Annotated in this window: 51 protein-coding genes (1 of these 51 cut by a window edge); 29 read left to right on the forward strand and 22 right to left on the reverse strand. The window is 58.7% G+C overall.

The window, feature by feature from the left end:
* Positions 1-249: 249 nt before the first annotated feature.
* From BN77_RS22255 to BN77_RS22265, 3 genes are read right to left on the reverse strand one after another with little or no spacing between them, the layout of a single operon-like run.
* Entirely contained in the window at positions 250-2,541 is a 2,292-nt protein-coding gene (locus BN77_RS22255) for a xanthine dehydrogenase family protein molybdopterin-binding subunit (protein ID WP_007536260.1), read from the reverse strand.
* A complete protein-coding gene (locus BN77_RS22260) occupies positions 2,538-3,521 on the reverse strand; it encodes an FAD binding domain-containing protein (protein WP_007536261.1) in 984 nt (327 codons plus the stop codon). The genes BN77_RS22255 and BN77_RS22260 overlap by 4 nt, the downstream gene beginning before the upstream one ends.
* Entirely contained in the window at positions 3,518-3,994 is a 477-nt protein-coding gene (locus BN77_RS22265; protein ID WP_007536262.1) for a (2Fe-2S)-binding protein, read from the reverse strand. Before BN77_RS22265 ends, BN77_RS22260 begins: the two co-directional genes overlap by 4 nt.
* A gap of 236 nt (positions 3,995-4,230) precedes the next feature.
* Between BN77_RS22265 and BN77_RS22270 the strand changes: the two genes are divergently transcribed.
* A complete protein-coding gene (locus tag BN77_RS22270) occupies positions 4,231-4,824 on the forward strand; it encodes a TetR/AcrR family transcriptional regulator (protein ID WP_007536263.1) in 594 nt (197 codons plus the stop codon).
* Positions 4,825-4,884: 60 nt separating this feature from the next.
* Here the strand turns inward: BN77_RS22270 and minE are convergent, their stop codons facing one another.
* From minE to BN77_RS35940, 4 genes are all read right to left on the reverse strand, one after another.
* The gene (gene minE, locus BN77_RS22275) at positions 4,885-5,145 is read right to left on the reverse strand and encodes a cell division topological specificity factor MinE (RefSeq protein WP_007536264.1); all 261 of its coding nucleotides are present in this window, start codon (positions 5,143-5,145) and stop codon (positions 4,885-4,887) included.
* Complete coding sequence (gene minD, locus BN77_RS22280) at positions 5,142-5,960, reverse strand: septum site-determining protein MinD (protein WP_007536265.1); 819 nt, start codon at positions 5,958-5,960, stop codon at positions 5,142-5,144. The genes minE and minD overlap by 4 nt, the downstream gene beginning before the upstream one ends.
* A 32-nt stretch (positions 5,961-5,992) precedes the next feature.
* Positions 5,993-6,715, reverse strand: coding sequence for a septum site-determining protein MinC (minC, locus tag BN77_RS22285; protein ID WP_007536266.1), 723 nt, complete (start codon positions 6,713-6,715; stop codon positions 5,993-5,995).
* Between the two features lie 323 nt (positions 6,716-7,038).
* Complete coding sequence (locus BN77_RS35940; protein WP_425280249.1) at positions 7,039-7,215, reverse strand: DUF1127 domain-containing protein; 177 nt, start codon at positions 7,213-7,215, stop codon at positions 7,039-7,041.
* A 332-nt stretch (positions 7,216-7,547) separates the two neighbouring features.
* On the opposite strand from BN77_RS35940, the gene BN77_RS22290 reads away from it, so the two are divergent.
* Both BN77_RS22290 and BN77_RS22295 read left to right on the forward strand, forming a co-directional pair.
* Entirely contained in the window at positions 7,548-9,629 is a 2,082-nt protein-coding gene (locus BN77_RS22290) for an alpha-ketoacid dehydrogenase subunit alpha/beta (RefSeq protein ID WP_007536268.1), read from the forward strand.
* 3 nt (positions 9,630-9,632) lie between these two features.
* Entirely contained in the window at positions 9,633-10,856 is a 1,224-nt protein-coding gene (locus tag BN77_RS22295; RefSeq protein ID WP_007536269.1) for a dihydrolipoamide acetyltransferase family protein, read from the forward strand.
* Positions 10,857-10,899: 43 nt separating this feature from the next.
* Here the strand turns inward: BN77_RS22295 and BN77_RS22300 are convergent, their stop codons facing one another.
* From BN77_RS22300 to BN77_RS22310, 3 genes are all read right to left on the reverse strand, one after another.
* Positions 10,900-12,873: a copper amine oxidase gene (locus BN77_RS22300; protein ID WP_040678641.1), complete on the reverse strand. Its 1,974-nt coding sequence runs from the start codon at positions 12,871-12,873 to the stop codon at positions 10,900-10,902.
* Positions 12,874-12,910: 37 nt separating this feature from the next.
* Positions 12,911-14,317, reverse strand: a complete 1,407-nt coding sequence (locus tag BN77_RS22305; RefSeq protein ID WP_007536271.1) for an aldehyde dehydrogenase family protein — start codon at positions 14,315-14,317, stop codon at positions 12,911-12,913.
* Positions 14,318-14,433: 116 nt separating this feature from the next.
* Positions 14,434-15,360 (reverse strand): helix-turn-helix domain-containing protein, encoded by a 927-nt coding sequence (locus BN77_RS22310; protein WP_007536272.1) that lies wholly within the window; start codon positions 15,358-15,360, stop codon positions 14,434-14,436.
* Between the two features lie 339 nt (positions 15,361-15,699).
* Between BN77_RS22310 and BN77_RS22315 the strand changes: the two genes are divergently transcribed.
* From BN77_RS22315 to BN77_RS22350, 8 genes are all read left to right on the forward strand, one after another.
* Positions 15,700-17,442, forward strand: coding sequence for a putative bifunctional diguanylate cyclase/phosphodiesterase (locus BN77_RS22315; RefSeq protein WP_007536274.1), 1,743 nt, complete (start codon positions 15,700-15,702; stop codon positions 17,440-17,442).
* Between the two features lie 20 nt (positions 17,443-17,462).
* Complete coding sequence (locus BN77_RS22320) at positions 17,463-17,960, forward strand: hypothetical protein (protein WP_007536277.1); 498 nt, start codon at positions 17,463-17,465, stop codon at positions 17,958-17,960.
* The gene (locus BN77_RS22325) at positions 17,957-19,135 is read left to right on the forward strand and encodes a class I SAM-dependent methyltransferase (RefSeq protein WP_007536280.1); all 1,179 of its coding nucleotides are present in this window, start codon (positions 17,957-17,959) and stop codon (positions 19,133-19,135) included. Before BN77_RS22320 ends, BN77_RS22325 begins: the two co-directional genes overlap by 4 nt.
* The gene (locus tag BN77_RS22330; RefSeq protein WP_007536282.1) at positions 19,132-21,489 is read left to right on the forward strand and encodes a SpoIIE family protein phosphatase; all 2,358 of its coding nucleotides are present in this window, start codon (positions 19,132-19,134) and stop codon (positions 21,487-21,489) included. The genes BN77_RS22325 and BN77_RS22330 overlap by 4 nt, the downstream gene beginning before the upstream one ends.
* A gap of 5 nt (positions 21,490-21,494) precedes the next feature.
* A complete protein-coding gene (locus tag BN77_RS22335) occupies positions 21,495-22,046 on the forward strand; it encodes a slr1658 superfamily regulator (RefSeq protein WP_007536284.1) in 552 nt (183 codons plus the stop codon).
* Between the two features lie 18 nt (positions 22,047-22,064).
* Positions 22,065-22,403 carry a slr1659 superfamily regulator gene (locus BN77_RS22340; protein WP_007536286.1) on the forward strand — a complete coding sequence of 113 codons (339 nt, stop codon included), beginning with the start codon at positions 22,065-22,067 and terminating at the stop codon, positions 22,401-22,403.
* Positions 22,404-22,469: 66 nt separating this feature from the next.
* Positions 22,470-23,627: a helix-turn-helix domain-containing protein gene (locus tag BN77_RS22345; RefSeq protein ID WP_007536288.1), complete on the forward strand. Its 1,158-nt coding sequence runs from the start codon at positions 22,470-22,472 to the stop codon at positions 23,625-23,627.
* A gap of 279 nt (positions 23,628-23,906) precedes the next feature.
* On the forward strand, positions 23,907-24,107 hold the full coding sequence (locus BN77_RS22350) for a hypothetical protein (protein ID WP_040678644.1): 201 nt from the start codon (positions 23,907-23,909) through the stop codon (positions 24,105-24,107).
* A gap of 153 nt (positions 24,108-24,260) precedes the next feature.
* Here BN77_RS22350 and BN77_RS31495 read toward each other — a convergent pair whose 3' ends face one another.
* Both BN77_RS31495 and BN77_RS31500 read right to left on the reverse strand, forming a co-directional pair.
* A complete protein-coding gene (locus tag BN77_RS31495; protein ID WP_007536292.1) occupies positions 24,261-24,476 on the reverse strand; it encodes a hypothetical protein in 216 nt (71 codons plus the stop codon).
* Between the two features lie 74 nt (positions 24,477-24,550).
* Positions 24,551-24,850, reverse strand: a complete 300-nt coding sequence (locus tag BN77_RS31500) for a hypothetical protein (RefSeq protein WP_007536294.1) — start codon at positions 24,848-24,850, stop codon at positions 24,551-24,553.
* A 311-nt stretch (positions 24,851-25,161) separates the two neighbouring features.
* On the opposite strand from BN77_RS31500, the gene BN77_RS22360 reads away from it, so the two are divergent.
* The 3 genes from BN77_RS22360 to BN77_RS22370 all read left to right on the forward strand — a co-directional run bounded on the left by BN77_RS22360 (position 25,162) and on the right by BN77_RS22370 (position 28,273).
* Complete coding sequence (locus tag BN77_RS22360; RefSeq protein ID WP_007536296.1) at positions 25,162-25,539, forward strand: VOC family protein; 378 nt, start codon at positions 25,162-25,164, stop codon at positions 25,537-25,539.
* Between the two features lie 47 nt (positions 25,540-25,586).
* Positions 25,587-27,131, forward strand: coding sequence for a DHA2 family efflux MFS transporter permease subunit (locus tag BN77_RS22365; protein WP_007536298.1), 1,545 nt, complete (start codon positions 25,587-25,589; stop codon positions 27,129-27,131).
* Positions 27,132-27,250: 119 nt separating this feature from the next.
* A complete protein-coding gene (locus tag BN77_RS22370) occupies positions 27,251-28,273 on the forward strand; it encodes an LLM class flavin-dependent oxidoreductase (RefSeq protein WP_007536300.1) in 1,023 nt (340 codons plus the stop codon).
* A gap of 16 nt (positions 28,274-28,289) precedes the next feature.
* On the opposite strand, the gene BN77_RS22375 is transcribed toward BN77_RS22370, so the two are convergent.
* The 4 genes from BN77_RS22375 to BN77_RS22390 all read right to left on the reverse strand — a co-directional run bounded on the left by BN77_RS22375 (position 28,290) and on the right by BN77_RS22390 (position 30,618).
* Positions 28,290-28,877: an IMPACT family protein gene (locus BN77_RS22375; protein WP_007536302.1), complete on the reverse strand. Its 588-nt coding sequence runs from the start codon at positions 28,875-28,877 to the stop codon at positions 28,290-28,292.
* 103 nt (positions 28,878-28,980) lie between these two features.
* Complete coding sequence (locus tag BN77_RS22380; RefSeq protein WP_007536304.1) at positions 28,981-29,298, reverse strand: cupredoxin domain-containing protein; 318 nt, start codon at positions 29,296-29,298, stop codon at positions 28,981-28,983.
* A gap of 11 nt (positions 29,299-29,309) precedes the next feature.
* A complete protein-coding gene (locus BN77_RS22385) occupies positions 29,310-29,834 on the reverse strand; it encodes a DUF4142 domain-containing protein (RefSeq protein WP_007536306.1) in 525 nt (174 codons plus the stop codon).
* A gap of 88 nt (positions 29,835-29,922) precedes the next feature.
* Positions 29,923-30,618, reverse strand: coding sequence for an RNA polymerase sigma factor (locus tag BN77_RS22390; RefSeq protein ID WP_007536308.1), 696 nt, complete (start codon positions 30,616-30,618; stop codon positions 29,923-29,925).
* 209 nt (positions 30,619-30,827) lie between these two features.
* Here BN77_RS22390 and gabD point away from each other — a divergent pair, with 209 nt between their 5' ends.
* From gabD to BN77_RS22410, 4 genes are all read left to right on the forward strand, one after another.
* Positions 30,828-32,282, forward strand: a complete 1,455-nt coding sequence (gene gabD / locus BN77_RS22395; protein WP_007536313.1) for an NADP-dependent succinate-semialdehyde dehydrogenase — start codon at positions 30,828-30,830, stop codon at positions 32,280-32,282.
* Positions 32,283-32,689: 407 nt separating this feature from the next.
* Positions 32,690-34,639 carry a PrkA family serine protein kinase gene (locus BN77_RS22400; protein WP_007536314.1) on the forward strand — a complete coding sequence of 650 codons (1,950 nt, stop codon included), beginning with the start codon at positions 32,690-32,692 and terminating at the stop codon, positions 34,637-34,639.
* A gap of 25 nt (positions 34,640-34,664) precedes the next feature.
* Complete coding sequence (locus BN77_RS22405) at positions 34,665-35,981, forward strand: YeaH/YhbH family protein (RefSeq protein WP_007536316.1); 1,317 nt, start codon at positions 34,665-34,667, stop codon at positions 35,979-35,981.
* A gap of 11 nt (positions 35,982-35,992) precedes the next feature.
* Positions 35,993-37,534: a SpoVR family protein gene (locus BN77_RS22410; protein WP_007536318.1), complete on the forward strand. Its 1,542-nt coding sequence runs from the start codon at positions 35,993-35,995 to the stop codon at positions 37,532-37,534.
* Between the two features lie 38 nt (positions 37,535-37,572).
* On the opposite strand, the gene arsC is transcribed toward BN77_RS22410, so the two are convergent.
* Positions 37,573-37,995, reverse strand: a complete 423-nt coding sequence (gene arsC / locus BN77_RS22415; RefSeq protein ID WP_007536320.1) for an arsenate reductase (glutaredoxin) — start codon at positions 37,993-37,995, stop codon at positions 37,573-37,575.
* A gap of 69 nt (positions 37,996-38,064) precedes the next feature.
* A complete protein-coding gene (locus BN77_RS22420) occupies positions 38,065-39,342 on the reverse strand; it encodes a DUF3422 family protein (RefSeq protein ID WP_040678647.1) in 1,278 nt (425 codons plus the stop codon).
* A 594-nt stretch (positions 39,343-39,936) separates the two neighbouring features.
* On the opposite strand from BN77_RS22420, the gene BN77_RS22425 reads away from it, so the two are divergent.
* Positions 39,937-40,569 carry a hypothetical protein gene (locus tag BN77_RS22425; protein ID WP_007536326.1) on the forward strand — a complete coding sequence of 211 codons (633 nt, stop codon included), beginning with the start codon at positions 39,937-39,939 and terminating at the stop codon, positions 40,567-40,569.
* Between the two features lie 75 nt (positions 40,570-40,644).
* Here BN77_RS22425 and BN77_RS22430 read toward each other — a convergent pair whose 3' ends face one another.
* A complete protein-coding gene (locus BN77_RS22430; RefSeq protein ID WP_007536328.1) occupies positions 40,645-41,082 on the reverse strand; it encodes a hypothetical protein in 438 nt (145 codons plus the stop codon).
* A 510-nt stretch (positions 41,083-41,592) separates the two neighbouring features.
* On the opposite strand from BN77_RS22430, the gene BN77_RS22435 reads away from it, so the two are divergent.
* A complete protein-coding gene (locus BN77_RS22435; RefSeq protein ID WP_007536330.1) occupies positions 41,593-42,576 on the forward strand; it encodes a L,D-transpeptidase family protein in 984 nt (327 codons plus the stop codon).
* 44 nt (positions 42,577-42,620) lie between these two features.
* Here the strand turns inward: BN77_RS22435 and BN77_RS22440 are convergent, their stop codons facing one another.
* Positions 42,621-43,484 (reverse strand): DMT family transporter, encoded by an 864-nt coding sequence (locus BN77_RS22440; RefSeq protein WP_007536332.1) that lies wholly within the window; start codon positions 43,482-43,484, stop codon positions 42,621-42,623.
* A gap of 87 nt (positions 43,485-43,571) precedes the next feature.
* On the opposite strand from BN77_RS22440, the gene BN77_RS22445 reads away from it, so the two are divergent.
* The gene (locus BN77_RS22445) at positions 43,572-44,984 is read left to right on the forward strand and encodes an aminotransferase-like domain-containing protein (protein ID WP_007536334.1); all 1,413 of its coding nucleotides are present in this window, start codon (positions 43,572-43,574) and stop codon (positions 44,982-44,984) included.
* 40 nt (positions 44,985-45,024) lie between these two features.
* Here BN77_RS22445 and BN77_RS22450 read toward each other — a convergent pair whose 3' ends face one another.
* A complete protein-coding gene (locus BN77_RS22450) occupies positions 45,025-45,801 on the reverse strand; it encodes a DUF1194 domain-containing protein (RefSeq protein ID WP_007536336.1) in 777 nt (258 codons plus the stop codon).
* A gap of 278 nt (positions 45,802-46,079) precedes the next feature.
* Here BN77_RS22450 and BN77_RS22455 point away from each other — a divergent pair, with 278 nt between their 5' ends.
* The 4 genes from BN77_RS22455 to BN77_RS22470 all read left to right on the forward strand — a co-directional run bounded on the left by BN77_RS22455 (position 46,080) and on the right by BN77_RS22470 (position 52,716).
* Positions 46,080-47,051, forward strand: coding sequence for a S1C family serine protease (locus tag BN77_RS22455; RefSeq protein ID WP_007536340.1), 972 nt, complete (start codon positions 46,080-46,082; stop codon positions 47,049-47,051).
* A 372-nt stretch (positions 47,052-47,423) separates the two neighbouring features.
* The gene (locus BN77_RS22460) at positions 47,424-48,596 is read left to right on the forward strand and encodes an efflux RND transporter periplasmic adaptor subunit (protein WP_007536342.1); all 1,173 of its coding nucleotides are present in this window, start codon (positions 47,424-47,426) and stop codon (positions 48,594-48,596) included.
* Complete coding sequence (locus BN77_RS22465) at positions 48,593-51,742, forward strand: efflux RND transporter permease subunit (protein WP_007536344.1); 3,150 nt, start codon at positions 48,593-48,595, stop codon at positions 51,740-51,742. Before BN77_RS22460 ends, BN77_RS22465 begins: the two co-directional genes overlap by 4 nt.
* Before the next feature lie 314 nt (positions 51,743-52,056).
* Complete coding sequence (locus BN77_RS22470; protein ID WP_244426252.1) at positions 52,057-52,716, forward strand: alpha/beta fold hydrolase; 660 nt, start codon at positions 52,057-52,059, stop codon at positions 52,714-52,716.
* 58 nt (positions 52,717-52,774) lie between these two features.
* Here the strand turns inward: BN77_RS22470 and katG are convergent, their stop codons facing one another.
* Positions 52,775-54,955, reverse strand: a complete 2,181-nt coding sequence (gene katG, locus BN77_RS22475) for a catalase/peroxidase HPI (protein ID WP_007536349.1) — start codon at positions 54,953-54,955, stop codon at positions 52,775-52,777.
* A gap of 502 nt (positions 54,956-55,457) precedes the next feature.
* On the opposite strand from katG, the gene BN77_RS22480 reads away from it, so the two are divergent.
* The 4 genes from BN77_RS22480 to BN77_RS22495 form a co-directional block, all read left to right on the forward strand.
* Complete coding sequence (locus tag BN77_RS22480) at positions 55,458-55,733, forward strand: hypothetical protein (protein WP_040678652.1); 276 nt, start codon at positions 55,458-55,460, stop codon at positions 55,731-55,733.
* Positions 55,734-55,886: 153 nt separating this feature from the next.
* Positions 55,887-56,540: a Rieske (2Fe-2S) protein gene (locus BN77_RS22485; RefSeq protein WP_040678322.1), complete on the forward strand. Its 654-nt coding sequence runs from the start codon at positions 55,887-55,889 to the stop codon at positions 56,538-56,540.
* Positions 56,540-57,385: an aromatic ring-hydroxylating oxygenase subunit alpha gene (locus BN77_RS22490; protein WP_040678324.1), complete on the forward strand. Its 846-nt coding sequence runs from the start codon at positions 56,540-56,542 to the stop codon at positions 57,383-57,385. Before BN77_RS22485 ends, BN77_RS22490 begins: the two co-directional genes overlap by 1 nt.
* A protein-coding gene (locus tag BN77_RS22495; protein ID WP_007536357.1) for a glutathione S-transferase family protein crosses the window boundary here: on the forward strand, positions 57,382-57,671 show its beginning. The gene runs 367 nt beyond the window's last position; 290 of the gene's 657 nt are visible here — the first part of the coding sequence; its start codon is at positions 57,382-57,384; its stop codon lies off the right edge, out of view. The genes BN77_RS22490 and BN77_RS22495 overlap by 4 nt, the downstream gene beginning before the upstream one ends.

The raw sequence follows: 57,671 nt of genomic DNA on the forward strand, positions 1-57,671 counted from the left end.
CGACCGCTGCCAAGAACCCGGAGCCAACAACTCGTCCAAGGTCCTCAGGAACGTATCGGAATGGCAGCCCAGAGTGTCGGGTCGGCAGCCGGCGAAGGCCACTGACGTCACCCGTTGCTTCCAATTATTTCCGGCGGGGAATTTTGTTCTCGCGCACGTCAATCACAGCGCGCGAGAACTCGATGTTGCGTACAAGCTCTATCCTGCGCACCATCGTCTGAACAACAACGCGATGGTGAACCACCCAAGTCACAGCAGCTTTTCGAGCGTTATCGGCAGGTCGCGGACGCGTTTGCCGGTTGCGTGAAAGACAGCATTGGCGATCGCTGGCGCCACACCGACGATCCCGACCTCGCCGACGCCCTTGCCTCCGAGAACCGAGGCATTGTGATCGGGGATGCCAACCGATATCACCTGGATTGGCGGGATGTCGGCATTGGTCGCGACCAGGTAGTCGCCAAGATTGTTGTTGATGACCCGCCCGTTGCGCGCGTCGACCAAGCCTTCTTCCAGCAGAGCTTGGCCAATCCCCATGATGATACCACCGCGCCATTGGCTCTCGGCGAGCTTGGGGTTGTAGATCCTGCCGCAATCGAATGCCGAGACCATCCGGGAAACGCGGATCGTGCCAAAGTCTTCGTCCACCTTGACCTCGACGAAATGCGCGCACCAGCTGTGCATGGAGAACTCGCCCGCCGTCGGCCCCTGAATGCTTCCCATGGTCGTCCAAGCTTTCCTGTGGCCCTCCGGCCCCTGTTCTGCCTCTGGAAGCGTGTTTCGCCGTGTCTCGATACTGTTACGACGAAGAGCCGTCATCAGCTCCCCAATGGAGACAGACAATCCCCCCTCGCGCGGCACGAAGACCCGGCCATCCGCGACCATTAACGTATTGGCGCCCGTATTACGGAACGGAGAGGCGCCATCGTTGAGGGCAAGCTCGATCAGTTCGTCACGTGCAGCCGATGCCGCCTTGTGAACGGCCCCGGTGATGGCGCCGGCAAGCATCGAACCGCCGGCGACGGTGGCGCCGGGAAGCGATGAATCGCCAAGCCGGACATTGATGCTTTGCGGCGGGACACCGAGAACTTCGGCCGCGGTCTGGGCAAGGATCGTATAGGTGCCCTGCCCCATGTCGATTGCGCCGCTGACGACCTCCACGGAGCCATCGGCCAGGATCCTGATCAGTGCCTCGCTCGATGCGCGCAGAACAGGGAATGTGCCGCAGGCGACCCCCCAGCCTACGAGTTGCCGACCGTCCTTCATCGAGCGCGGAGCAAAGCTGCGCCGCGCCCAACCGAAGGCTTGGCCACCTTCTAAAAGTGCCTCACGCAACCTTCGGGTAGACCAGGGTTTTCCCGATTGCGGGTCACGCTGCGCGTAATTGCGAAGCCTGAGTTCAACTGGATCAACTCCCACTGCATAGGCAAGCTCATCCATGGCGCATTCGAGGCCGAAGGCACTGGGATTCTTGCCGGGCGCGCGCAATGCTCCGGGCATGACCGTGTTCACCGGGACAAGACTGTGCCTCGCCTGGAAATTCTCCACGGCATACATCAATGGGGTTGCCGCGTTCGTCTGCTCGGGAAAGTCCGCATAGGTGGCCGTCTCGCTGACACCCTCGTGTACGATCGCTTTAAGCACGCCATCGACATTGGCGCCGAGCGCGATCGTCTGCCTGGTCGCGGCGCGGCCGCCATAGGCAGTGAACGTTTGCGGGCGCGTGAGTGCAAGCTTCACCGGCCGTCCGAGCTTGCGGGCTGCCGCCGTTGCGATAGCGCCATAGGCATAGGCTGTCGCCTTGGAACCGAAGCCTCCACCGATAAACGGCGAGACGATACGTACGTTTTCATATGGCAGCCCATACCACTCGGCGTAGGTACGAGCCATCCCGTGCGTCCACTGGCTCGGTTCCCAGACGATCAGCTGATCTTCTTCCCATTTGGCAATCAGGCCATGCGGCTCAATCGCTACGTGATATTCACGCGGCGTTCGGTATTCAGCCTCGACGCGGACCGGCGAAGCGGCGAGTGCTGCTGCAGCGTCGCCCCAAGTCACTGTAAGTGCGTCGAGCAACCTTCCCTCGCCTGCGTTCGGATCGTCAAAGCCAACAATCGCAGATGTCTCCTCGTAGGTGATCTCGACCAGTCGGGCAGCCTCTGTTGCCTGCTCGAGCGTTTCACAGATCACTGCAGCGATCGCCTGACCATTGAAGGAAATGTCATTCGACAACGGACGGTAGGGCTCGTTGTCCGGCCGGTTACCGTACCAGTCGGACGCCCTCGTCAGGCCGAGTTCGACGTCGGGTGTCAGCACCAACAGCGTGCCCTTTGCCGCTTGCGCCCTCGTTGCGTCAATCTTCACAACCCGACCGGCGGCGACCCGACTCTGCACGAGAACCCCGTGGGCCAGCTCCTCGACCGGTTGCTCCAAAGCATATGTCGCTCCCCCGGTGATCTTCAGCCGTCCATCGAAGCGCGAGAGGCGACCACCGATTGTACCGTCAGAGGCATCGCCGCGTTTGCGAGGTTCCATGATGGTCATGCGAGGCCTCCTAAAGTCAGAATGGCGCGTGTAACGACACGCGGCGCAAGTTCGATCTTGTAACGATTGCCGCCATGGGCGGCGGCGCCCTCCACGGCCAGCCGGGCTGCATTCTCGACGGTACCCGCGTCCAAATCCTTCCCGATCAGCGCCTTCTCGACAGAGCGCGCTCGCCACGGTTTGGTGGCAACGCCACCCAATGCAACACGGATATCGAGGATCGTCTTGCCGTCCGCAGCCAATTCCAGTCCGACGGCCGCGCTTGCAGCAGCGAATTCAAAGGACTGCCGGTCCCGAACCTTGAGGTAAGTCGAGTTTCTGGCAACTGACGAGGCAGGAACGCTGATCGACACCACCATCTCGCCACGCTGAAGGATCGTTTCACGTTCGGGTGTATTGCCGGGAGCCACGAAGAATTCATCCGCGGCGACTTTGCGATCACCGAGATCGATCGTTGCCTCCAAGGCAACAAGTGCAACGGCAAGGTCGCCCGGATAGGAGGCAATGCAGTTCTCACTGGTGCCAAGAACCGCGTGATTGCGGGTCACTCCACCGATCGCCGAGCAGCCTGAGCCAGGGCTGCGCTTGTTACACGCGGCAAAGGCCGCAGGATCGCGGAAATAGGGACAGCGCGTCCGTTGCAGAAGATTGCCGCCGATCGTCGCCATGTTGCGCAACTGGGGAGAAGCTGCCAGCAAAAGCGACTGTGAAATCGCCGGATAGTTTGCTCTTATCCCCGGACTGGCGGCAACATCCTCCATCTTCGCGAGCGCGCCGATCGTGACACCGTCGGAATCAGCCGAGATCTGTGACAGATCCGGGAGGTGGCTGATGTCGATGACTGTTTCAGGTTCGGCGACCCCGCATTTGGCAAGATCGAGAAGGGTCGTGCCGCCGGCAAGCAGCATCGCGCCTGATTGCATGGCGTGCAGGCGCGCATCCTCGAGCGAGCCGGCTCTGACATAACCGAAGTCTCTCATAGCGCCACCTCCGCTGCTTCGCGCACTGCCGCCACGATATGATTGTAGGCGCCGCACCGACAGAGATTGCCGGCCATGTATTCCCGTATCTCTTCGTCCGAGCCCGCTCGTCCTTCACGGATGCAGGCAACGGCCGACATGATCTGCCCAGGCGTGCAATAGCCGCATTGGAAGGCGTCATGTTCGAGGAAGGCCGCCTGGACCGGGTGCAGATCACCGCTTTCGGCCACCAACCCTTCGATGGTCGTGATGCTGCGCCCCTCGACCTGGGCAGCAAGCGTCAGACAGGCGAGCACACGCTTGCCGTCAACATGGACGGTGCAGGCGCCGCATTGCCCCTGGTCGCAGCCCTTCTTTGTTCCTGTAAGGCCGAGGTGCTCACGCAATGCATCGAGCAGCATAGTTCGCGGCTCGACATCGCACTCATAGCGGCGCGCGTTTATGTCCAGTGAAAGATGAACCGTTCGTGTCATGATAAGCTCCTGCTATCGTCACGAGATTGGAAGCCGGAAATCCAAAAAAGCGGTAGCCGATCAGGATCGCTGCACTAGGTAGGTCCATGGGAAGCAAGTCCGCGCACGTTTGGACATGACATCCTGCCCCTTTCTGGATTAAGAGGTAATAGGCACTCCCCTAAAACGGAGGAGCCTCCGCTTAATCTAGTGACTTGCCGCAGAGCGTCAAGTCCCGAAAGTCGTTGGAGCTTATTTTGGCCTCGGCCCCGCCGAAGACGGAACCGTCCACACCGCCGCCAATGCGTGCCGACGCCCGCCGCAATCGCGAGAAGCTCATCGAGGTTGCCGCAGCCGCCTTCGCGCAGGCCGGCGTCGAAACATCGCTGGAAGACATTGCCCGCAAGGCCGGCGTCGGGATCGGCACGCTCTACCGGCATTTTCCAACGCGCGAACATTTGGTCGAAGTCGTCTACCGCCGGGAGCTCGAAGGGCTTGCCGCAGCGGCGAAGGAGCTGGCCGCGAGCCATGCGCCTGACGTTGCGCTGGAGGAATGGATGCGCCGCTTCGTCGGTTACATCGCCGCCAAACGGGGAATGGCAACCAGTCTGAAAATCCTGATGGATTCCAACGCCTCGCTGTTTGCCGAAGGCATAGGCATTCTGCGCGGAGCCGCCGAAGGGCTCCTAAAGACGGCAGCCGATCAGGGCTTCATTCGAAGCGATATCGACACCACCGACCTTCTACATGCGCTTTCGAGCATCTATTCGCTGCCGGCATCGCCAGAATGGCGAGAGCGCTCGAACCGGCTGATCGGCCTGTTGATGGATGGTCTGCGGACACAGAAATAGAGCCATCGCCTGGCCTCACGCGCCGAACGAAGAAGCGGCGCTCGTGGCGCCGCCTCAGGTTCATGCCGCGCGAACGCTCGCACCCAGCGGAATTTCAACGTCGATCTCGAGGATCGACATGTGCTCGTCGCGATCCATCGTCACGCGAACCCTTTCGCTATCGACCTGCACATGCTTTGCGATAACGGCGAGGATTTCCTCGCGCAGCAAGGATATCAGATCGGATCCTGCCGAAACCCGCTCATGCGCGAGCAATACCTGTAGGCGTTCGCGGGCCGCAGGCGCGGTCCTCTGTTTACCAAAGAAGTTGAAGATGCTCATGCAGCGGCCCTCCTTCCGAAGATCTTGCCGAAGATGCCCCGCTTCTCTCCCGGAACGACGACGGGCAGTTCCTCTCCAGCCAGTCTGCGCGCGGCATCGAAATAGGCCATGGCAGGTGCGCTGCGGCTATCGGCCAGGGTGACTGGAGCACCGATATTGGATGCGCGCAGCACATCCGTGCTTTCAGGAATAATGCCAAGGAGCGGAATGGAGAGGATCTCCAGTACGTCGTCGACCTTGAGCATGTCACCGCGGTCAGCGCGGCTGGCATCGTAGCGTGTTAGAAGCAGGTGCTTTTCCATTCGCTCCCCGCGCTCGGCCTTCGCAGTCTTCGAGTCAAGCAGCCCGATGATGCGATCGGAATCGCGGACGGAAGAGACTTCGGGATTGGTGACGACCACGGCGACGTCGGCGTGGCGCATGGCGAGCGTCGCGCCCCGCTCGATCCCCGCGGGGCTGTCGCAGATGATCCAGTCGAAATGCCGCTTCAGATCGTTGATGACCCGCTCGACACCCTCGGCCGTGAGGTTGTCCTTGTCCCGCGTTTGAGAGGCCGGCAGCAGGAAGAGCGTCTCAAGCCGCTTGTCGCGGATCAGCGCCTGGGAGAGCTTGGCGTCGCCTTGGATGACATTGATAAGGTCGTAGACGACGCGGCGCTCTGCACCCATGACGAGATCGAGATTGCGCAGGCCGACATCGAAATCGACGACGACCACTTTCTCGTTCCTCTGTGCTAAGGCCGCTCCGAGGGCTGCGGTGGATGTGGTCTTGCCCACTCCGCCCTTGCCCGAAGTGACGACGATGACTTTCCCCATCTTTCTCTCCTATGTGATAGCCAGCTTCGGGCCTAGATAAGTTTCTCTGCCTTGATCGAATCGCCTTCCAGCCAGAGCTGGACAGCCTGTCCGCGCAGGTTCGGCGCTATGTCTTCTGCCATCTTGTAGATGCCATCGATCGCAACCAGTTCGGCCTCAAGCTTGCGGCAGAAAATGCGCGCCGACGTATTGCCGACCGATCCGGCCATCGCGCGCCCCCTGAGCGTCCCATAGACATGAACCGAGCCCCCGGCGATGATTTCCGAACCGGATGCCACAGAACCGATGACCGTGACGTCGCCTTCCGGAAAGATCAGCGACTGACCCGAGCGAATCGGCTCGCGAATGACGATCGATTGCAACGCCGGCCGGGTCTCGGCGATCGGCGGCTTGGTGCGAACATCAATGATCGGCTCCTGTTGCGGAACCTCGAAATCCGAGACCGGACGCCCGCCCTTTAGCGCCGGCGGCATGCCGGGCCCGATCAACGATGCACGGCAGCCCTCGATACCCATAATGCTGACGTTGCGCTGCGCAAGTTCGGCAATCAGGCCCTTGAGCTGTGCCCGGTCGATCTCCAGATCGCTGACGTCGAGCACCACCGGTCGCCCCAGGAAGAAGCCGGCGGAGCGCGCGGCAAGATCGTCTAGTCTTACAAGCCAGTCATCGAAGGGAAGATCTGGCGAAAGCATGACCGCCAGAAAAGAGCGGCCCTTGATGCGGATCGAGCGAGCGTCTGTTAGCACTTTGGTCATCTAGGTTAAGAAATCGTTGAGCATTTCTAATTCTGATTTGGTTAACAAATGGTTAATTTCCGGCGCTAGGGTCGTTGACAAGTCACAGTTCGTGCGACCTCAAAATCGGAAATTGAATGCTGATTGCGCGCTGGCCACATCAGCCGAATGGCCACGCCTTATCATTCGTCTTTGGGAAGGGCGCGCAACGAACAAAGAGAGGCAAAGAACCGCTCAAAGGTTCAAGCTCGATCGTCGTTCGAGGTTCGGGTGAGCGCGATACTCTTGAAAAAACAAAGGCCCGTTTGAACGGGCCTTGGGGTCTTGGTTTTTGTCGGGTTCTGTTAGCGACCGTATACCAGGCGCTTGATATCGCCACGAGCGACACCGATGTCCTTCAGTGCTGCATCGTCGAGCTTGGAAAGATCCCTGTATGCCTTGCGGAGTTGAAGGAATTCTCCGATCCTGTTGCCGATTTTCATATCATATCTCCTTGTGCGTTGCACAATTATATAGCTCATTGCTTTGTCAATGAGCACTTCGAAAACCGCATATGAGGCATCCGGAATTTGCAACCTCGACCTGCGGGCGAGGAAAAATCCGCGGCATCCAAGAGGCTCGAGTGCCAGATGACCCTGACCACGCCGGGTCCGGCCGAACGATTCGGCAAACTGCTACGAGCAAGCAAGCCGATCAGGGAACCATATCGAAGATTTCGAATTGATGTGGTGCAACTTCGCGGATGGACGAAACGAACGTTTCACATCAGCGCATCTCGTGCTGAAAGCTGAAACGCATTTTCCGATGGGCTGCACTAACCTCCTCATGGATCAGAGATTTGGGAGGATCGAAGATGGCACAGGCAACCGCAGTTCTGTTGCGTGGCAGGAACGCACCCGATGAGGGAATAGACTGGCAGCGCGTTACCTATCTTCTGCACCTCTCGAGAATCCTTGACGAGATGGAGGAAACGCGGCTCGTCCCCGAAAAGAAAATCCTCTACCAATTCTCCGCCCGTGGTCACGATATGGCGCAGATCATGCTCGGGCTGCAGCTTACGAACCGCCACGACGCGACGTGCGGTTATTATCGATCCCGTCCACTGCTCTTGTCTCTCGGCGTAGACCCGGCCGATGCGCTAGGCTCGGCGATGGGCCGCGCCGGCGGCTATTCCGATGGCCGCGATATCGGCGTGGTCTTCAACTATCCGAACCGCACCGGCGCCTCGGCTCTGCCGATGTGCGGCGGTGTCGGCGCACAATATACCCCAACCGCAGGGTGGGCACAGGCGCTCCAATATTACGCAACCGTGCTCGCAGATCATGATTATCGTGACGCAATCGCCGTCGTTTTGGGGGGCGACGGTTCGGTTGCTTCCAATGGCTTCTGGTCTGCATTGACGATCGCGACGACGCAAGACCTGCCAATGTTGTTTTACGTCGAGGACAACGGCTTCGGAATCTCCGTCCCCTCCGACGTGCAGACGCCTGGCGGAAACATCGCAGCCAATCTCGCGGGCTGGCGCGGCTTGACGATCTTTGAAGGCGACGGGTGCGATCCCGCAGACGCCGCCCGCCTCACGCGCGAAGCTATCGCCTTCGTTCGCGAGCGCCGAACGCCCGCGCTTTTGCGGCTCTCTGTCCCCAGGCTCGAAGGTCACAGCTTCCAGGACACCCAATCCTATAAAAGCGAAGCGTTGGTCAAGGCGGAATGGGCGCGCGATCCGCTGCCACGCCTGCGAGACTACCTCGTGCCTTCGGTGATAAGTGCCAACGAGTGGGAAGCATGCAGGCTTGAGGCCGTCGAAACTGCTGAAAAAGCACGAGCAGAGGCAGAGAGCCGAGCTGTTGCATCCCCTGAAACCGTTACACGTCATGTGTTCTTCGAGGGCGAGATGCAGACGATGGGTGGCCAGCATTGTCACGGCTACCGCCCCCCCGAAACAAGCGACGTGGCGACCCCGGACGGCCAACGCATCAATATGGTCACGGCAATCAGGCGAACGCTGGACCATGAACTGAGCATCAACAAGCGAGTGGTGATGTTCGGGGAGGACATTGGCCCAAAGGGCGGTGTTCACGCCGTGACGCTCGGCCTTCAGGAAAAGTTCGGCAGGGAACGAGTGTTTGACACCTCGCTTTCGGAAGAAGGCATCGTCGGCCGCGCCGTTGGAATGGCGCTTGCCGGGCTGGTTCCCGTTCCCGAAATTCAATTCCGCAAGTATGCCGAGCCTGCGACAGAACAGATCAACGATTGCGGTACGATCCGCTGGCGCACCAACAACCGCTTTGCCGCGCCTGTCGTCCTGCGGATGCCAGGCGGCTTCTTCAAGTGTGGCGACCCGTGGCATAGCCAGACGAACGAGGTCGCCTTCGTCCACCAGCCGGGCTGGAAGGTTGCCGTTCCCTCGAACGCAGAAGATGCTGTAGGGTTGTTGCGAACCGCCCTGCGCGGCAACGATCCGGTGATCTTCTTCGAGCACCGGGCGATGCTCGATCACCAATGGGCGCGCCGTCCCTATCCTGGCGACAACTATGCGCTACCCTTCGGCACCGCGCGCTTTACCCGCAAGGGCAGCGCTATGACGATAGTGACCTGGGGCGCCATGGTCCCCCGCTGCGAGGAGGCGGCTGAAGGCCTTTCGGCCGACATCATCGATCTTCGAACGTTGATGCCCTGGGACCGCGAGAGCGTCATCTCGTCGGTCCGTCGCACGCGGCGCTGCCTTATCGTCCACGAGGATCTTGGAACAGCCGGCTTCGGCGCCGAGATTGCCGCAGTCGTTGCCGACGAGGCCTTCATGGATCTCGACGCGCCTGTGTCGAGGTTGACGATGCCGGATATCCCAAGCCCGCACAATCCAGCCTTGCTCGACTGGGCGGTACCGTCTGTCGGCCGCATCAGACAGAAGATCACCGCCCTCGTGGAGTACTAAGACATGGTCGAATTCGCCGAAGTCCTTGTACCCATCGAACAGGAGGGAACAAAGGCAGTTGTCCGTAACTGGCTAAAACACCCGGGCGAAAGCGTCGCCCTTGACGATCCGCTCGTCGAAATTGAAACCGACAAGGTCACGCAGGAGATATCCGCACCCGCAGCCGGTATTCTTGAAGACATCCTCATGGTGTCTGGAATGGATGCAACACCGGGTGCGGTTCTTGGCCGTATTCGTCTGAAGGGCGCCGCTGCCAACACTGAAAATTCACACGAAACTCGATCTTTGGCGCCTGGCGGGACGACCGGTACTGGCGACCGTTTTTCGCCTGCGGTTCGCAGTGCTGGCGTAAAATACGGCATCGATCCGGCTCACGTTGTCGGCACCGGCACAGGGGGGCGAGTGACCCGCGCGGACATGGATGCGGCGTTCGAGACAAAGCAGCGGACACGAAGCGATCAAGCGACTTCGTCCGTGCAAATTCCGGACGCCCCCAAACCAGGCACAATCGCCCGCGACGAAGTCAGTCTCGGCTCACGCAAGATCACTCATACGCCCATGCGGCTTTCCATTGCACGGCATATGTTGGAGTCCGCGACGACAGCCCCTCACGTCACGGCGATCTTCGAGGCGGATTTCACCGCGGTCATCAAGCATCGCGAGAAAAGCAAGGCGGTCTTTGCCGCCGACGGCGTGAATCTATCCTATACGGCTTATATCATCGCTGCCTGCGTCGTGGCGATGCGGGCGGTCCCGGAGATCAACAGCCGCTGGCACGACGACTATCTCGAGGTATTCGACGACATCAATATCGGCGTTGGCATGGCGCTCAGCGATAAAGGACTGATCGTTCCTGTGATCAGGCAGGCGCAGGCGCTCTCGCTATCGGCCATCGCAGCCAGACTTCAGGACCTGACCGACCGCGGGCGGGCCGGCGGCTTGACGAACGCGGATATGCGCGATGGCACCTTCACCATTTCGAACCACGGCGTATCGGGCTCGCTGGTCGCCGCGCCGATCATCATCAATCAACCGCAATCGGCGATCCTTGGCGTCGGGAAATTGGAAAAGCGTGTGATCGTGCGGGAAGTCGGTGGCCTCGACACAATCCAGATCCGACCGATGGCCTACGTCTCGTTGACGATAGACCATCGCGCGCTCGATGCGCATCAGACAAACGCCTGGTTGACACGCTTCGTCGAAGCCCTGGAAAACTGGCACGGGTAGCGGGCGCGTAACGAGAAGGGGCGCACGAGGCGCCCCTTCTCTGTCATTTGGCATTGCGGATCGTCAGTGCCGGATTATGCGCAAAGAAATTGTGCGGCTCTATATGGATCGTCTTCCATTCTGTCGACATGACAGGCCAATCCTCCATGCGCGGGATATGGTGGAAGCCAGCGGTGAACCAGGTCACGATATCCTTGCCCATGAGCGGCTTGTTGGCCTTGACCCATTGAGGCAGCGTATCCGAGCCATCGCTCTGCATTGCATATTTGCCGCCAGCATATTGCTGATCGATGTCGTAGACGGTGTTCCAGACCGAATACTCGATATATGCGTTACGCTTCATCGGCGGATCCTTGGCAAAGTCGAACGGGCCGTAGGCAACATCGCCATGATGGATCATCCAGCCAAGTTCCTGGCCGAGATAGCCTTCGCGGGACGGATCGGAAATCATGAAGTACCGCGGCTTCATCGCCGACAATTGATATCGCGCCTCCATCTCAGTCTTCGGCATCGTATGCTGCACCGTCCACATCGAGCGACGCGGATTCTTGGCATCAACAGCGGCCGGAACGATATCCATCGTGCCGAAATGGTTGACAGGCTGGTCTACGTCGAAGTCGATGCGGAAGTTGAAGTAGTGGTCGTGGTTTGCCGCCACCAGGTTCGGTGCGATCAGCGTGCCGTGAGCAGTGTCATCCGTTGCCGTCGGATCATTCACCGATGTCGCTGCGACGCCCTTTACCGCGTCCAGACCCGTTGCGCCGATCATGAGCCTGATCTGGCCGTCCTGCTGGAGGCGGTAGTCGATAAGGTAGTCATAGTTTCCGACCTCGGAGGCGGTTCGTACTACGAGCTCAGTCGCCGGTCGACCTTCAGCCGGGACCGGTTTCTCAGGCGTCTGAGCGAAGACTTCGAAGTGGCGCCACGCCGGATCGCCGACGCTGCGTTCAAACACGCAAATCGCGTTGGGGATGGTCAACGGGTTGCCCTTGTCGTCGGCAATCGTTGCGGGCAGGAAGGTCGCATAGTCAGGGCAATCGACGCCGGAACGCAGTGGGCTGAGGAAGAGGCCGAAACCATACTCTCCGCTGTCCATGTAGGTACGCCAGTACCAGCCCTCGGTCGGATCCATATAGGGGACGAATACCTCAGAAAGATGCGACTGGTAGATCACCGAACGCCACTTGTCCCCATCCTTCACGTCGAGATTTGAGACGACAAGGCCAGGACGCTTGTCAACGCGGAAGTTCATCCGCCACATGTCCCATTCCAGGTGGCTGCCCGAAATCTTGTAGTTCGGACCGCCGGGCTGGGAGAGCTTTGCTGGATTCATTTCTGGACGGAGCGGTTCGCGGTCGGCGACCTCTTTCTCGCTATAGCCCCAGTTGTCCTTCGGGCCATCGATCACGCCGGTGTCGATGACGCGCAGGACCTTCTTCTTGCCGATGTCATAAACGGCGAAAAGGCCCTCGATTGGCTTTGCGTAGAAGTTCGATCCCTCTGGAACCTTGTAGCAGGGAACCTTCATCAGACGCGAATTCTCGTATTCGTCGGTGAAGAAATTGCCCGCGGTCAGCGGCAGGCAGAAAGCCTGTTCGGGCGTCAGGCCGCGCTTCTTCAGACCGGCGATCATATCGGGATTGGCAAGCGCACCCTGCAGGGCGTCCATGAACTCGGCAAAGAGCACCATCGGTTGCCCTTTGATCGGAGTCGTGCTCTCGACCGTGCCCCTGGTGATGTTGACGACCGCCTCCTTGAACCCCTGTGGGCTCGTCAGCTGGACTTTCGCCTCACGGTCGAGATTGTCGCCTTCCCTCCAGGACAAAACCTGTTCCTTGGCGGGTTCTTTCAACTCGATCAGCGGATAGAGCGTATTGTCGTCGACAACCTTCTGGTCGCGCAGGATCCTGTTGATCTTCTGGTATTCCTCAGCCGTCAGCCCATCCAGCGGATGAGCGATGGCTGCCGGCGCACAAAGCGCCAGAAGCAAGCCCGCCGAAGCCATGTATCGCTTCATGTTCATTTACATCCTCCCTATCGCATGCCCTTGATGATCAAGCGAATACCACCTGGATATTCGTGTATTCCTGCAGCCCTTCCTCGGCGAATTCGACGCCGAACCCGGAAGCCTTTACGCCGCCGAACGGGGCGTTCGGCTGAATGGCACCGTGCTTGTTGACCCAGACGGAACCGCATTGCATGCGGCTCGCAACCGCCTTTGCGGCCGAAATGTCGGACGACCAGACGGAACCTCCGAGGCCATTGGCGCTATCGTTGGCAAACGCAATTGCCTCGTCGACGCTGCTGTATTTGATGATCGGGAGCGCGGGCCCGAACTGCTCCTCGTCGACAAGCGGATCGCCGTTCTTCAAACCGGCGACAATAGTCGGCGGGAAGAACAGCCCCTCACCCGGTTCACCGCCCAGCAACACCAATCCTCGTTCTTTGGCGTCACTGACCAGGCGTGAGAGCTTTTCGAACTGCATACGGTTCTGCACGGGACCAAGAACGCTGCCCTCCTCCATGCCGTCCCCGACGGGAACGTTGCGCGCGTAGGCCACGAGAGCATCACAGACGGCATCATGGATCGATTCGTGCACATAGAGGCGCTTCATCGCCGCGCAGGTCTGGCCATTGTTGATGAAGGCGCCCCAGAACAGGCCTTCGGCAATCGCCTGCGGATCGGCATCGGGTAGAACGATTCCGGCATCGTTCCCGCCGAGTTCGAGGGTCAGGCGCTTCATCGTCTCTGCAGCGGAGCGCATGACTTTCTGGCCGGTCGCGCAAGAACCCGTAAACACGATCTTGCTGATATCAGGATGAGCCGACATTGCCGCGCCGATGTTGAACTCTCCGTCGTCGCCGGTCACGACGTTCAGGACACCAGGCGGCAGCACCTCGTTCATGATCTCGACCAGGCGAAGCGTCGCAAGCGGCGTCAGCGGCGACGGCTTGATGACGACCGTGTTGCCGGTACGCAGTGCCGGCATGACGTGCCAGATGGCGATCATGACCGGAAAGTTCCAAGGGGTAATCGAGCCGACGACGCCGAGCGGCTTGCGATAAAGCTCGACACGGCCCTCGCTGTTGTCCTGCAGGACCTTGGGCGGCAACGTCAAGGCAGTCGTGTATCCTGCCCAGGCAACCGTGCCGCCCATCTCCCAGCGCGAGCCGAGACCGTTCAGCGGCTTGCCTTGCTCGAGCGTGATCAGCCGCGCGAGTTCTTCGGCATGCGCTTCGATCCGGGCGGTGACGGCCGCACATGCTGCCTGCAGTTCCTGATCGCCCTTTGCCGACCATGTCGGGAACGCGGCCTTGGCGGCAGCAACGGCTGCATTGAGCTCTGCAGCACCCATGTTGGGCACGCGGCCAGCTTCGATCCCCGTCGCCGGATTGAGTACGCTGAAGCTGCGCTCGCCAGTTATCGGCTTTCCGTCGATTATGGCGCTGTGGATCGTCATTCTCACCTCCTCCGAATGAGGTCCCGACCATTGGACGGGACTGCCTGGTAGCGGAGACTAGGCGATAGCGGGCTTCAGGGCTTGGACTGGGCCGTCGTCATCTTTGGACAAATCCGTCAGTGGCGACGCGCAACAACGCCCGGCGCCGATCCGTATTTCTTTCGGAACTCGCGATAGAAGTAGGACAGGTCGTTGAAGCCCGCATCATAGGCGACGGCGGCAATTCCTTCGGTCGGCTTGGCAGGACGCGGCTGGGTAAGCGCCGTGTGCGCCAGTTCCAGCCGACGGTTAAGCAAGCGGTGGCCAGGTGTCTCGCCAAGCGGGCGGAAGTGTCGCTGCAACATGCGCTCCGAAACATTGAGGCGCCTTGCCAATTCGCCAGGCCCAAACGTCGGATCGGCACGGTATCGATCGATCATGGCAAGCGCTCGAGATAGCAGCGTCTCGCCAATTCCGGCAGCTTCGCCTGTCTTGATACCGTGGAGGTAGGCACCCAGGAGGGACAACATCGCCTCGCCGAGCTGCGTCGACACGCCAGGCTCTTTCAGCATCTTGGTAATCACCGCCCGCATGGCCAACCAAAGGGGATCCTCCCGACTGATGGCGACACCGTCGGTGCAGGTCTTTCCGAACCGATGCAGCATCTCGCCGCGTGGCATATGGACTGATAGCTGGCTGGAGCGCTCGCCGTCATAGACGAACGATGAGGGTCGAACGGAATCGACAAGAAACATGTCTCCTGGAGCAAGCCGAGCCGAATGCTCTCCCTGCTCCACGCGACAGTGCCCCTCGTCCTGGATCAGCAAGAACAGGTGTTCACCGGGGTCTTGCCGGATTGATTTCACTCCGCGCTGCACGTGGCGGGCGTCAAGTGAGACAATTGCGGTATCGAACAGCCCCATGCGGCGCGTTGCCACATCGCCGGCCATCACATCGCTGCGGGCCATAGGCTCGACATCAAACGCGCCGCAGACCTTCCGGATTTCCTCCTGCAGAAGCTCCACAGCCATCGGCTTGTGCACTGGCTTCACCAGCGACTGCATTCTTCCCTCCCTGGCTCCTGCAGACTTGACTAAGCGCTCCCGTCGTATCGCATCCTGTTGCGAATTGATACAGGTCATCTATCCGCGCATCCTCACCTCGCGTTTCTGCTTGCCAATCTCAGCCAAGGTCTCTCCAACGTGATCCGGATGTCCCCTTGCTGCATCCTGCTGGCTCGGCGAATGCCATCAGGCCGCATGAAGACGCACAATGCTACGCTATGGTAGCGTTTTTGATTGACTACAACACGCCATGCGCTAGCTCTTATACAAACAACTGATTCAATTTCGTGGGATGCATCGAAGAACTTAGGCGCGGCGCAACGAGGAGGCCAAACCCATATGCCGGAAAATCGTGCGAATTGGCCTAAGCTGGTTCCACAGGGGTCCGAATTCTTCAGCCGCGCCGAGGCAGCTTTCTCGCTTTGGGATTTAGACCTCGTCCTTGTCGATTGGTCCAAAAAACTTGCAGAGCGCTCCGGCTTTAGCGAGGGGCCCCTGACGAAATTGGCTGAGGTTTACCCCGCACTCGCAAACCCTCCTTCCGCAGACCTCGTACAACTCGTCATCAAGACCGGCCGGCCACAATCCATCCGGTTAGGCGTGTCAACCGACAACCGCTATGACCTGCTCCTGCTGCCTGCCAAAGACGGGTTGGCGGTCGTCGAAATCGAGGCTGCTGATCGCACCGAGACGACAACTGCGCAGGAGCAGGAACGAGCGTTGCTCTTGCATCAGGCAACCCACGACGTCCTGACCGGACTGCCCAACCGGCGGCAGTTTAGCGATGAATTGGGGCGGCTTCTTCCTTCGGACGACAAGAGCGGTCTTGCGCTGATGCAGATTGACCTGGACGACTTCAAGCCGGTCAACGATACGCTGGGCCACGGCGCTGGAGACATTGTTCTAAAGCTTGCCGCCGGCAGGATCCGAAGTGTGCTTGGCACCAACGAGACAGCCTTCCGTCTTGCCGGTGACGAATTCGCGATCATACAGACTGCTGGCGAGCAGCCAGGTGAAGCCGAGCAATTGGCCGAAGCGTTGGTTGGCGAATTCAAGAAGCCATTTATAGTGGATGGCATCACTGTCTTTGTGGGAGCAAGCATCGGTATTGCGATCGCGCCCCGCGATGGCGATGAAGGCGAGCAATTAATGAAAGCAGCCGACGTCGCCCTTTATGCTGCCAAAAAGGAAGGACGGCGCCGCGCGAGAACCTTTGACCCCAGTATGTTGGTAGTACTGGAACAACGGGAGGTGCTGAGACGCAGCCTTAGGGTCGCACTCCAACATGGCGAATTCTTCCTCGAATATCAGCCGCTTGTCGACCGCTCGCGTACCGTGACGGGCTTCGAGGCGCTCCTGCGCTGGCGCCATCCGAGGCTCGGTGTGATCCCTCCAATCGCCTTTATCCCGATGGCAGAGGCCGATGGGCTGATGAGCGAAATCGGTCAATGGGTGCTGGAAGAAGCCTGTCGGGAAGCTCTGAGCTGGCCGGACCATTATACTGTTGCCGTCAATCTGTCCCCCGCAGAATTCTTGACAGCAGGCTTCACCGATCGCGTGTCGCAAACTCTCGATCTGGTCGGCCTTCCCGCCGAACGCCTGGAACTCGAGATTACGGAAACCGTCCTTCTGGAGCGTACAATCAACAATCTCGATACTTTGAATACCCTTAACGTGCTTGGCATCCAGATATCGCTCGACGACTTCGGGACCGAGTACTCGTCCTTAAGTTACCTGAAGAATTTTCCCTTCGATAACATCAAGATCGACAGATACTTCATCAACGACCTCCTTGACGACGAAAAGAGTCAGACGATCGTGCGCTCCGTCATTGCGCTGTCGCATGGGCTCGGCATGCGCGTCACTGCCGAGGGCGTGGAGACAGCCGAACAAGCCGCGTGGCTGTTGGAGGAGGGCTGCGACAGGCTGCAGGGACACTTCCTGAGCCCACCCTTGCACGCAGACCACATTGGCCAATTCGTCGGCCACCGGAAAGCGCGACGGACAAACGGCGGCGCAACGAGGACTGTGACTGGTCCGGAAGGAGGACGGATGACGATTGGCCTAGGAGGTGCGGTGTGAAAAGGCAGGAGGCGAGAGCGATGGCGGGCACGGCTTTCGATCAGCTCCTTGACCTGGAAATGGAGATGGCCACCTTTACCGCCGATTGGCTGCATTGCGACCAACTGTCGAACTATGTCGCTCGTATGGTGAGCCACGACCGCCGTGATCCGCTGCGTCACGCCAACCTTCTCTCTTCGGCTCTCAACGAACTTCTCGAGATGTCGTTTCGTTCCGACGCGCAAGAGGGTGCGTTGACATGCGGCTTCTATCGCCATGGGCAGATAGAGCGGATCGAGTTGAGCTTTCCCTGCGCGTCACAACAGCGACGCTATTACTCTGACCTCGTTAATGGTCTGAGAGACAATGGAAAACTGGCGAGCTACATAGAGGTCATCGGCGACGAAACTGCGCCCATCGAGAAGGCGGTCCTGTTGGGATTGGCGATCAACTATGAAGCGGAAATAGAGCTGCGCGCCTCGCCAGCCGATACGCTCACCTTCGTGGTCGACCTGCCGCTTGAGAGGCTCCTCAATTGAGCACGATAAGTTCTTCACCCGCCTTCACGACGCAGTTCGACACCAGCAATCAGGAGTTTGTCGCAACCGGTGTTCTCCGGCCACGTTCGATCGCCGATATTGCCGATGATCTTTTACTGTTGCGAGACAAGATTGAAACGGTCCAGGGCGTTTTCTACATCAATCTGAAGCGCGTCACGCATATGAACAGTACGGCATTTCGTGCCCTTGCGCGCGTCTTGGTCGATGCCTCCCGCTCGCGGCCGGAGCTCAAGATTGTCGTTCTCGTGTCGAGCGTAGTTACATGGGCTACGCAGATGTTTCGCCACCTTGGCGAACTCTCGCCCAATATCTCCATGGAAATCTACGACTCCGCCTTCTACCCGGGCCAGACGTTCGTCGAGAGCAGGAGCTTCATCCCTATCCTGCGGACCCAAACGAAGATGACGTGGCGCCACGAACGGGAAATCCTGCAGCGTCACGGCCTTCGCAACGGCATGGCGATCGCCGATATCTGTTGCGGGGTCGGCGATTTTGCCATGCTTGTCAGGAAGGAATTCAATCCGGCGAGGATCGTTGCCCTCGACCACTCGACAGCAAGCCTCGACTATGCGCGCTCTGTTGCGGAAAAATTCTGCGTCCGAGATATCGAATACACCTACGGCGACGCATCCCAAATGCTATTCGAATCCGATCAGTTCGATTTCGTGACGTGCCGGCACTCCCTGCAGATCTTTGATCGGCCAGAACTTCTCCTGAAGGAACTCTATCGGATCTGCAAGCCAGGCGGCAGGGTTTACATTACCAACGAAAAGAACTCCCACTGCCTGGGCGAACCGCGGGCCGATAGCATCAGTTGGACCTATAACGAGGTTGCCAAGCTCTTTCGCCATTTCGACATGGACGTTGAAATGGGGCCGAAAGGATCCCGTCTTTTGTTGGACACCGGTTTCGAAGATGTGCGGATCGAAAGCTTCATGGTCACCAACCTCGACGGCGATCCGCAGGATTTCGCCGATGTCATCGAAGCATGGGAGGATGTATATGCGGGCGAGATGTGCGTGAGACGCGGAGATCCTCCGGAATTCATCGAACGATTCAGGCAGGGATTTAGGGATCACATCTTTGCCGCCCTTCATCCGCGAGGCTATGCCGGTTGGCCGATCTGGGCGGCGTCGGGACAGAAGCCGCTATGACCGTTTCTCCAACCAAGCTAACCCTCGGATTGCGCTCGTTTCGGACGAAATTCCTGATCGTTGTCGGCGGTGCCGTGCTTTTCGATCTTCTTGTCAGCGGCAGCCTCGCGCTTTGGAACGTGCAGCGGCTATCGCGCGACGCAACCACACAGGTCGGCCAGGGCCTTGAAAAGGCGAGCCAGGACTATATCCGCTCCTACACCGATTCCACGGCTTCGCAGGTGGGCCTGCTTCTTGACCAGGTCCACTCCGACGTTAAAGCCCTCGCCGGAGTGCTCCAGGCTCAGATCGATCGACCGATCAGGAACGAGGCGGTCGGCGCCGCCATGGCAAAAGCCGATCCCGACGCAGTGACCGTGAGTTTTAACAGCAGCGGCCATTGGGCCCAAAACCTTCCGGGCTCGCCGTCCGTCGTCAGTGTCTGGGGTTACCTGCTGGACAAGGACCATCATCCGCTGCCGCAAGTGCAGACCGATATCGAAACCAGCGCCGTCCTTGATCTCGTAGCGCCGAACCTTCTGCGGACCGGTGCCTCCAAACTCCAGATGTATTACATCGGCCCGAAGGAACGGCCGATCTTTAGGACGGCTCCCTATACGGAACAGGCACAGACGTTCGACAAGCTTTATCCCGGCCACAATGACGCGAACTTCTGGGATTTCTTCTTTCCGGGCATTTACGAGTCATGGCAGCAATGGGCGCGCAATCCCGCGGCCCGCCCCGTCCCCGAAGACATTACCCAGACCGCTCCCTACACCGATGCCATCACAGGAAAGCTGATCGTCAGTTTCTTCCATCCTCTCTGGACGGCCGATCGACAGGGCGTCGCGGGAACGGCGGGTGCCGATATCACGCTTGATCAGCTTGCAGAGATCGTCGAACACGTGAAGGTCGCGGAGAGTGGCTTTGGCTTTCTGGCGATGTCGGATGGCAATGTTGTTGCAATCAATGCCGCCGGAGAGAAGGTGATCGGGCTACGCGCGGCGAGCGACGCGACCAGCAAGGGTGTGACAGGGCTGGACCGCTCCTTGCGCAACAGCTCGCAAAAGGCCGTTGCATCGCTTCCACTCGATACCAACGGCGTCGTCCAGCACATCTCCCTCAACGAGAATGGCCAGGACATCCCCTATCTGGTCGTCACCAGACAGCTCAACCCGTCCAACCTGTGGGTCAACGGTCCTGTCCAGCGCGAAGTCATGTCGCTTGGCATCGTCGTGCCGGAGCAAGAGATCTATGCCTCCCTCATTGCGGCAAGGGCCAAGATTGCACGGGCAACCAACCGCATCCTCGTCTATCAGATCGCCGCGGTTCTCGTGTCGCTGCTCATCGTGGCGGCTGCGGTGTTTGCCGCATCGAAGCGCATTACCAGCGGGATCCGGGCGCTAGCGGCCGCCGCCAAGCGAATCGAGGCGAAGGACTATTCAGTCAGGGTCGACATTCACACCAACGATGAAGTCGCGCAGGCTGGGCTCGCTTTCAATCGCATGGCCGAGCAGATCAGCTTCCACACCGAAAACCTTGAAAATTTGGTCGCAGAACGAACCAAGGAGATCGAGGAAGCGAAGGAGGAAATCTCAGCTCTCAACACGCAGCTGAAGAGCGAGAACCTGCGTCTTGGCGCAGAACTCGATGTGGCCCGACACATCCAGATGATGGTGTTGCCGCGTGCAGCCGAACTCGGTGCAGTCGAGAATCTGGAGATTGCCGCCTACATGCGCCCCGCCGACGAGGTTGGCGGCGACTACTATGACGTGTTGCAGAATGGCGGAAGCCTGAAGATCGGCATCGGGGACGTTACCGGCCATGGTCTAGAGAGCGGCGTGCTGATGCTGATGGTGCAGTCGGTCGCCCGAGCCCTGCAGGAGGCGGGAGAGACGGACCCTTCGAAATTCCTCGCACACCTGAACCGAGCGATATTCAAGAACATCGAGCGGACGAGGACCGACAAGCATCTCACCTTGTCGTTTCTTGACTATGATGGCGAGCGCCTCACCATTTCAGGGCAACATGAAGATCTCATCGTCGTGCGCCAGACAGGTGAGGTCGAGCGGATCGATACTGGTGACCTCGGCCTTCCGGTGGGGCTGGAATCAGACATCTCGCCCTTCGTGGACACCCGCGAAATACCCTTCCAAAGCGGGGACGTGATCGTGCTTCACACGGACGGCGTCACAGAAGCCGAGAACGCTCGTGGCGAATTGTTCGGCATCGACCGACTTTGCCAAAGCGCGCACCGTCTGCATGGTCGCTCAGCGGAGGACGTAAAGAACGGCATCGTCGAGGGGCTCATGGCCTATATCGGAACGCAGAAGATACATGATGACATCACACTCGTTGTGATGCGGCATAGGTGATGAACATGACAGTCGTGGTCTTTGGACACGAACACCTCGCATTCCCTGATATAAAGCACGCGGTCCGGCTTCGGCTGCTTGATGGTCCGCTTGATCTCGCCTGGAAGCACTCCGGGATGACATCCGATTTCATCGCGGAGATGATGTCCCAAAGGTTACGTCCATCGAGGCGGCTCTATAATCAACTCAAGCAGGATATCGTCTATCTGGCAAACGAACTGATCGAGAACGCAATCAAGTTTCGCGCGCGCGGAGAGGTCGTCGTGGAGGCGTTGGCGCAGACGGATTGTTTTCGGCTTCGGGTATCCAATTTTATCGACAGCGAGACGGCAACGAAATTCCAGCGGCAGCTCATGAACATAACCGTCGGCGATCCCGGCGATCTGCTTATTCAGCAGATCGAGGCGAGCGCCACAATGACCGGCAACATTTCCGGACTGGGTTTGTTGACCCTGATGAGCGACTACGAGGTGCAGTTTGCCTGGCGTTTCGAGGAGAACAGCTCCACCCAACCAACAAGACTTGAAACCTATGCCGCGATGGCCATTCCGGCATGAAACTGCGAAAGGTGCGCCATGGAAATTAGAGAAGAAGCCTACCGTATCTGGTCTGAAGGCAGCACCGTCTATTTCGATGGGACCATGCGGCTGGCGGGACCCGATGCCTACGCGCCCATCCACGAACTCGCCATGAAGGCGCTCGATGATGGCGATGGCAAGACCACCTTTGACCTGACGGGTCTGGAATTCCTCAATTCCTCCGGAATAAACCTTCTCGCGAAGTTGACGATCGAAGCGCGCAAGCGTCCGCACATCCATCTGACCGTACTGGGCTCATCCCAGATCTCGTGGCAGATGAAGTCATTACCCAACCTGAAGAAGCTGCATCCCGGCGTCGATCTGAGAATGACCTGACCGACGCAAGAACAGATATGGAACCAAGAGAAGCGGAGCTTGCCTGATCGAGTGATGGAGACCGACTTGCCAGACGACGAACGATCTCGCCCCTCCCCTGCGCAACCCGACGGCGCTGCGCATGTCGAACGCCGCCGTTTTCCTCGCGAGACGAAGCCACCCGACGAGCGACCAGTACCTCCGCCAGCATTGGAGCCATTGCGATTTTCCACGCATGGTCTCGAACCTGAGCAGCAGTTTGCTGCCTGGCAGGCTTACGTAGCCCCGCTGGTCGATGTCCGGCTTCCGGACAACTTGACCCCTGACGCAGGGTTTAAAGCCGATCACGCGGCCTGGAATCTCGGCGGCATGCTGATCGTACAGCAAAGCACGCCTGCCCATAGCTACATACGCTCGGAAGCCAAGGTGAGGTCGAACCTCATCGACCACTGGCATATTTCGATATTGCGCAGCGGCCGAACATGGACGGAGGTTGATGGCCATGTTTCTCACGGCGAGCCGGGAAAGATGGAACTGCGAACTTTGGGTCACCCTTTTCGAGGGCGCTCTACGGATGCCCAAACCCTGTCGCTCTATCTGCCGCGCGAGTTGCTTTATTCCTCGTCTTCCGAAATCAGGAACAACATTACGCTATCGGGAACACCCACCAAACTGCTGATCGACTATCTGGTCGGCGTCGAGGCAAAACTTGCGGAGCTGGCGGACGGCGATCTTTCACATGTCCTCCAGACGGTCCGCGACATGATCTTGACCTGCGTTGCATCCTCAGCAGCATATTCCTCGCCCCCAGAGCAACACAGCAGCTTGCCGCTCAAAGAACGGGTCCACCGCTTCATCCAACACAATTTGATGTCGCCCGACCTGACCACCGAACGCTTGTGCAAGGAATTGGGCGTGTCGCGTACACGACTCTATCAGGCTTTCGAGCCTGACGGCGGCGTCCATCACTATATTCAACGACGCCGGCTTCTGTCGGCACACGCAGCGCTATGTGATGCGGCCAACCGGCAGCAGATCATCGACATCGCATTTGCAGCCGGCTTTTCCTCTGCCGCGCATTTCAGCCGCGCCTTCAGCAAGGAATTCGGCTACAGCCCACGCGAGGCGCGCAATGTCGCCGTTCCGCCTTACCTGGCGCACGCCGTCGCACCGGCTCCAGAGGGCGAGCGCGCTCATTCCTTCGACAAATGGCTGAAAATGCTTGGCCACAACCACGCATCCTGAGCCAGTCGAGTGCGCTGCGTGGAAAGACGGTAGTTTATTCTACCAATGGTTTCTCCTCCAGCAAGGAGCAACCCACTCCAATTAAAAGGCGCAAGAGGTCCCTGGTCGCTGAAGCAGCAGACCAGAGAAATGGACGCTGCTGCAAGTTTTGGGATCCGCAGCTAACGACATGCAAACCATAAGTCATTAAAAAAGAAGCATAATAGCGCATGGCAAGAGGTAGAGTGCATGAGGAATGCACTCCTGGTGCAACAAGGCAAACCGGCAGGGGGCGCATCAATGGAAGCTATCCGTTTGAAAATGCAAGCAGCGAATGATCCCTATAGAACGCTCAACCGCGAGGAGGCACTTGCGGCGGCTTTCCACGATTTCGTGCAAAGGGTTCTCTCAGCAGGTTGGAATGAACCAGAGGTTGCTCTAACTCTGGCTGACATCGCCGATGATTACGTCATGGCACTCGCTCGAAGGGTTGCTAATTAGTGTAGCGTACCGTCCGCGCGTCGCAGCTGGGGGCACACGCGGAATTATCAGCATCCCTTCAACGCAGCCGAGGCCCACCGAACATGCAAGCGGCGGGCCTCGGTCGTCTAACGGCCTCGTCGTCAACACTTTGCCGAAGCTTCGGTCACGAGTTCAATGCGATAGTGATTGAATATAGTCGTAAGCGATGGTGGTCTCTTCGCTTGTTCCCTCATCATAGACTTTGGCCAGCGTGGCGTGCAAGTCGGGAGAGTAAAGCGCGCTCCAGACGTCTACCGGTTGGCCCGCTCGCTTCGTTTCCTGCCTGACTCTGAAAGCCTCATATTCGCAGCGGCCAACTGCAACGGTTTCCTGCTTCGTCACCGTCAACTTCAATGTCCATGGATCCTTGGACTGCTGCGGATCGAAGGGAACAAAGCTGATGATGTGGTGCGCATCTTTCTTCAGCGGAAGAACGCGTCTTCAAATCCACCAAGCGGATAAATCGCATATCGCTCATCATTGCTGAAACGCGACAGGTCGATCAGGCCCCCGTATGAATAAATAGTTTGCTTATCCGACCCCCCGAAGGAATTGGTTATTGCCAGCAGCGGCCCCTGTGCCGGTCTGAACTCACTGATCGCACCGGAATTTCGCAACAAGAAACCCTTCTTCGCTGTCTTAGCCGATGGGCAATCAACCGCATTCGCGGCAACAGGAAGGACAATGGCAAAGAATAATCCAAATAGACATTTCGTAATCATGATCTACCGATCGAAGACAGTTGAAAGCGATTGACCTTTAGATTGACCGCAATAGAATTTCCACAGCCAATCTCGCATAGGTTGCACTTCCGCACAGTCTCTTTTCAGCAATGATACGTCAGCCGGATTATTTTGTTTGTCGATCGTCAAAAGGCGGTTTGACTGCGCTGCCAATCATATCGACGCGGAAATATGGTCGATACCGACCGTCACTTGCTTTACAGCTATGTCCCACTCTGTAAAGTCCTCAAGCGCAGCCAATCGGCAGCGGCTCGAATGCACACGACGAGCGCTGCCTACAAGGAGGAATGATGTTTCATCATGTTTCTATTGGCGTGGCCGATCTCGAGCGCGCGCGCAAGTTTTACGATGCAGCACTCGAGCCCCTGGGCTATACGAGGCTTTCCACGAGTGACAGGTGGTTGGGCTATGGCGCGGAAGACCCAAAGCTTTGGATAAAGCTCGCCGAGCGCCCGGTCGTTCCCGATATGGAGTCTGGCCTGCACTTCTGTTTTGTTGCCGGCAGCGAGGAAAGTGTCAGGGCTTTTCACGCAAACGCAACGGCAAACGGCGGAACCGACAACGGAGAACCCGGAGTACGGCCCGAATACGCATCTTTCTACTATGCAGCATTCGTCATCGATCCGGACGGCTATCGCCTGGAAGCCTTTTTCCATCGCCCTGAGTAAGCCCTTGGTGGGATTGCCTCGAATGCTGCTGGTCACAAGGCAACCGCATGTCGCAACGTCTTGAACCGGTCTCCTCTCACGCGCCTTCCGCGGTCATCTGGGTGGGCTTCATCGCGATGTGCGTCGGCATGTTCATGGCGATCCTCGACGTGCAGGTCGTCGCGACATCCTTGCCGACGATCCAACAGGCCATCAATATCGACCCCGATCAGATGAGTTGGATCCAGACCGTCTACCTGATCGCGGAGGTCGTCGCCATACCGCTGACCGGCTTGCTGACACGCGTCTTGACGATGCGATGGCTGTTCGTCGCCTCCATCGGCCTGTTTGTCATTTCATCCGCCGGCTGTGCGGCAAGCAGCGACTTCAACGAAGTGGTGAGCTGGAGGGCGCTGCAAGGCTTTTCCGGAGGAACTTTGATTCCGGCAGTATTTTCGGCCGTTTTCATCCTCTTTCCCAATGAGCGGCAGGCGATTGCCACGACAATTGCCGGCGTGCTGGCGGTCCTTGCTCCGACGGTCGGACCGATCATCGGCGGCTGGCTGACGGCGACCTACTCATGGCACTGGCTGTTCCTCATCAACATCGTTCCTGGCATTGTCTCGGCACTGATAGCGTGGCGGTCGCTGCCGCGGCAGAAGGGTGACTTCTCCGAACTTCGACATCTCGACGGTTTGTCACTCGTGATGATGGCGTTGGCGCTGACATGTCTCGAATTGGGACTGAAGGAAGCTCCGACCAACGGCTGGATTTCGCCCTATGTTTTAAGCCTGCTGTCCGTAAGCCTTGTATCTGGAACCGGGTTCGCATCCAGGTCGCTGCAAAGGACGCGCCCGATCGTCGATCTGCATCATTTTCGTGATCGGAACTTTTTTGTCGGCTCGACCCTCAGTTTCGTGCTTGGGATCGGCCTTTTCGGCTCTGTCTATCTCATGCCGGTTTTCCTTGCCTTCATCAGGGGGCACAATGCCCTCGAAATCGGGATGACAATGCTGGTAACGGGTATTACGCAGCTGATCGCCGCACCGATCGCCGTTGCGCTCGAAAAGCGAACGGATCCGCGCCTGCTTTCGGCCGCAGGCTTTGCGGTGTTCGCGATCGGACTGGGGATGAGCGCATTTCAGGATCCACGTTCCGATTACGACGCCATGTTCTGGCCCCAGGTCGTGCGTGGCGCTGCGATCATGTTCTGTCTGCTGCCACCAACGCGCCTGGCACTCGGAACCTTGCCACCGGCGCGAGTACCCGATGCAAGCGGGCTCTTCAATCTGATGCGCAACCTTGGCGGAGCGATCGGCATCGCAATGATCGATACGATCATCTACACGCGTTCGGAGCCGCTTGGGCAGGCGCTATGGGATCAGCTGCGAGCCGGCGACTTAGCCGCGGCAAGATTTGTCGGAGCTCCGGAGGGAACGATCACCGGCAGCCCCGGCAACTTCACTCCCGACACGATCGCGGCCTTGGATCCGCTGGTACAGACGGCAGCAAGCGTCCAAGCGATCAACGAGGCTTGGCTGGTCGCCGCCGTCCTGGCAGGCTGTGCGCTGCTCTTTTTACCACTTGCCAGACCGGTCGCGCCGCCCCAATGAGGTGACGCAACCTCAAGGGTGAACAGAGCGTTCAATCGTCTTTCCATGGCGGATGCCGCTTCCCATGTTAAGCCAATCGCAAATCCACGGAAAAACGTGATCTCCAACGGGCAAAAATCATGAAGAAAATCGGCTTTCTCTCCTTCGGCCACTGGGCACCCTCTCCCCAATCGCAGACCCGCTCCGCAGGCGACGCGCTGCTCCAATCGATCGACCTTGCCGTTGCTGCTGAAGAGCTCGGCGCGGACGGCGCCTATTTCCGCGTCCACCATTTTGCCCGACAGCTCGCCTCCCCCTTCCCGTTGCTGGCCGCAGTCGGCGCTAAGACGAAAAATATAGAAATCGGGACCGCGGTCATCGACATGCGCTACGAGAACCCGCTTTACATGGCCGAGGACGCTGGGGCCGCCGATTTGATAGCCGGCGGGCGCCTGCAGCTCGGCATCAGCCGTGGCTCGCCCGAACAAGTCATCGATGGATGGCGTTATTTCGGCTACCAACCCCAGGACGGGTCGACAGACGCCGATATGGGTCGCAGCCATGCCGAAGTCTTCCTGGACGCGCTCAAAGGCGAAGGCTTTGCTCGGCCGAACCCGCGCCCAATGTTCCCCAACCCGCCAGGGCTGCTGCGCCTTGAACCCTATTCGGAAGGGTTGCGCGAACGCATCTGGTGGGGCGCCGGATCCAACGCAACTGCAATCTGGGCAGCCAAGCTCGGCATGAACCTGCAAAGTTCGACGCTGAAAGACGACGAAACGGGCGAACCCTTCCATGTCCAGCAGGCAGCGCAAATTCGCGCCTATCGCGAGGCATGGAAGGATGCCGGCCACAGCCGCACGCCGCGCGTGTCGGTCAGCCGCAGCATCTTTGCGCTTGTCGACGATCGTGATCGTGCCTATTTCGGTCGCGGCGGCAAGGAAGAGGATTCGATCGGCTATATCGACGAAAACACCAAGGCAATCTTTGGTCGTTCCTACGCTGCAGAACCGGATGCGCTGGTCAGACAGCTCTCCGAAGACCAGGCCATTGCGGAAGCCGATACGCTGCTTTTGACCGTCCCCAATCAGCTTGGCGTCGAATACAACGCCCATGTGATCGAGGCCATCCTCAAACACGTAGCCCCTGCCCTCGGCTGGCGTTAACCTCTGGGCGCACGCCCTATTGCTTTATGGCGAGCGCGCTCCGTCCGCTTGTGGTGTCGGCGATCAGCCTGGCAACTTCTTCCGACTTTGCTTCGGGAAAGCTCGCCGTGATCTCCGCACCGGCACCCGTGAACCTCTCGCTCAGGACCTGCACGCCCTCAAAGGCGATTAGCCTCGCCTTGATGATCGCAAGATCGGAAAACGCGGCGCTGATTGTTCCTTCTAAAGTTGGAACGAGCTCTACGAGTTCGCCGGCCCTGAGGCAGGCGGCGGCGGTGCCGCCATAGGCGCGGATCAATCCGCCGGTGCCGAGAAGCACACCGCCGAACCAGCGGGCCACAATGACGATAACCTTATCGAGCGATTGACCGTCGATCGCTTGCAAAATGGGCTTTCCGGCTGTCCCACTCGGCTCGCCGTCATCGCCGAAGCGGTACGTCTGACCGATACGCCACGCCCAGCAATTATGGTTGGCGTCGCCTTGGGAGTGTGCTGCAAGCGCTTGCTTTGCTTCGAGCTCGCCCGCGATCGGCACGGCGATCGCGCGAAACCGGCTCTTCTTGACGATCTGCTCAAGGGATATAGGACGTTCCAGCGAATACATGAGAGCTGTATAGGGCAGTGTGGCCGCCGAGCGAAGATGGTTTCATTTCGCAACGGCGAATATGACCGGAAAGTCGGTCACGGGACGCAACGCTGCAACCTCTTTACTGCGGCGGCACCGAGATTCTGCCCTTCATGTTCGGGTGAAACCGACAATAATAGTCGACCGATGTCGTTGCCTTCAGCACGAGACTTCCGGACTTTCCCGGGGGAATGACCACCTCCCAATCCCCCATTACGGTCGCCGTATGGGCAAGAATGTCCTTGTTGATCCATTCGATAGTGTCGCCTGGCCTTGCGCTTATCTCGGCGGGCGAAAACATCATTTTTTCGATTATCACCGTGACTGTTTCCGCCCGGGCCGGAACGACACCTGTTGTCAACGCAGATACCGCAACCATCCACAGATGCCGTCTCAGCATATTGCCGCCTCCTACTTGAGATCGGCAGCGACGTGCTCAGCATGCTGCTCGTGACCCTGGAAGACTTTAAGGCCGGTTTGGAGCAGCTCCTTGAGCTCGGCATTGCTAGCCGACGGGATCAACAGCGTCTCGAGCGCGCCATTGACCTGCTTATGGTAGGCGACTTCGTTGGCAACATATGCCTTGTCGAAGCTTGCGCCACTAAATTTGGCGAGTTTAGCCCGTTCATCGGTCGCAGCCTTTTTCAGCGTCTTGCTTGTGTCATTATCCTCCGGCGTGACCTTGAGCTTCTTGACCAATGCGAGAGCCTGCTTGTTCACAGCCTCATGATCCCGCACCATATCCTCAGCGAAGGCGACGACCTCCTTGTTCTTGGATTTCGAGATCGCAAGCTTTGCTGCCTCGACGTCGATGAGGCCGGCCGTATATGCGATATGCGCGATCTGCGCGTCCGTCGGCTTGTCCGCAGCCCATGCCGATGGCGCCATTCCGAAAAGGCAAAGTGCGGTCAGGGTTGCAATCTGGCGAGTATGCATAGGAACCTCCTTCAGCCGAGCCGGCGAGCCCGGGCGCAATTTACTGGAACGAACATTGGATGCCTGCGCGACGATTAGGTTCCCGCAATTAATCCGGAAAACCGAGACGGCCCATCACCGTGGTGGTCAGACGCTCGCATCGGCGACCGGCAAAAGGAAATGCGGAAAGCAGCACGGGACCGATCTGCTCGTCGATGCGCTCGCGCACGAGGCGCCTGGCGCGATGCAACCGGGTCTTTACGGTCTCTGCGCGCAGGCCAAGAAGCTCCGCCGTCTCCTCCACACTTAGCCCCTCGATGACTCTTGCGACAAAGACGGTTCTGTAGATATCGGGAAGTGCGTCGGTCGCCTGCTCGACCAATTGCAGGATTTGCCGTTGCGCCATGGTCCGCTCCGGATCGCCGCTCGTGTTGTCAACAGGAAATTGGAGGATTGTGGCTCCAAGGCTTTGACCCGCAGAACCCCCCCTCCCCGCCGTTCGCCGTGCTTTTCGCAGACGCCCGAGTGCCTCGTTGATCACTATGCGAGATAGCCAGGTGGCGAGCGAGGACTCTCCCCGGAACCGGTCAAGATGCGAGAATCCCCGGACATAGGCCTCCTGAACCACGTCCTCGGCTTCGCTATCGTTGCGAATGATGCTTCTTGCGAGCCGAAAGAGGCGCTGATTGTGAGACGCCATAATTGCGCGAAATGCGTGACGATCGCGTGCAATCGCGCGTCGCGCCAGCTCGACATCGGCCATCGTATCGAGTGCCTCTGTCCGATCGGTTCGAATGTGCGACATCTTCATCTCCTTAGCACGCCAATAGATGACGCTTGGGGGCAAAGGTTCCCAAAATTCGTGAGCGCACGGAGATTGAAGTCGACCTCATCAATCCTGGCATGGCGACGTTTTCCAATCGCGCGTTTGACATGGCGGAAAAGGACGCCAACATTGCCTAAAAAGGCTTCACCGAAGCCAAATTACCAAGGCTTCTAGATGGGATGGACAGAATGAACCTCAAGGACCCCACGCTTTTTCGTCAGGCAGCGCTGGTTGCCGGAAGATGGATCGAGGCTGATTCGTCGAATGCGATCGACGTCAACAACCCGGCGACCGGCGAGATCATCGGCCGCGTCCCGAAGCTGGGTGCTGCCGAAACAAGAGCCGCAATCGAGGCGGCCCAGCTTGCCCAAAAGGGGTGGGCCGCACGCACCGCCAAGGAGCGCTCTGGCATACTTCGCAAATGGTTCGAGCTGATGAGCGAGCACAAGGAGGATCTTGGCCGCATCCTGACATCAGAACAGGGCAAGCCGCTTGCCGAAGCAACCGGCGAGATCGTCTATGGGGCAAGCTTCATCGAATGGTTCGCCGAGGAAGCACGGCGCGTCTATGGCGATCTGGTGCCCGGCCATCAGCCCGACAAGCGCATCCTTGTGATGAAGCAGCCAATCGGGGTGGTCGCCGCGATCACGCCGTGGAACTTCCCGAACGCGATGATCACCCGCAAGGCCGGACCGGCCTTTGCGGCGGGCTGTGCCATGGTGCTGAAGCCGGCCAGCCAGACGCCGTTTTCCGCCATCGCCATTGCCGTGCTCGCCGAACGCGCGGGACTGCCAAAGGGGCTGTTTTCCGTCATCACTGGCTCGGCCCGCGAGATCGGCGCCGAGATGACGTCGAACCCCGTGGTCCGCAAGCTGACCTTCACCGGCTCGACCGAGATCGGCGCGGAGCTTTACAAGCAGAGCGCGGCGACGATCAAGAAGCTTGGCCTCGAGCTTGGCGGCAACGCCCCGTTCATCGTCTTTGACGATGCCGACCTCGATGCTGCCGTCGAAGGCGCACTGATCGCCAAGTTCCGCAACAACGGCCAGACCTGTGTGTGCGCCAACCGCCTCTACGTGCAGGACGGTGTCTATGATGCCTTCGCCGCCAAGCTTGCGGCAGCCGTCGGCGGGCTGAAGACCGGCAACGGCTTCGATGCGGGTGTCATCCTCGGGCCGCTGATCGACCGGCCGGCGCTGGAAAAGGTCGAGGAGCACGTCGCCGATGCGCTTGCCAAGGGGGCGCGCGTCGTCCAGGGCGGCAAGCGTCATGCGCTGGGTGGCACCTTTTACGAGGCGACGGTGCTCGCCGATGTCACAGAGGAGATGGTCGTTGCCCGCGAGGAGACCTTCGGACCAGTGGCGCCGCTCTTCCGCTTCAAGGACGAGGCCGACGTGATTGAGCAGGCCAATGACACCGAGTTTGGCCTTGCCTCCTACTTCTACGCCAAGGATCTTTCCCGCGTCTTTCGCGTCGCCGAGGCGCTCGAATACGGCATGGTTGGCGTCAACACCGGATTGATCTCGACGGCGGAAGCGCCGTTCGGCGGCGTCAAGCTTTCTGGCCTCGGACGCGAGGGCTCGAAATACGGCATCGAGGAATTTCTGGAGGTCAAATATGTCTGCCTCGGCGGCATCGGCTGAAAGCCCCGAACGCGCGGGACCGGAGCGTCCCCACACCCTCTTTTTTAGGGACGGCAGGGGTTTAAGAGGCTGCCGTCCAGTGCAATAGGGCAAGCGAAAGATGTAGCTTTGTTTGCCGGCGTAGCGTTGTATTAGCCGAAATTACGCCGTTCCTAGCGATAGCGTGATTACCTTAGCCATGGTTATTGCACGTCTTTCGTGCCATATTACCAATCAGCACTGCTCAACATTTGAGTCGCGATCGAGCGCAAGAATGGAGACGATAAAGATGCTATATGGCCTTCCCAAGCCAATTTCGAAATCCTCTAAGTATTTGAAGGAACGAATACTAGATTCTGCCGTTTTCTCACTAAGTGCGCCGACAGGGCAGCGATCCCGTTTTAACCAGCCGGCCGCGGGAGAGCATCATGCAAAAAGGTGAAAGCGACGTTTTCGATCTTTTCTCGGAAATCTACACCAGCGCCGCGCAAGAAGAATTGAGCTTACAGGAATACCTTCTCGCCTGCCGTGATGACAAAAGCTTATATGCGACGGCACAGGAGCGAATGGTCGAGGCGATCGGCGAGCCGACGCTGATCGACACCAGCGCGGATGAGCGGCTGGGTCGGATTTTTGCCAATCGTACGATCAAGATTTACCCCTCCTTCGCGGATTTCTACGGGATGGAGGACACGATCGAACGGATCGTCGGCTATTTCAGATACGCCGCGCAAGGGCTCGAGGAACGAAAGCAGATCCTCTATCTCCTTGGTCCTGTCGGTGGCGGCAAATCATCCCTGGCTGAGCGCCTCAAGAGGCTCATGGAGCTGCGCCCGATTTACACCCTTGCCGTCGACGGCAAAATCAGCCCTGTGTTTGAATCCCCTCTCGGTCTCTTCCATCCAGAACGGATGGCGGGTCTCTTGGAAGACAAGTACGGAATTGCACGACGGCGGCTCACAGGGCTGATTTCGCCCTGGGCGACGAAGCGGCTCGACGAGATCGGCGGCGATATTTCGAAGTTCAGCGTCGTCAAGATCACCCCCTCCCGGTTGCGGCAGATCGCAATTGCAAAGACTGAACCGGGCGATGAGAACAATCAGGATGTCTCGGCCCTCGTCGGCAAGGTAGACATCCGCCAACTCGAAAACTTCAGCCAAGCCGATCCGGACGCGTACTCCTATAGCGGCGGGCTGAACAGGACGACGCAGGGGCTTCTTGAATTCGTCGAAATGTTCAAGGCTCCGATTAAGGTGCTGCACCCACTGCTGACTGCAACGCAGGAAGGCAGCTATAACGGCACCGAAAACTTTGGCGCCTTCCCCTTCCAGGGCATCGTAGTCGCTCACTCCAATGAGTCCGAGTGGCTGCAGTTCAAGAACAACAAGAACAACGAGGCCTTCCTCGACCGCATCCTGGTCGTCAAGGTGCCCTACTGCCTTAGGGTCACCGAAGAACGTCAGATCTACGAGAAGCTGCTTCGCGAGAGCGAGTTGGCCCGCAGCCCGTGCGCGCCCGAGGTGCTTGAGAACCTCAGCCGCTTCACGGTTGCCACCCGCCTCCATGTCCATGAGAACTCGCCGCTCTACACGAAGATGCGCGTCTACGACGGCGAGAACCTGAAGGACACCGATCCAAAGGCGAAGTCGGTCCAGGAATATCGCGACGCAGCCGGCGTCGATGAAGGCATGACCGGCATCAGCACCCGATTCGCCTTCAAGGTTCTCTCGGAAACCTTCAACTACGACACCAAGGAGGTGGCGGCCGATCCGGTGCACCTGATGTACATCCTGGAACAGGCAATCCGGCGCGAACAGTTTCCGAAGGAAACCGAGGCGCGCTACCTTGATTTCATTAAGTCCGAACTCGCGGCCCGATACGCCGAGTTCATCGGCCATGAAATCCAGAAGGCCTACCTCGAATCCTATAGTGAATACGGGCAGAACCTGTTTGATCGCTACATCTCCTATGCCGATGCATGGCTGGAGGACCAGGACTTCAAGGATTACGACACCGGACAGATCCTCAACCGCGAGATCCTCGACAGCGAGCTGTCGCAGATCGAAAAACCTGCTGGCATTGCCAATCCCAAGGACTTCCGTAACGAGGTCGTGAAGTTCACCTTGCGCGCCAGAGCCAAGAACCATGGTCGCAATCCCTCCTGGACCAGCTATGAAAAGCTTCGTGAAGTCATCGAGAAGCGTATGTTCGGTCAGGTAGAAGATCTCCTTCCGGTCATCAGCTTCGGGTCCAAGAAGGACAGCTCAACGGAGAAACAGCACGCCGAGTTCGTCCAGCGCATGACGCAGCGTGGTTACACGGTTCGCCAGGTCCGGCGGCTCGTCGATTGGTATATGCGGGTCAACAAGGCCGGCTGACGATGCCGAACCGGGGGATTGGCAGATGCCGAATTTCATCGACCGCCGGCTCAACCCGAAGGATAAGAGCCTTGGCAACCGGCAGCGTTTCCTGAAGCGAGCCCGAGAGGAACTCAAACGGGCGATCAAGGAACAGGTTAAGTCCGATAAGATAGCAGACGTGGACGCTGCTCATGGCGTCCCGATGCCTAAGCGTGGAGCAGGCGAGCCGACTTTTCAGCCCGCTTCCGGCAGCGGCCAGCGTGAATATATTCTCCCAGGCAACAAGGAATACATGGCAGGAGACAAGCTGTCGCGACCGCAAGGGGGTGCTGGTGAGGGCGACCGCGGCGCTGGTCGCGGCGAGAGCGAAGATGACTTTCAGTTCATTCTATCACGGGACGAGGTTTTGGACCTTTTCTTCGAGGATCTGGAACTGCCCGATATGGTCAAGCTGAACCTCAAGGAGACGGTGACCTACAAGTCTCACCGCGTCGGCTTCAGCACAGCCGGTACCCCCACGAACATCAACGTGGGGCGAACAATGCGCAATAGTTTCGGCCGCCGCATCGCCTTGCAACGGCCGAGCGAAGCAGCGGTAAAAGCGCTCGCAGACGAGATCGCCGCGCTCGAGGCCGAAAAGGAAATGACGGCACCAAAGCGGCGGCGCCTGCAGGCCTTGCGCGAGGAACTCGAGCACCTGGAGCGCAGGCGTCGGCGGATTTCGTATGTCGATCCAGTCGACATTCGCTTCAACCGCTTCGAGCGGCAGCCGTTGCCGAATGCCAGCGCCGTGATGTTCTGTCTGATGGACGTGTCGGCCTCGATGGGCGAGCGTGAAAAGGACCTCGCGAAGCGCTTCTTCGTGTTGCTCCATCTCTTCCTCACCCGACGCTACGAGCGGATCGATATCGTCTTCATCCGTCACACCGACGAGGCGCGAGAGGTCGACGAAGAGACGTTTTTCTACAGCAAGCAGAGCGGTGGTACGGTTGTCTCCACCGCTCTTGAGGAAATGCTGCGTGTGATCGAGGAGCGGTATCCGGCCCATCTTTGGAACATCTATGCAGCTCAGGCTTCCGATGGCGACAACATCAGCGGCGATTCCGAGCGCTGTGCGACCCTGCTTCGCGACCATCTGATGCGTCTTTGCCAATATTATGCCTATGTCGAGATCATCGACGAGCGCGAAACCGAAATCTTTGGAAGCACCGACAACGGGACGTCGCTGTGGCGCGCCTATCGCACGGTCGACGGGGAGGTGCCGAATTTCCAGATGACGCGGATCTCCCGACCGGCGGATATCTATCCAGTTTTCCGCAAGCTCTTTACCCGACAGCCTGCCATGCGCACACGCAAGTAAGGGACGACCGAATGGCGAGACGCTCGAGTTCAGGCCTGCTGTTTGACAGTTCCGACTGGAATTTCGCGAGTCTTTCGCGCGCCTACGACGCCATTGAAGCCGTGGCGCTCGATGAGATGGGACTGGACGTCTATCCTAACCAGCTGGAAATCATTTCCTCCGAACAGATGCTGGACGCCTACTCCTCAGTCGGCATGCCGCTGATGTATCAGCACTGGTCGTTCGGCAAGCGCTTCATCTTCGAGGATCACCTCTATCGCAAGGGACAGCGTGGTCTAGCCTACGAATTGGTCATCAACTCCAATCCCTGCATCACCTATCTCATGGAAGAAAATACCATGGCGATGCAGGCACTGGTGACCGCGCATGCAGCCTTCGGCCACAATCACTTCTTCAAGAACAACTACCTGTTTCGCCAATGGACCGACGCTGGCGCTATCCTCAGCTATATGGACTTCGCCAAGAAATACATTGCCAAATGCGAGGAACGGCATGGATTGAGCGCGGTGGAGGCAATCCTTGATTCCGCGCATGCCCTGATGGATCAGGGGGTGTTCCGCTACCGCCGTCCACCGCGCCTTTCCTCTGAAAAAGTCAGGGAGCGCGCACGCGAACGACTGGAATATGAAGAGCAGACCTATAGCGATTTATGGCGTACGCTGCCGCTTGCGGCCGAGAACCGCAATCCCGAGGATGCCGAGCGCGACGCGTCAGAACGCAAGAAGGTTCTCAACCTTCCTGAAGAGAACCTGCTCTACTTTCTGGAAAAGCACAGTCTCATCCTTGATCCATGGCAACGAGAACTTCTCCGGATCGTGCGCGTCATTGCGCAGTATTTCTACCCGCAGCGACAAACCAAGGTGATGAACGAGGGTTGTGCGACCTTCGTGCACTACACCATCATCAATCGGCTCTTTGATCAGGGAAAGCTCAGCGAGGGCGCAATGCTGGAATTGCTGAAAAGCCACTCCAACGTCGTCTTTCAGCCAGGCTTCGATGACCCGCGCTTTCCAGGCATAAATCCCTACGCCCTGGGGTTTGCGATGATGCAGGATATCCAGCGCATCTGCATGGCGCCGACGGCCGAAGATCGTGACTGGTTTCCATCGTTTGCCGGCAACGGCGATTGGCAGGCAACGCTGCTGGACGCCTGGGCGAACCACCGGGACGAGTCCTTCATGCTGCAATATCTAAGCCCAGCGATGATCCGCAAGTTCCGGCTGTTTCTGCTCTCTGATCGGGCCACGGACAACTATTGCGAAGTATCATCGATCCACAACGAGCGAGGCTATTCTGCAATTCGCTCAGCACTTGCCCGCAGCTACGATGTCGGTGCCAGACAGCCCGATATCCAGGTCATCGATGTCGACCTGCTTGGCGACCGACAACTTCGGCTGCAGCACAATGTGAAGAACGGGATTCTTCTGGAAGAGTCCACCCGCGACGCCACCCTGGGCCATATTCGTCACCTTTGGGGTTACGACGTCAGCCTGACGGGCGTCGATGCTGCCACCGACGCGGTTCTCTACGAGTGTTCGACAGCCGAGTTATGAGGCCAGGTGGGCCGAAAACCGGCATATGGGTCCAGCCGTCAGCGAATGCGCTTGCCTTCCGGGTCCAGGACGGGTTCGCCGTCTTCCTTGATGAAGGCTCCCCGGTGCGTCGATGGAAGTATGTCCAGCATCATTTCGGAAGGGCGCGCCAGGCGCGTGCCCAATGGAGTTACGACGAAAGGCCGATTGATCAGGATCGGATGCGCCAGCATCGCATCGAGCAACTGATCGTACGTCAGCGACGGATCATCCAATCCGAGTTCGGCATAGGGCGTCCCCTTCTCGCGAAGCGCCTGGCGCACCGTCAAACCGGCGCCCGAAATCAATTCGATGAGCCGATCACGGCTCGGTGGGCTTTTGACATATTCGATGATCTCAGGCTCGATGCCTGCATTGCGGATCATTGCCAACACGTTGCGGGATGTGCCGCAACCCGGGTTGTGATAGATGGTCACGTCCATGATGACTTCCTTGCGTCGTCGGCTGGCGGATGTCCCGAGTAGTGGTATTTTGTCATCGCGGGAACAGCGTCAGTGCTTGTCCTCTTCGGCATGTCTTCGCCTGATGCTTCGCACGACAAGCCACATGCCGGCAACGACGATCGGAACGGAAAGGCCCGTCAGCGTCTCGGGAGACACCTCGAAGCCGACATTATGCGCACCTTTTGCCATATAACCGAAAAGCCCGACGACATAGTAGGAGATTGCGGCCACCGACAGGCCCTCGACTGTCTGCTGCAGCCGTAATTGCAAATGTGCTCGACGATCCATCGAATTCAGTACCGTGGTATTGATACGCTCGAGTTCGACGTCGATCCAGCTCCGCAGCAGCGCCGTTGCCCGAGCCAGCTTGCGCGAAAGGTTCGCCTGACGCTCCTCGACGGACTGACAGGTTCGCATCGCCGGAGCCAGCCGCCGTTCCAGGAAAGAACCAAGCGTCTCGCTGCCCGGTATCGCTGTTTCAGCCAAGGCGCGAATACGTTCCTGGACGATCTCGTAATAGGCGCGGCTGGCGCCAAACCGATACAGGCTGAGGGCCGCATTCGCTTCGAGCTCGGCCGCCAAGCGTGTTATCTCCGAGAGCATCTGATCAGCCTCGTCGCGTGCATGCAGCTTCATGCGCTGGGTGATGGCAGTCAGCCCCGATTCGATCTGGCGGATTTCCGGCGAGAGCGATTGCGCGAGCGGCAGGCCCATCATTGCCAGCGTGCGATAGGTCTCGATGTCTAGAAGACGCTGAACCAGCGCGCCGCGCGCGCTGTCCGACATGCCGCGATCGACAACCAGAAACTTCGTCAATCCGTCTCCGTCCTGGCGGAAGTCGGTGAGGATCGTCGCCTGACCATTTCTCAATTCGCTGCGACACAGGCTGGTGGGATCAAAGACGGCAATCTCTTTCTCCGTCTCCAATGTATCGGGCCTGATTTCCAGGCGGATCCCTGATATGAAGGGCCCCGGCGGCGAAAAACCGTCTCCAAAGGGATGAACAGCGATCGGCGCGCCAAACCTGTCTGGTGGCGGACAATCCCAAAAATAGGTCGAAAATTCGGTGTGGCGCTCCCAGCGCAGCGTACCCTGCCCCCAGCTTATGGCGTGGTGACTGGTTTCGCGGGCCGGCGGTGCAACGCCACTGGAGCGGGAAAGGTCGGCAAGCATTTCATGATCGTTGTCTCCCGCGCTTTCCGTCAGGAAGGCTAACTGGAATATGACACGCGGCGCCTGAACGAGCGCATAGGGTCGCGCATGAATTTCCCCCAAAGCGCGGCCCCGAAGATCCGCTGGCGGAAAGCCAAAGCTTCCTTTCGTCATGCGTGCATTCCTTTCGGTGACAAGTTCTCCGGTCATCGATACCATTGCTGCGAGCGGGTCGAGCTGTGAAGGGAACGGGACAGGCTGGACTAGCCGCCTTTGATCAGCGGCACAACCTTCGTGTACTCCTTGCCAACTCGCAAGGAGATTTCGGATGTCCATGATATTGTCCCCACACCGGCCCCTCAGCCAACGGCATGCAAACATCTCGTCATATTCCTGTCCAGCGCGATCGGTTTGCGCGCGACCGTTTGCCACATGCACAGGCAACGATGACGCCACCTCCTCATGGCAGGGCGAAACAGGCGAACATTGATCGCGCATAAGTCGCTGGCATCGCTACTAAAGGCCAGGGTTCAAGATAGCAGAAAATGCGTTGAAGGCCGTCCAGGCTTCGTTTGGGTGGAGGCGATCAGCAGGTCCACAGCCACATAATCGTGATGGAACAACTTTCGAGCCGTGGACTTGAACCTTCCAATGCCGGCGCAGTGAAAGGCTGTGGAAAGCCGGCTTGCAACACCGTACCTGACGCGCAGATCGGGTTTCTGATGGCCGGCGCTATGGTATTGCCCGATCCTATTCGGGAGGGATTCGATGGCTATAATCGATATTCTGACGTCGGTGGCTTTCGCTGCAACCGTCACTGCATCCATTTCACCGTCTGAGACGAACGCCCCAGCCTTCCGGCCGCTCGGCGTGTCGCAGGATGCCTTGCCGTCGGCGCTCGGTTGCAAACCGATCTATGGCGAGCAGCTGGATGCGACGGGCCAATACTCGTGCAACCGCCTGCCTGGCGGAAGTGATCTCTTCGACCAATATGTGCTCGCGTACGTTCGCGGGATGGGTATCTGCAATGTGGTCGCGATATCGCGCTACATCGAAGACGATCAGCGCGGCACGACGACACGTCAGGTCTACACGGAAGCAGCGTCTCTCCTCGCTTCGCAGTTCGGGCCCGCAGACGAGAAGGTCGACCACGTCGCCAGATCCAAGTTCGGAAAGGATGGAATGTTCAGGCAGGCGGTCATTGCTCAAGAGCGACAGGTGTTCGAGCAATGGGACAATCTGGATACAAAGTTCCAGAATGCCCAATCGGCGAGTGTGACCATTTCCGGAAGTGAAGACTTGGGATTAGCTGTCTACAGCATTTTCCGCTTTGCCCACAACGATGCGTGCCTGAGCAATCTGGAACAACAAACCGGATTGTCTGGCGATGACGCAGAGTGATCGCTGACGATCGTCAGCAAAAGGCCGCCGTTCGCCCGAGCGGCGGCTGAAGACGGGAGCAGCAATCAGCTCCAGTCAGGATGCAAACATTGCCCGCAGGCGCGCGAATAAACCTGGCCGTTTCACGCCAAGAATACCGCGTACATAGTGGGCAGCTGTTGCGGCGCTGACCGTCGCGCCGAAATGGCAATAGCAAAGAACGTTATGCAATTCGCCATCGGTAAGACCAAAGAACTTCTTGGCTTGGCCATAGGTGTCGTTCTCTAGCCCGGCTGCTCGAAGGATCGGATCCTCGAAGGCGACCGAAATCGGCGAGTTATCGCTACGCAGGAGCGATAGGACTGAAGTCGGCTGATGTTCGGTCTGGTAGAGGGTTGCCAGTCGTCGATGCGGACTAAGCTCTAGGAGCTCCACCCAGCGCTCGAGACGCTCGCTTCGCGACATGATGCGATGCGGGTATGCCTGGTCGATATCCGCAATATTCTGTAGTTGCTCCAATGTCTGATGTTTCATGGTGGGCTCCCATTCGGCTGAAAATCTGCGCAGCCCCGTTTCCGCGTACACCCTAATAAACTGAGCTAGGGGACGGCGAAGCCCAATCAAGATCGCTGCGAAAGGATTTATTCGGGTCGGGAGCAAGTTGAACGGCGGGCAGCAATCGGATCACCCCCGATAGGCGGGGTCCATGGCGGCTCCTCGTACACGCGGCAAACAGCAGATCCGACGGGGGTCAGCTATCTGAAAACTAGGCTCACGCTGGCATGTGAGGTCGTATCGTCGCGACATGGCCGGAACCTAAGCGTATCTGGATCGACCCCTGGGCAATCGTTCTTCGGATGTCGTTCTAAACGGCATCAGAGCGAGGACGGGTAAACATGATCTCGCCGATAATCTCGGGCCAGCTTCGATAAGACCCGTATGCGACATGCGTGTCCAAACATTTTGCATCAACGCTCGACGATATCGAACTGTCGACCTCGCTGCGATTAAGTCTCTGGAACAAGTTCGCCGGTCGTAGATTTCATGTTCATGAAAACACCGATCTTTCTCGCCCTGTCGCTCACTTTAGGCCTGCTTGGCAATGCGATGGCCCAGGAGCTTGGTGCACAGGCTATCAACAATGCCTCGCTCGACTCCATTCCGCCGGAGCGACCAGCCAAGGCGTCCCCTCAACCAGAGCCCGCGGTCGTGCGTCTCCAAGTCCTACTGGATCGCATGGGGTCGTCTCCCGGGGTGATAGACGGGCACTACGGCGAGAACGTCAGCAAGGCGATCGCCGGGCTCGAAGCCATGCGGGGCCTCCCGACAGATGGAAAGCTAAGTCCTGACGTCATTCACATGCTGATGGACGACGGTCCGGTGATAGAGCCCTATGTGATCTCCCTCAAAGACACACAAGGCCTGGTCGACAGCATTCCGAAAGACTACGCCAAGCAAGCCAAAATGAAGTACCTCGGATACACAAGTGTTGCCGAGAAACTGTCCGAGCGGTTTCACATGGACATCGACCTTCTAAAGGCACTGAACGCCGGCACGCCCTTTGCGGTTGGAAAGACAGTACTGGTGGCGATGCCCGGCGACCCGAAAGAGGGTGCGGTCAATCGAATTGAAGTTCGCAGGCGAATTGGTCAGGTTCTGGCGTTCGATAAAAGCGGTCTTCTGCTCGCAGTTTATCCCGCCACGATCGGCAGCGCGGAAACGCCGTCGCCTTCAGGCACCCACAGGGTTAAAGGCGTCGCGCGAATGCCCCCCTACATCTACGACCCAAAAGTCAACTTTCAGCAGGGAAAGAACACCAAGATTCTAAGGTTGCCAGGCGGTCCCAATGGCCCCGTCGGAACCGTCTGGATCGATCTGACCGAACCGACCTATGGGATTCACGGCACACCGGAACCCTCGCTTATCGACAAAACCGTATCACACGGATGCGTTCGCCTGACCAATTGGGATGCCGAGGAATTGGCCGGCATGGTAAAGCCAGGCGTGATCGTCAAGTTCGTCGACTGAACGCTCCCGCGATTATTGTCACCGACGGTTTGCGGCGGCATCAACTACCGGGCGAATTTGCGGGCAGCCGCGACGCAGGCAATAACCACTGCTGTTACCGCAAACATCGTCCAGGTCACAGTTTCATGCAGCAGCGTACCGGCCAGAGTGAGACCGAGAAAGGGTTGCAGCAACTGCAATTGCCCGACACTTGCAATACCGCCATGAGCCAGGCCCCGATACCAGAAGACAAAGCCTATCAGCATGCTGAAGAGCGAGACGTAGGCAAGGCCAGCCAGCGCCGGCGCATCGATGTTTGAGAAGCTTGCCGGCATGAAAAAGATCGCTGAAACGATCATCAGCGGCAGAGATAAAACGAGCGCCCAGGAAATGACCTGCCATCCCCCAAGCGTCCGTGACAGCTTGGCACCTTCGGCATAGCCGAGCCCGCAGACGATAATTGCTGCCACCATTAGCGCATCCCCGACCGGCGCGCCATTGAGCCCCTGGACCAAGGCAAAACCGCAGACCAATCCGCTTCCCATCATGGCAAATAGCCAGAAGGCAGGCTTCGGACGCTCCCCGCCACGCAAGACGCCAAAGACAGCCGTTGCAAGCGGCAACAGCCCGACAAAAACGACCGAGTGCGCCGACGTAACATGCTGCAGCGCCAGCGCTGTCAAAAGTGGAAACCCCACAACGACACCCGCGGCAACCACGATCAGCGACAAGATATCGTGTCTTGCCGGACGCTTTTGTCCAAAAAGGAGGAGGAGCAGTAGCGCAAGCCCACCAGCAATCGCTGCCCGAGCGACCGTTAAAAACACCGGATCAAACTGCGTTACAGCCACACGCGTGGCGGGCAGTGAACCGCTAAAGATGATGACGCCGATTAAGCCGTTAAGCCATCCAGATGCTGTGCGGTCCATGTGTATTGCCTTTCTCAACGGGTCTTCTTATCGGCCTTAAGCTGTGGCCACGCCAGCGACGGTCTGATACAGTTTGATCGAACTGTTATGCCGGAGGCAGCAATACGGATGGATGGAAACATCGAGCGCGGCATCACCCGAGTGGCGATGGTCATGGGCACGATCCGGCAGCGGATTGCCGGCCGTAGTTTGCCACCAGGCGCGAAACTGCCCTCAGTTCGGGCAATGGCAACCACGTCAGGCGTATCCACCTCGACGGTTGTCGAAGCCTATGAGCGCCTCGTTGCCGAAGGTATGATCCTGTCCCGACCAGGTTCCGGCTTCTACGTCGCAAACCTGGCCGCCCCATTTTCGCTTTCCGACGTCGCCCCGAAACTTGACCGCGCCGTCGATCCGTTCTGGATATCCCGACAGTCGCTTGAGGCCGACGAAAGCGACCCGAAGCCAGGCTGCGGCTGGCTTCCACCGTCCTGGCTTCCGCAAGACGGTATTCGCCGGGGCCTGCGAACGCTTTCGCGCGGCGACAGGACTGCTCTTACCGACTATGGCTCGCCTCTCGGATTGCCGCCGCTGCGTCAGCACATCGCAAGACGCATGGCAGAACGAGGCATTGAGGCCTCGCCGGACCAGGTCATGCTGACGGAATCCGGTACGCAGGCAATCGACCTCCTCTGCCGGTTCCTGCTCGAACCGGACGATGTCGTGCTCATCGATGATCCCTGCTATTTCAATTTCCAAGCGTTACTCAGGGCTCATCGTGCCAGGATCGTCAGCGTCCCCTATACGCCTTCAGGTCCGAACATCGACCTCTTCGCCGAGATCGTGGCGGCGCATCGGCCGCGCCTCTACATCACCAACTCTGCCATCCACAATCCGACCGGCGCCACGCTTTCTCCGGTTGTCGCCCACCGGGTTCTGAAGGTCGCCGAACAATTCGACGTCACCATCGTCGAAGATGATATCTTTGCCGATTTCGAGCATACGCCGGCACCACGCCTTGCAGCTTTCGACGGCCTTGAACGGGTCATCCACATCGGAAGCTTTTCAAAAACCCTATCTGCTTCCGCCCGTTGCGGCTTCATCGCCGCCAGGCGAGAATGGGTCGACGGGCTGATCGACCTCAAGATCGCCACCTCGTTCGGCGGCGGGCGGCTTTCTGCCGAGCTTGTCTGCAAAGTGCTCAGCGATGGCAGCTACCGCAAGCATATGGAAAATCTTCGCAGCCGGCTCTCAAAGGCAATGTTCGACGTATCGGCCAAATTGAAAAATCTCGGTATTATTCCCTGGCTGGAACCTTCGGCGGGCATGTTCCTTTGGTGTCGATTGCCCGACGGCGCAAACGCGACGGATGTTGCGCGCGCTGCCCTGGAACGCAAGATTGTCCTGGCGCCGGGAAATGCATTCAGCCTTTCCCAATCGGCCACGAACTTCATGCGCTTCAATACGTCTCAAACGCTTGAACCGCGAGTTTTCGATGTGCTTCGCGAGACGCTGACATAGCAATCGAGTAGGACCGGGCGGCAGCGCCAGCTGCTCAGCCTCAGCGATCAAACATGTCTTGCCATTGGCGCTCGCCGATCATGCAGTCTGTTGCCGGTTGATCCGCAATTCTGCCGACCGTGAGCGGAGGGGATAGGCCACTGACCTCAAGGACGAGCTTTCGACGCACGGCGACCGCGAAATCCTCGATTTTGTAGACTGGAAGAACGAACGAGCCCGGTCCACCGATCACGCAGTCGGCATAATATTTGTCGAGTCCGCCTGGGGCGCCAGAGGGCCGCAACATCAGCGCAAGTCCGTTGATGACCAATCCCGCCTCCACCGCCTTGTCACGGGTTGGCGCGACGGGATTGCCGGAATTGTTTGAGCCATCTCCTGAAACATCGATCACCTGTCGTGTGCCCGAATACGGGCTGGAGACGATCATTGCAGCTCCCTTTGCAATCGCAGTGGAGATCGACGTGCGGCGCTGTGTAGTGATCGGTCGCTGTTCAAGCTTGTTGGCAAAGGCAATCGCATCCTTTTCTGTTTCGATCAGATGCCAGTCGATGACCGAATCTGGCACCACATAGCCTGCCCATTCGAAGTAGCTGATCGCGATGCGCCCGGTTGGTCCGCTGGTCACCGCCTCAACGAATTCGCTGTGCTTGAGTGCCTCGACGTAACCCTCGCGCTGGATGCGGACCTCCTCCTGGTCCATAGACTTGGAGGTGTCGACGGCGAGGACCAATTTCACATCGACGTCGCCTGCCGTCAGCTGCACTGCAGCGGGCGCAGCACCAGAGAGGCTTAAAAGCAGCGCAATCGTCGCAAACATCGGCGTTTCGTTCCCGCCTTATCCAAGAAATCAAAAATGTAGCACAGCTTGAAATGCAGGTGACGTTACCCTGTTCGCTCCGGGTCAACTTTCAGTGATGGACCTTACGCGATCGGCGTTGCGGAACGAAGCAATGCTCAAGCCAGGACTGCCCTTGATTTGAGTTGTGCGCAATCTCATCTGAATAGGACCGTTTCAATCTGTCGAACCGACAGCCTCTCGCCTTAGCAGCCGCTGCCGTTTCCCAACGCGACGCTTGTGCGTCGGAGGGTTTCTTCATGGGTTTCCTAGATCGTGACATCCAGCCGTCAAAGGACGCCAGCCTGCTGGATGCCTATTCTCATTCCGTGTCAAACGCCGTTGATCTCGTTGGCCCCGCGGTCAGCCGCATTGAACGTGTCGGCGGTCGCGCCGGACACGGTTCCGGATTTGCGATTTCGCCGGATGGTCTTGTCGTCACGAACAACCACGTCGTCGACGATGCCAAGGCCGTTCGCATCAAGACGCCTGACGGCGCTGTGATCGAAGGCAAGGTGCTGGGTCGCGATCCGGATAGCGATCTCGCGCTCATCCGTGCGAACGACTGGTCGGGCGCCTTTGCCAAGCTTGGGGACTCCAAGATGCTGAAGCGCGGGCATATCGCCATTGCAATCGGCAATCCTCTTGGTTTCGAGTGGACAGTAACGGCAGGCATCATATCGGCACTCGGCCGATCGATGCGCGCCGCCAGCGGACGCTTGATGGATGATATCATTCAGACAGACGCAGCCCTCAATCCGGGCAATTCTGGTGGTCCGCTGGTATCGTCGGCAGGTGAAGTCATCGGAGTGAACACGGCCGTCATTCAGGGTGCTCAAAGCATCGCCTTTTCCGTCGCATCCAACACCGCCAAGCATGTCGTGTCGGAACTCCTTCGCTTCGGCCATGTGAGGCGCGCCTATATCGGCATCGCAGCCGACACTGTGGAACTGCATCGACGCGTCGCCCTCGAAGCCGGTCTTGTTCAGGCAACGGCCGTGCGCCTGCGCCGTGTGGAAGAGGACAGCCCGGCAGCACGAGCCGGTTTAAAGGAGGGAGATTATCTGCTGGCGATTGACGACCACCCCACATCGGGCATCGATGATGTGGTTAGGCTTCTGGATGGCGACAAGATCGATAAGGATGTCGAGATCCTGCTCTTTTCCATCGCCGGTCGGATCGAACGCCGCACGGTACGCCCGACACATAGACCGCAATCACGGCAAGGCTGACAACAGGCACCGACCGCCGCCAGAAGCGCCATGTCGCCGCGGGGTCGGTGCCGTAGCCCCCCAGCCACAGATGACCATCAAGGGTTCTGCTTAAGAGCCGTCAATTGCTCGGATGTTGGCGGACAGGCATTCTGTGAAGACGGCGATCAGATGCAGACGTGGCTCGGAGCGGTTCCGCGGCAAAGGTTGTGATGGGGCAATTGGGGTATCGCTCGTCGGATGTCATCAAAGCCCTGCGGGAGCCTTTGGATGCTACCGGGACTTGCCGATTTTGGCGACTAGCGGTAGCATTTGTGAATTGCCGTTGATCTGCGGACTGCTCCCAAGTGCCTTGATTTGAGAAACCATCTCGGTTCCGCTGGAGACTGGTCGATGAAAGTGCAGCGTCGAGTTCCACCAGCCTACCTGTTGATACTGCTGGCAGCTTGGGTGTCGGCGCCCCATGGCGCCATCGCACAAGCCGTCCCATCCGTCGGCGTCATCAGCGTTCAAGTCGAGGATGTCTCTCCAAGGCATGAATTCGTTGGACGCGTTGAAGCCGTCAATGCCGTCGATATCCGCTCACGGATCGAAGGCTTCCTCGACAAGCGGCTTTTCGACGAGGGCCAGACTGTCAAGAAGGATCAGGATCTTTTCCTCATCGACAGACGATCACTCGACATCTCGCTCGCAGACGCCAAGGCTTCTCTTGCGAGCGCCCAGGCAATCTTGACGGATGCGCAGCGACGGCTCGAACGAAATCAGTCATTGAGCTCACAGACCGTACCGCGCGCCACGCTTGAGGAGAGCCAAACTGCGGTGGAAACCGCTCAAGCAAACGTCTTGTCGGCACAGGCGCAAGTAGAAAAAGCAGAACTCAGTCTCAGCTACAGTCGAATAACCTCTCCGATCGAGGGACGTATCGGGGCGGTGGAGTTGTCAACCGGAAGCTTCGTGAGCGGTAGTTCACCGATACTGGCCCGCGTCGTCGAAATGGATCCGATCCGCGTGGTATTCTCCGTCAGCGACCGCACGATCCTTGACCTGCGGGCTGCCGCAGGTGGCATCGACAAAGACGATCTCGCCAGGAAGTACGAGCCTAGCTTACGTTTGTCCAACGGCCAGCAATACAGCGAGCGCGGCAAGATCGAGTTCTCCGGCAACGAGATCGACGAGACAACGGGCACGCTGCCAATTCGAGCCCTGTTCAGCAATCCGGAGCATCTGCTCATTCCAGGCCAATTCGTGACTGTGATCATATCGGAAGCGGAAAAAAAGATGCGCCCGGTTGTCCCGTTGGGCGCTGTCCAGCAGGACCGCGAGGGCAAATTCGTCCTGCTTGTCGATCAGAACAAGCAGGCTACGCTCCAGCGGATAAAAGTCTCCGAGCAGACCGACGGAAACTGGGTCGTAGACGAAGGACTGAAAGGCGGCGAAGTTCTCATCGTGGAGGGACTGCAGAACGTCACCGAGGGCATGGCCGTTAATATCACGCAGCTGTCTGCGACTGCAGACAGCATGACCTTGCCTTCTTCCGTTGCAAACCAGGCTGGTTCGCAGCAATGAATATATCCGCACCCTTCGTTGCCAGACCAAGGTTTGCGATGGTCATCGCAATCGTGATGATGATTGCGGGTGTCGCCGCGCTCTTCCTGATACCAGTCGCTCAGTTTCCTGAAATCACACCGCCAGAAGTTCAGGTAACCGCCAGCTATCCCGGTGCCAATGCCAGCGTGATGACGGACAGCGTCGGTGCACCGATCGAGGACCAGGTGAATGGCGTCGAGGATATGCTCTACATGTCGTCGTCCAGCACCAACAATGGCACATACAGTCTGACCGTGACCTTCGCGGCGGGGACAGATCCTGCAATCGCCCAGGTCAACGTTCAAAACCGCGTAGCCATGGCAACGCCGCGGCTTCCGGCTGCGGTGACACAGACCGGCGTATCCGTACGCAGCCGTTCGTCAAGCATGCTTCTCGGTTTCGCGATCTACTCCCCGAAGGGGACGAAAGACGAAATCTTCATCAGCAACTACGCGACGATAAACATCCGCGACGCGATCGCGCGGCTCCCCGGCGTCGGAGAAGCGAGCGTTTTCGGTCCCGCCTATAGCATGCGCGTGTGGATGAATCCCGACCGCATGCAGGCCCTCGGTGTCACTGCCGCCGATTTGACTGCAGCCATCCAGGCCCAGAACGCTCAGGCGTCAGCTGGGCAGCTCGGATCGCCGCCTTCGCCAACAGGCCAGCAATTGCAGTTGACCGTTACGGCCCGAGGACGGCTCGCAAGCGAAGCCGAGTTCGGTAACATCATCGTTCGTACGAACAGGGATGGCGCCATCGTACGCATCCGCGACGTTGCCCGAGTTGAGCTCGGTGCCCAATCATATGACAGCGCCTCCACCTTGAATGGTCAGCCCAGTGCGACGGTCGTCGTCTATCAGTCCTCAGATGCCAATGCCCTGGCCGTGTCGGCCGCCGTCGTCAGGGAATTGGAGACGTTATCAAAGCAGTTTCCCGATGACGTCGCCTATACTGTCGTTTTCGATACCACTACCTTCGTTCAACAGACGATCCAAGAAATCCTGGTCACGCTGGCCATTACCTTTGCCCTCGTCGTCGCAGTCGTCTACATCTTCCTACAAGACTGGCGCGCGACAGTCATTCCCACATTGACCATACCCGTTTCGCTGGTGGGCGGCTTTGCCGTGCTCTACCTCATGGGATATTCGGCCAACACCATCACCCTGTTTGCGATGATACTGGCCATCAGTCTCGTGGTTGACGATGCAATCATCGTCGTGGAAAACGTCCAGCGCGTGATGAGCGAGGCTGGCGTTGGCGTGCGCGAAGCGACCCTGCGCACGATGAACGAAGTGACAGGTCCGATCGTTGCCACCACGCTGGTCTTGGCCGCCCTTTTTATTCCTGTGGCCTTTCTTGCCGGCATAACCGGCGAGCTCTACCGTCAGTTTGCCGTTACTATTCTGGTCACCATCACTTTCTCGACGATCAATGCATTGACGTTGAGCCCGGCCTTGTGCGTTCTCATGCTCCGGCCGGCGCAGGAAAGCCCGTCACTGTTCTTCGGCAAGGTGAACGAGGGGCTGGACGCGTCGCGACGCTTTTATCTGCGCTTGCTTGGCACCTTCTCCCGCAGGCTCATTCTGGCCGCCCTGCTCCTTGTGGCCGTTTTTGGCGGCATTTACGGCTTCTATCGTGTACTGCCGACGGGCTTCGTTCCTGCCGAAGACCAGGGCTATCTCTTCATGAACGTGCAATTGCCAAGCGGGGCCTCGCTGGAAAGAACGCAGCAGACAATTGCAAAGGTCAGTTCCGTGCTTCAGCAAACCCCCGGTGTTGCAAATACGATCGGAATTGCCGGCGCGAGCATGGTCGGGGGCGGTGGCTCCAACTCGGGAATGGTCATCTCGGCATTGCGCCCCTGGAACGAACGGGGGAGTGATCAAAGTGTCTTTGCACTGATTGACCGGTTGCGCGCTGAATTTTCGACGATTTCGACCGCGTCGGTTGTACCGTTCAATCCACCGGCAATACCCGGCCTCGGCACAACGGGGGGCTTTGACTTCCGTCTTCAAGCACGCGCGGGCCAAAGTCAGGAGGAACTTGCTGAAGTGATGCGCGGCCTGATTATAGCAGCAAATCAGACCGGCAAGATGAGCAGCGTGTTCAGCACTTTTTCCGCTGATACGCCACAAATCTATCTCGACATCGACCGGAAGCGCGCCGAACTTTTCGGCGTTTCTCCGGCAACGATTTTCAGCACGCTTCAATCGCACCTCGGGTCATCTTATGTCGATGACTTCAACATCTTCTCGCGGGTGTTTCAGGTTCGCATTCAGGACGAGCCCAGTTTCCGCACACGCGTTGAAGATATTCAGCGCTTGCGGGTGCGCGGGCAGTCGGGAAATTTCGTCCCCCTGCAGGGGCTGCTTTCCATTTCGACCATCTACGGCCCGAACTCTGTCAACCGCTACAATCTCTTCCCGTCCGCGGCAATTAACGGCCAGGCGGCGGATGGATCCAGCACCGGCCAGGCGCTGGAGGCGATGGAAACGCTCGCGGCGGAAAAATTACCCTCGGGCTTTGGCTACGAGTGGACCGGATTGGCTCTGCAGGAGCGGCAGGCAGGCAATCAAACGGCAGTCATCCTCGTCATGGGGATCGTGTTCACCTACCTTTTCCTCGTCGCTCAATATGAAAGCTGGAGCGTGCCGCTGGCGGTAATGCTCTCCGTGACGGTGGCGGTTGTCGGAGCGTTGGGCGGTCTCGTGATTGGCGGCATCGATCTCAATATCTACGCGCAAATCGGCCTATTGCTGCTGATCGGGCTTGCGGCCAAAAATGCGATCCTCATCGTCGAATTTGCCAAGGAACGTCGGGAAGGAGGTCTAAGCATTATCGAGGCAGCCACCGCCGGAACGTCACAGCGCTTCAGACCCGTCTTGATGACGGCAATGGCATCCGTGCTTGGCGTTGTGCCTTTGGTCGCAGCCACTGGCGCAGGAGCGGCCAGCAGACAGGCAATTGGTACGACTGTTCTTGGAGGACTACTCGTCGGCACTATCGTTGGCCTCCTCGTGATCCCACTCCTCTATATCCTTGTCCAAACAGTCCGGGAGACGGTGAAGCGTCGAATTTTCGGTGTTCCAAAGAGTGAGCCTGCGACGGTGGTCGTTCCGGATTAGAGACGCATCCGAAAACCGCACCATGGGATGAGGAGGCCAGAGAATTAGTCGACATGCTTGCGCATCTTTCTCGATATATACCTCCTTGCTCGACGCCCTCTTGGCGGGCGTCTTTATGCAACCTTTGCGGCCACAATGGACAGATGGGCAAGATCGTCAGCCTAAATGTCTCCCGTACTCTCAGCTGCCGGACAAGGACGCTCTTTCGAACTCTTTTCTCCCTTAGCCTGTCGCTTCTGGCGGCATGCTCGCTCCTGACGGAGCGAGCGACAGCGATACCCCCCGAGAAACACGATGCGGAATGTGTCGTGCTTATGCATGGGCTTGCTCGCGGCAACGGATCGCTTTGGCTCGTCGAGAAGGTGCTGGCGCGGCGGGGATTTGTCGTGATCAACGAAGACTATCCGTCGACCACAGCACCAATCGCGGAGCTCGCAAGCCACGTCGGAAACTCGGTCGACGCCTGCGGCGCGCGACGGGTCAATTTTGTGACCCACTCCATGGGAGGAATTCTGGTTCGCTACTGGCTTGCTAACACACGGCCCCGGAACCTGGGGCGGGTTGTGATGCTCGCTCCACCCAATAATGGTTCCGAGATCGTGGATGTCTTCGGAGACATGCCACCATTCCGCTGGATCAACGGCCCCGCTGGGCTCGAACTTGGAACCGATGCAGCAGCTGCACCGAAAGTTCTACCAAAGCCCGACTATCCCGTGGGCATCATCGCGGGCGACATATCTTTAAATCCGGTCTTCGATTCCATCATCGAAGGGCCGAATGACGGGAAGGTGTCAGTCGCATCGACGAAGCTGGAAGGCGCCGACGACCATTTGGTGCTTCATGCTACCCACACGTTCATGATGTTCAATCCAATTGTCGTCGTGGAGATCGTCAACTTCCTTGAAAGGGGCACTTTCGATCACAACCTCACTCTACAAAAAGCGAGCGCGATCATCCTCGCAATGTTCACATGAGGCCCCTCAAGGACGCCCGGGCGCAGCAGAAAGCCGCGCCCGGGCGAAGTCTTGCCGATCAGACGAGGTCAAAACGATCGGCGTTCATGACCTTGTTCCAGGCCGCGACGAAGTCCTTGACGAATTTCTCCTTCGCATCGGACTGGCCGTAAACTTCGGCCAGGGCGCGTAGCTGCGAGTGAGAGCCGAAGATCAGGTCGACCCGAGTGGCGGTCCACTTGAGTTCATTCGTCTTGCGGTCGCGGCCCTCGTAGACGCCTTCCTTTGCGGCACTGGGCGACCACTGCGTGCCCATATCGAGCAGGTTTACGAAGAAGTCGTTTGTCAGCACCTCAGGGCGCGAGGTGAAGATGCCGTGTTCCGGTTCGCCCGCCTTCAGCACGCGCAGCCCGCCGACAAGAACGGTCATTTCGGGCCCGGTCAGCGTCAGCAATTGGGCGCGATCCACCAGTGCCTCTTCCGGCTTCATGAACTGGCGACCACCGACATAGTTGCGGAAGCCGTCCGCGCGTGGCTGAAGCGGGGCGAAGGAGGCCGCATCCGTCTGCTCCTGCGAGGCATCCATGCGGCCGGGTGTGAACGGCACGCTGATGGCGTGACCGCCTGCCTTTGCCGCTTTCTCGACGCCGGCAGCGCCAGCAAGAACGATCAGGTCGGCGAGCGAGATCTTCTTGCCACCGGTCTGGGCGGCGTTGAAGTCCTTCTGGATGCCTTCGAGGACGCCGAGCACCTTTGCGAGCTGGGCGGGTTGGTTCACTTCCCAGTCCTTCTGAGGCGCAAGGCGGATGCGCGCACCGTTTGCGCCGCCGCGTTTGTCGGATCCGCGGAAGGTAGAAGCAGAAGCCCAGGCAGTCGAGACAAGTTCCTGCACCGACAGGCCAGTCGTGAGAACCTTCTCCTTCAGGGCGGCAATGTCTGCGTCGTCGACGAGCTTATGGTCGACGGCCGGGATGACATCCTGCCAGATCAGGTCTTCCGCCGGGACTTCCGGTCCGAGGTAGCGTACCTTTGGTCCCATATCGCGATGCGTCAGCTTGAACCATGCGCGGGCAAAAGCGTCTGCGAATGCGTCTGGATTTTCGAGGAAGCGGCGCGAGATCTTTTCGTACACCGGATCGAAACGCAGCGACAGGTCGGTGGTCAGCATCGTTGGCAGATGCTTCTTGGAAGCGTCGAAGGCATCCGGGATGGAAGCCTCGGCGTTCTTGGCCTTCCACTGTTTTGCGCCGGCCGGGCTCTGGGTCAGCTCCCATTCGTAGCCAAACAGGTTCTCGAAGAAATGGTTGCTCCATTTCGTCGGCGTCTGCGTCCAGGTGACTTCCGGACCGCCAGTGATCGCGTCCTTGCCTACACCGGTACCAAACTTGCTCTTCCAGCCGAGACCCTGATCCTCGATCGCGCCGCCTTCCGGCTCCGCGCCGACCAGCGACGGATCGCCGGCACCATGGGTCTTTCCAAAAGTGTGGCCGCCGGCGATCAGCGCGACGGTTTCCTCGTCATTCATCGCCATGCGTGCAAAGGTTTCGCGAATGTCACGCGCTGCGGCGACCGGATCCGGGTTGCCGTTCGGACCTTCAGGGTTGACGTAGATGAGGCCCATTTGCACGGCGCCGAGCGGCTCTGAGAGTTCCCGTTCGCCGCTATAGCGCTCGTCGCCGAGCCACGTTCCCTCCGGCCCCCAGAAGAGCTCCTCCGGCTCCCAGACATCGGCGCGGCCACCCGCGAAACCGAAGGTTTTGAAGCCCATGGATTCGAGCGCGACATTGCCGGTCAGGATCAGAAGGTCTGCCCACGAAATCCGGTTTCCGTATTTCTGCTTGATCGGCCACAGAAGGCGGCGGGCCTTGTCGAGGTTGGCATTGTCAGGCCAGCTGTTGAGTGGGGCGAAGCGCTGTTGGCCGGCACCGGCTCCACCGCGACCATCAGTGATGCGGTATGTGCCGGCGCTGTGCCAGGCCATGCGGATGAACAGGCCGCCGTAATGGCCGAAGTCAGCCGGCCACCACTCCTGCGAATCGGTCATCAGCGCATGAAGATCCTTCTTCAGGGCGTCGAGATCGAGCTTCTTGAATTCCTCGGCATAGTCGAATCCCTTGCCCATTGGATCGGAAAGACCGGAATGCTGGTGAAGAATCTGAACGTCCAACTGGTTCGGCCACCAGTCGCGGTTGGATCGACCACGGGGCGCACTACCATGCGCAACGGGACATTTGCCTGCGCTGTCGGGTTTCTGGTCCATAACGTTCTCCTTGATTGCTTCGTTTATCTGCCTTCAAAAGGGAGCGTCATCCGCCAAGCGGGACCGGCGGGAACCCGCGCACATCCTCCCTTTGCAGCCTTCATATCTGAACCATGTGATAAATTTAAGTTGGATTTACTGATCGTTGCGATAAGCCACGCTTATTGAAACCTTCACATCGAGACAGCTTTGCTAAAAACCTCCAGCCGAGATGTCATCTTCTGATCCATCTGGTCGACGCCAAAATCGTCTGGAGGCGCGGCGTCTCACGCCGCCAGACCTGTTTTGGCATGCGCGGCACTGCCCTCAAGCAGAAGCCGGACGCGAAAGCTGCGACGCGAGTGGTGAGTAGCTCCGTAAGTTGCACCACGATCACCGGGGACCGAATATCGTGGCGGACGAAATCGCCGTCGAATACGTCGGCGATAACGTGCGCCGCTCCAGAGCTTCCGCATGCTCAATTTGGCGCTATGATGTGCGCCTGAACCAGCGCGAGACTATCATGCCCGACCAACATCTGAGCCTGCCGCAGGAAAGAATGACGATCATCGGAGAGCTCGATTCCGCCTCTTTCGTTCCCTGGATTCAGCGCCACGCAGCAAAGCTCGGGCTATCGCACGCTTTATCTCATACCAGTGCCGATCGGATCGAGCTGCTAATCGCCGGCGCCCCCGAATTGATCGACATGATGGAGATGGGTTGCTCGCTCGGGCCCATCGACGTCTGGGTGGAAACGATACTCCGCAGGCCGATCGTAGACGACGAAAAGCAGCGGTAGCGACTATCATTCAATTTTCCACTGCCCTTTATTTAATCAGCGTTGCCAATGCGAATTTGTTATGCAAACCTGTGGACTGTCTGCCGCAAGCCAGTGATCTTGGCACCGCGCCTGACGCAGGCAATCGTCTGATAATGCTAAGAAAGTCTACCTATGCGATCCGATACGACGGGCACCTGGACGCCAGTCGCGCTTTCCGCGGATTTGCCGTCAGGAACGGTGATGCCGGCATGCACGAGGGTCGGATCGATCGCCCTCTGGAGAAGTGATTCGGGACGCCCCACAGCTTCGGCAGATCGCTGTCCTCATCGCGGCATGCGCCTCTCCCATGGCTTCGTGCGTGGCGAGGCCTTGTCGTGCATTTATCACGGCTGGAGTTACGCACAGGCGGGAAACTGTCTGCGCATTCCGGCGCATCCCGGCCTCACACCACCCGAAACGATCCGTGTCGCAACTCAACACGTCGAGGAAGTCGGCGGGGTGATATGGGTGGCGGTCGGGGAACCCCCGGACCGACCGCCGCAATTTGATAACCTTGTTCCGCTGCGTTCGCTGACGGCGAATGCCGGTATTGCTGCAATGGAAACCGCAGCCGGCGCAAAGACCGGCACCGACAGTCTTCTTCGCACGTCACAGAAGAATTCGGCGGACTTGACGCTGTTGCTTGTCGCGCAGGAGCAGGATCAGACGCTTATCCATGTCCTTCTCGATCGCGATACGACTCCGTCCCAACGTGTTTCGGCGTCACGGGCGGCCGAAACCTTGCGGCGGGCGGCAGAAGAGCTTCAGGCGAAGGGAACCGCGTGATGACACCGGGGGGAATGCTCGACCAGTGGTATCCAGTCGGCCTCTTAAGCCAGCTCAGAGGGAAGGCGTACAAAACTGCCCTGATGGGCGAACCGATTGAGGTCTCGCTCGACACCGACGGCAACGCCACAGTAACCGCCCACGGCGGGCGCGCCCTGCCCGTTTGCGTTCGCTACGGTCACGTCTGGTCCTCTCTCGGCAGACCTGAGAAGGCGTTGTTTTCAATTCCCGAGGCTGACCAGCCCGGTCGCAGGTTTGTCGATGTCGGTGTCGTGCGCGTGCGCTGTTCCCCGCTGCGTGCAGTGGAGAACTTTCTCGACATCGCGCATTTCCCATTCGTGCACACAGACATCCTTGGGGCAGAGCCGCACACCGAGGTTCAGGATTACAAGGTTGAAATCCGAGACATTGAGAACGAGGTCTGGGCAACACAGGTGAAGTTCTATCAACCACAGGCAGCGAAATCGGCAAGCGGCGGGATCACGACGGAATACATGTACCGTGTGCCGGCCCCAACCTGCTCGGTGCTCTACAAGACCTGTCCACCCCGTCCCAGCGAGTGGGATGTGATCACTCTCTTCGTGCAGCCGCTTGCCGAAGATCTGTGTGACGTTTGGCCATGGATGGCGCTTTTGGACGACGAAACCTCTATGACTGATCTCATCCATTTCCAGCAGACCATCTTCCTTCAGGACCGGTCGATCCTGGAAAACCAGATTCCACGCCTTCTGCCTCTCGACCCGGGAATGGAGATTCCCACGCGCGCCGACCTAACGTCGGTTGCATATCGACGCTGGCTGAAACGCCACAACTATACCTATGGCGCACAGCTGGTGGCGCAATGAAGCTTTACGACTACATCCTATCCCCCAGCTGCTACAAAGTGCGCCTGATGGCGGCTTTAACAGCCGTTAAGCTGGATGTCAGACCAGTAGATTTTCATCCAGGCGGCGAGCATCGGGGGCCTGAGCTTATGGCGCTCAACCCTGCCGGATCGATCCCGATCCTTGAGGACGGGGATCTTCTCCTCACTGAATCGTCGGCCATGCTCGTCTATCTCGCCGCCCAGAGCGCTCCCGAATGGCTGGGCCAAACCGCCGACGAATCTGCCCGCGTGCAGCAATGGCTATC

Origin of the sequence: Rhizobium mesoamericanum STM3625, from assembly GCF_000312665.1 — a bacterium.
Classification (GTDB): Bacteria; Pseudomonadota; Alphaproteobacteria; order Rhizobiales; family Rhizobiaceae; genus Rhizobium; species Rhizobium mesoamericanum.

Bases quoted from the DNA above. Each gene is read 5' to 3' on its own strand.
- BN77_RS22450 (WP_007536336.1), bottom strand. From the start codon at position 45,801: ATGTTTGCGACGATTGCGCTGCTTTTAAGCCTCTCTGGTGCTGCGCCC.
- BN77_RS22460 (WP_007536342.1), top strand. From the start codon at position 47,424: ATGAAAGTGCAGCGTCGAGTTCCACCAGCCTACCTGTTGATACTGCTG.
- BN77_RS22420 (WP_040678647.1), bottom strand. From the start codon at position 39,342: ATGACGAAAGGAAGCTTTGGCTTTCCGCCAGCGGATCTTCGGGGCCGC.
- BN77_RS22430 (WP_007536328.1), bottom strand. From the start codon at position 41,082: ATGAAACATCAGACATTGGAGCAACTACAGAATATTGCGGATATCGAC.
- BN77_RS22260 (WP_007536261.1), bottom strand. From the start codon at position 3,521: ATGAGAGACTTCGGTTATGTCAGAGCCGGCTCGCTCGAGGATGCGCGC.
- BN77_RS22295 (WP_007536269.1), top strand. From the start codon at position 9,633: ATGGTCGAATTCGCCGAAGTCCTTGTACCCATCGAACAGGAGGGAACA.
- BN77_RS22335 (WP_007536284.1), top strand. From the start codon at position 21,495: ATGACAGTCGTGGTCTTTGGACACGAACACCTCGCATTCCCTGATATA.
- BN77_RS22410 (WP_007536318.1), top strand. From the start codon at position 35,993: ATGGCGAGACGCTCGAGTTCAGGCCTGCTGTTTGACAGTTCCGACTGG.
- BN77_RS22455 (WP_007536340.1), top strand. From the start codon at position 46,080: ATGGGTTTCCTAGATCGTGACATCCAGCCGTCAAAGGACGCCAGCCTG.
- BN77_RS22425 (WP_007536326.1), top strand. From the start codon at position 39,937: ATGGCTATAATCGATATTCTGACGTCGGTGGCTTTCGCTGCAACCGTC.
- BN77_RS22310 (WP_007536272.1), bottom strand. From the start codon at position 15,360: ATGCAGTCGCTGGTGAAGCCAGTGCACAAGCCGATGGCTGTGGAGCTT.
- BN77_RS22315 (WP_007536274.1), top strand. From the start codon at position 15,700: ATGCCGGAAAATCGTGCGAATTGGCCTAAGCTGGTTCCACAGGGGTCC.
- katG (WP_007536349.1), bottom strand. From the start codon at position 54,955: ATGGACCAGAAACCCGACAGCGCAGGCAAATGTCCCGTTGCGCATGGT.
- BN77_RS22440 (WP_007536332.1), bottom strand. From the start codon at position 43,484: ATGGACCGCACAGCATCTGGATGGCTTAACGGCTTAATCGGCGTCATC.
- BN77_RS22365 (WP_007536298.1), top strand. From the start codon at position 25,587: ATGTCGCAACGTCTTGAACCGGTCTCCTCTCACGCGCCTTCCGCGGTC.
- minC (WP_007536266.1), bottom strand. From the start codon at position 6,715: ATGACCAAAGTGCTAACAGACGCTCGCTCGATCCGCATCAAGGGCCGC.
- BN77_RS22470 (WP_244426252.1), top strand. From the start codon at position 52,057: ATGCATGGGCTTGCTCGCGGCAACGGATCGCTTTGGCTCGTCGAGAAG.
- BN77_RS22465 (WP_007536344.1), top strand. From the start codon at position 48,593: ATGAATATATCCGCACCCTTCGTTGCCAGACCAAGGTTTGCGATGGTC.
- BN77_RS22485 (WP_040678322.1), top strand. From the start codon at position 55,887: ATGCGATCCGATACGACGGGCACCTGGACGCCAGTCGCGCTTTCCGCG.
- arsC (WP_007536320.1), bottom strand. From the start codon at position 37,995: ATGGACGTGACCATCTATCACAACCCGGGTTGCGGCACATCCCGCAAC.
- BN77_RS22445 (WP_007536334.1), top strand. From the start codon at position 43,572: ATGCCGGAGGCAGCAATACGGATGGATGGAAACATCGAGCGCGGCATC.
- BN77_RS22350 (WP_040678644.1), top strand. From the start codon at position 23,907: ATGGAAGCTATCCGTTTGAAAATGCAAGCAGCGAATGATCCCTATAGA.
- BN77_RS22380 (WP_007536304.1), bottom strand. From the start codon at position 29,298: ATGCTGAGACGGCATCTGTGGATGGTTGCGGTATCTGCGTTGACAACA.
- BN77_RS22320 (WP_007536277.1), top strand. From the start codon at position 17,463: ATGGCGGGCACGGCTTTCGATCAGCTCCTTGACCTGGAAATGGAGATG.
- BN77_RS22370 (WP_007536300.1), top strand. From the start codon at position 27,251: ATGAAGAAAATCGGCTTTCTCTCCTTCGGCCACTGGGCACCCTCTCCC.
- minD (WP_007536265.1), bottom strand. From the start codon at position 5,960: ATGGGGAAAGTCATCGTCGTCACTTCGGGCAAGGGCGGAGTGGGCAAG.
- BN77_RS22265 (WP_007536262.1), bottom strand. From the start codon at position 3,994: ATGACACGAACGGTTCATCTTTCACTGGACATAAACGCGCGCCGCTAT.
- BN77_RS35940 (WP_425280249.1), bottom strand. From the start codon at position 7,215: ATGAGCTATATAATTGTGCAACGCACAAGGAGATATGATATGAAAATC.
- BN77_RS22480 (WP_040678652.1), top strand. From the start codon at position 55,458: ATGCCCGACCAACATCTGAGCCTGCCGCAGGAAAGAATGACGATCATC.
- BN77_RS22405 (WP_007536316.1), top strand. From the start codon at position 34,665: ATGCCGAATTTCATCGACCGCCGGCTCAACCCGAAGGATAAGAGCCTT.
- minE (WP_007536264.1), bottom strand. From the start codon at position 5,145: ATGAGCATCTTCAACTTCTTTGGTAAACAGAGGACCGCGCCTGCGGCC.
- BN77_RS22360 (WP_007536296.1), top strand. From the start codon at position 25,162: ATGTTTCATCATGTTTCTATTGGCGTGGCCGATCTCGAGCGCGCGCGC.
- BN77_RS22400 (WP_007536314.1), top strand. From the start codon at position 32,690: ATGCAAAAAGGTGAAAGCGACGTTTTCGATCTTTTCTCGGAAATCTAC.
- BN77_RS22305 (WP_007536271.1), bottom strand. From the start codon at position 14,317: ATGACGATCCACAGCGCCATAATCGACGGAAAGCCGATAACTGGCGAG.
- BN77_RS22385 (WP_007536306.1), bottom strand. From the start codon at position 29,834: ATGCATACTCGCCAGATTGCAACCCTGACCGCACTTTGCCTTTTCGGA.
- BN77_RS22290 (WP_007536268.1), top strand. From the start codon at position 7,548: ATGGCACAGGCAACCGCAGTTCTGTTGCGTGGCAGGAACGCACCCGAT.
- BN77_RS22330 (WP_007536282.1), top strand. From the start codon at position 19,132: ATGACCGTTTCTCCAACCAAGCTAACCCTCGGATTGCGCTCGTTTCGG.
- gabD (WP_007536313.1), top strand. From the start codon at position 30,828: ATGAACCTCAAGGACCCCACGCTTTTTCGTCAGGCAGCGCTGGTTGCC.
- BN77_RS22340 (WP_007536286.1), top strand. From the start codon at position 22,065: ATGGAAATTAGAGAAGAAGCCTACCGTATCTGGTCTGAAGGCAGCACC.
- BN77_RS22490 (WP_040678324.1), top strand. From the start codon at position 56,540: ATGACACCGGGGGGAATGCTCGACCAGTGGTATCCAGTCGGCCTCTTA.
- BN77_RS31500 (WP_007536294.1), bottom strand. From the start codon at position 24,850: ATGATTACGAAATGTCTATTTGGATTATTCTTTGCCATTGTCCTTCCT.
- BN77_RS22435 (WP_007536330.1), top strand. From the start codon at position 41,593: ATGTTCATGAAAACACCGATCTTTCTCGCCCTGTCGCTCACTTTAGGC.
- BN77_RS22375 (WP_007536302.1), bottom strand. From the start codon at position 28,877: ATGTATTCGCTGGAACGTCCTATATCCCTTGAGCAGATCGTCAAGAAG.
- BN77_RS22255 (WP_007536260.1), bottom strand. From the start codon at position 2,541: ATGACCATCATGGAACCTCGCAAACGCGGCGATGCCTCTGACGGTACA.
- BN77_RS22390 (WP_007536308.1), bottom strand. From the start codon at position 30,618: ATGTCGCACATTCGAACCGATCGGACAGAGGCACTCGATACGATGGCC.
- BN77_RS22300 (WP_040678641.1), bottom strand. From the start codon at position 12,873: ATGAAGCGATACATGGCTTCGGCGGGCTTGCTTCTGGCGCTTTGTGCG.